This window comes from Rathayibacter sp. CAU 1779 (assembly GCF_054551755.1).
Window position 1 is genome coordinate 1617253 of the sequence record NZ_JBTOLK010000001.1, and the last position, 56816, is coordinate 1674068.

Genomic DNA, 56816 nt, shown 5'->3' on the forward strand with positions numbered 1-56816 from the left:
GTTTCGGCACTAGCGCCGGCATTGCTGGCGCAACTGCCGAAACCTGGCGCGGACACGCACGAACATGCGGCGCCACGAAGCGCGCGGGTCCCCAACGGGTGCGGGCATAGTCTGTCCCCGTGACGCAGGGCTTTCCGGCGCGGGCGCGCGCTGCAGTACGCACGTTGCCGCCCGGGTACTTCGCGCTGGTCATGGCGACGGGCATCCTCTCCGTGGGGTTGCACGCCGAGGGTTTCGACGTGGCGTCCGAGGTGCTCCTGGTCATCGCCGCCGTCGCGTATGTGCTGCTGGTCGTGCTGAACGTGTGGCGCGTCATCCGCTATCCCCGCGTGGTGGCGGATGACTTCCGGTCGCCGGAGGTGGCGTTCTTCTTCTACACGTTCGTCGCCGGCACCAATGTGCTGGGCACGCGCCTCGCCCTCGACGACGATCTGATCCTCTCGACGACGCTGCTCGCCCTGTCCTGCGTGGTCTGGCTCGTGCTGGGCTACGCGGTGCCGTGGGCGGTCATCCTGCAGAGGCGCGGAGCCGAGACGCTCAGCGGCATGAACGGCTCCTGGTTCGTCTGGGCCGTCGCCTGCCAGTCGGTCGCCGTGCTGTCCGCCACGCTCGAGCCGTCGCTGCCTCCTCTCCGCGCGTTCCTGTCGATCATCGCCTTCGCGTCGTGGAGTGTCGGTATCATCCTCTACGCGATCATCGGCATCGCCGTCGTCATCCGACTGCTCGTGCACGGCATCACCCCTGAGACGATGGGGCCGCCGTACTGGGTGGCGATGGGTGCGGCATCCATCACGGTGCTGGCGGGATCCCGGGTCGTCGAGATGAAGGCGACGCCCATGACCGCCGTCACGACGGGGCTCGCCGCCGGCGGATCCGTGGTGTTCTGGTCGTTCGCGACGTGGCTCATCCCGGTGCTGGTCGCCGTCGGCTGGTGGCGACACATCACGCACCGCGTTCCGCTTAGCTACGAGCCCGCGCTGTGGAGCATCGTGTTCCCGCTCGGCATGTATGCCGTCTGCGGCATCAACCTCGGCGAAGCGGATGCCCTGCCCGTCGTCGCCTGGACCGGTCGCCTCTTCCTGTGGCTGGCTCTCGCCGCGTGGCTCGTCGTCTTCGTGGCGACTGGCATCCACATCGCGCGCTGGCTCGGCGTTGAGCGGTCCGTCCAGCGGACGTGACAGCGCGTGGTGCAGACAGGGATCGTCCCAGTCCGCCGAGGCAGACGGGGACGATCCCTGTCTCCCGTGGTGTCATCCGATCAGTGGTGTCCGCCGTTCCGCGTCGGCACCAGCGAGACCGTCTGCTGCGAGACAAGTGGGGCGGTGTCGATCGCGTTGTGCGACGTGGCATCCCACGAGCGGCCGGGTGCGGTCTGTGCGCCGGAGCCCGTCAGCGCGAGCACGAGCCCGCTGTACCGGTTGACCAGTCGGAAGGTCCCGGTCGCCACTCCGGAACGTGACGACGTGTTCGGCACCACGAACCATTGCTGCCCGACGGTCGAGGTGGTGGCCGAGGTCACGGTCGGCGCCGTGCCCCAGGCGCGGTTGGTCACCGACGTCGAGTCGACACCTAGTAGCCGGCCGGTGGCCACGTTCCTGATCGTGTACGCGCCGTCACCGGTGGCCGTGAAGCGCCAGTCGCCGAGAGCGGAATGGCCAGGCTTGCTCGCCGTGGTCGATGAGCGTCCCGGGACCTGCGAGAGTTCCCGTCCGTTGCCGGTGGCGATGCGATAGGAGATAGACGTGTTCACCGCCGCCGCAGGAGCCGAGGAGTCTGCGGTCACGTTCGCATAGTCCCCGTCTGATCCGTCGGCGCACGCCCAGGCGCAGTAGGACCGAAACGTCTTGCCCACGATCGACGTGCTCGTCGCGTTCGCCGGGTCGATGAACCAGCGGTACCACGATGCGGTCTCGAAGGAACTGCCCGAGGTGCCGAGCAGGAACCACTTCTGCGTCGCGAGGCTCTTCGTGGCGTAGTACTCCTGCGGAGCGTTGCCGCTCTGGTCGGGGTTCTGCGGCTCGCCGATGTACAGCCCGAGGTACGCGTCGTAGGTGATGTCCATCACGAACAGCGGCGACGTGGCCGGCATCGTGCCTGCGGCGATCTGCTGCTGCGCCGTTCCCGGCGTCGCGGGGTTGTACTCCTTCGACGTTGGCGTGTAGCCCGTGGGGTCGGAGGCGGTCACCGGCACGAGATTGCTCTCCTTGCCTCCGACGCCCGGCTGCTTCCACGAGCCGTCGTAATACTTCTGCCAGGAACCGGTCGCCATCTTGCCGGCGATCGGCGCACGCGCGACATGCTCGTAGAACGCCACCCAGCCGCCGCCCTTGTTCACGACCCGCGAGCCGTAATAGACGTAGAAATATCCGGATGCCGTGTCGACGTAGAGCCGCGGGTCACCGTCGCCGTAGTAGTAGGTCTGCTGCGGGAAGGCCGCGGTGTCGCCGCGCGTCGTGCTGTACGGCGAGGTGATCGCGTGGCCTTCGATGGTCCACGTGTGCCCGTGGTCCTTCGACACGGCGAAGTCGATCGAGTCGTAGTGCAGTCCATCCGCGAACGGCTGCGGCGTGAACTCGTTGTGGACCAGCCCGTACCAGTCGCCCGTGTCCGGGTCGACCCACTGCTGGGTGAGGTCGCAGTAGTTGCGCTGCGAGTAGCCGGATCCCGCCGGAGCATATGTGGAGGTCAGTCCGGTCGGGCTGTTGTTGCAGCGCACGGTGGTGTCATCGTTCTTGTCGGTGGCATCGTTCGGATTCACGGCCGTGTTCAACGCGGTGTCCGGCTGAGCATCGTCCATCGTGGTGCCGGTGTAGAACGTCCACTCGCGCGGATCGGTCGCTCCGTAGAGCGAGTGGGACTCGCTGTAGTAGAACGTCCCGTCGGAGTCGATGAACGGACTGGCAGGGGTGTCGTCGGAGTTGCCGAACGTGCCGAGCGACCCGGTGCTCACGGAATACACGGGCGTGGCCGAGCCGCCGCCGTTCGTTGTGCCGGCGTACGCCGCCATGCCGCCGGTCAGGCACAGGCCCGTCGTGGCGAGAACGGCGACGCCAGCCGTGAGAACCGGACGGCGGAGGTGTTGCAGATGTCGAATGCGGAGTGTCATGGCTTCCTCACTTCTTCGTCGGAGCCGCTCGAGCGGCATGACGGGAGACACCGTACGCCGTATGGCATCGATAACACCAGAGCTGCAGCGCATTCGTCACGGAGATGAGCGAACGGACTCACACCCATCCAGTCGAGCGCCGGCCAGCGTCACTCGTGAACGCGGCCGACTGTGAACGCAGCCGACTGTGAACACAGCCACCCGTGAACACAGTCAGCCGTGAGGTCAACCGCGCGGCGGCGCCGTGCTCGCGCGCGTCACGAGCCTGGGCACGATCGCTTCCCCGTGCGCTGCGGCATCGGGGTCCGCGATCGCACGCAGCAGGTGCTCGACGGCGAGCCGACCGACGTCCCGGAACGGCTGTTCGATCGTCGTCAGGGGAGGGGTGCAGAACGCGGCGAGCGAGATGTCGTCGACACCGATCACCGACACGTCCTCCGGCACCCGTCTGCCCTGCTCGGCAAGCGCGCGGATGAGGCCGAACGCCATCTCGTCGCTGGACACGAAGACGGCCGTCGCGTCGGGGATCCTCGCGAGGATCAGACCGTTGCGGTATCCGGATTCTGGCGACCAGTCGCCGATGAGCTCGGGCGGCGACGTGATCCCGGCGTCGGTGAGCTCGGCCCGCCAGCCCTCAGCGCGCGCTGCGGCCTCCAGCCAGGCGGCAGGGCCGGCGACGTGCCACACGTTCTCGTGTCCTAGATCGAGCAGATGGCGGGTGGCGAGCCTGCCGACTGCGCGCTGGTCGATCGCGAGCACATCCGTCGAGGGTGTCCGCGATCCGTCGATCGCGACCGTAGGCAGGCTCTCCGTGAGTGCCTCGATGGCGCGGTTGGTGGAGATCAGCGGAACGGCGAGCACGATGCCTTCGACACCCTGGTCGGCGAGGCGGGAGAGCGCACCCTCGATCGCGGACGCCTCGAGCGACGCGGTCGTGGCGGTGGACACCGCATAGCCCGCTGCGGTGGCGGCGCTTTCGATCCCGACCGTGAGTGCCGTCCGCGATGCGAATTCGGTCTGCAGAGTGACAACGCCGAGCGTGCGGCTTCGGCCGGAAGACAGCGCCCTCGCGGCGCTGTTCATCCGATATCCCAGTTGCTCGACGGCGGCCATGACCTTGGCGCGGGTCTCGGCCTGCACATGGGGATATCCGTTCAGGGTGCGCGAGACCGTCTGGGCAGAGACCCCTGCCAGTCGGGCGACGTCGGTCATGCCCGGGGCGCGTGTCGCGTTCACGGCATCGATGCTACCGGGGGATGTTCGGCCTGGCATCGATAACATCCGATGCGATCACCGTGAGTCTTCGAGCCAGGGTCGCCACAGCGCGGTGTCCAGATCGACGCGCACTCGCGCGTGCGCTCCCGTGCGCAGCGCCTGCTCGGCCGTCATCCCGCGCAGCGGCGTCCCCTCGTCGACATAGTGCTCCAGCGCGCGTTCCTCGTGTCCTATCGGCGGCTGGCCGGACGCCCGGATCGCGCGCCACCATGGCACGTCGGATCCGTAGCGTGCCATCACCTGTCCGACGACGCGGGCACCGCGCGAGCCGAGCACCGCGGCGACGCCGCCGTACGTCATGACTCGGCCGGGCGGGATCTCGGCGACCACCTCGAGGACCGCTTCGACGAAGGATTCGGTGGGCTCGGGCATCCGATGTGCGGGGAAGGCGTTGTGGGTCGTGCTCAGCGGTGTCAGCTCTGCCCGATGCCTCTGAACGGCGGTGTCACAGGTCCATCGAGCCGATGGTCTCGCCGTACTGCGTCTCGCCGACGGGGCTGAAGCCGGTACGGATGAAGAATGCCTCTGGGCCGAGTTCGCCGGACTCCCAGATCACGAAGAGCTTGTCGTGACCGCGGCGGCGAGCCTCCTCCGCGAGCGCGTCGACGGCGAACGTTCCGACGCCGCGGCCCTGATCGCTCGCGTCCACATTGATGCGCCACAGGATCGAGCGGAACTCGTCGTCGGCATCCGGGTCGAAGCTGCCCATGATGAATCCGACGACCTCGTCGCCGTCGATGACGACCCGCTGCCACGTCATCGAGGGATCGTTGACGGCGGCCGCGGCCGAGTACGACACCGGCGTGATGAACTGTTCCTGGCCCGGCTTCAGTGTGAGCGCGTTCGCCGCGGAGATGTTCGACGCAGACAGTTCTTCGAGTCGCAGCTCAGCCATGTTTTCAACAGTATCCGGCGTGAGACGGGTGGTCCACCGCTCGGACTTGCCGTGAGAGATGCGTTCGCCCAGAGCGTCCTCTGCATCGTTGGAAACGTCGCGCACCCGCCGCGCCACGGCCGCCGAATGCCTGGCGCGTTGTGTCGCTTCCGCCTCACCCGCGACGAATTCCTGGCGCGTGGTGTCGCTTCCAACGCGCGAAGCGACAAGACGCGCCAGGAACTCTGCAGAATCGGCGCCGCCAGTGTCCCCAGCAGACGAGGGCGCGCTACAGCGCGGCGAGCGCCTCGTTGAACGTGGCGGACGGACGCATCACGGCGCTCGCCTTGTCCGGATCCGGCAGGTAGTAGCCACCGAGGTCCACCGGCTTGCCCTGCACGGCGATGAGCTCGTCGACGATGGTCTGCTCGTTCGACGTGAGCGCCTCCGCGAGGGGAGCGAACACGGCGGCGAGGGCGGCGTCATCCGTCTGCTTCGCGAGCTCCTGGGCCCAGTAGAGCGCCAGGTAGAAGTGCGAGCCGCGGTTGTCGAGCGTGCCGAGCTTGCGGCCCGGGCTGCGGTCCTCGTCGAGGAACGTCGCGGTGGCGCGGTCGAGCGTGTCGGCCAGCACCTGGGCGGCCGGCACGCCGGCGAACTCGGCGTACTTCTCGAACGACGGCACGAGAGCGAAGAACTCGCCGAGCGAGTCCCAGCGCAGGTAGTCCTCCTGCACGAGCTGTTGAACGTGCTTCGGAGCGGATCCGCCCGCACCGGTCTCGAAGAGGCCGCCGCCGGCGATCAGGGGCACGACCGAGAGCATCTTCGCGGAGGTGCCTAGCTCCAGGATCGGGAACAGGTCGGTGTTGTAGTCGCGCAGCACGTTGCCGGTCACCGAGATGGTGTCCTCGCCCCTGCGCATCCGCTCCACCGAGTACGCCGTGGCGAGCTCGGGTGCGAGCACGTCGATGGTGAGGTCGCTCACGTCGCCGACGAGATCGGCATCCGCCAGGTAGGTGCGCACCTTCTGGATGATCTGCGCGTCGTGAGCACGCGTCTCGTCGAGCCAGAAGATGGCGGGGGTGCCCGTGGCGCGCGCGCGGGAGACGGCCAGCTTCACCCAGTCGCGGATCGGGATGTCCTTGGTCTGGCAGGCACGCCAGATGTCGCCTGGCTCCACCTCGTGCTCGAGCAGCACGTCGCCCGCCCTGTTCAGCACCTTGACCGTTCCGGCGACGGGGATCTCGAATGTCTTGTTGTGCGAGCCGTACTCCTCGGCCGCCTGCGCCATGAGGCCGACGTTCGAGACGGATCCGATCGTCGCCGGGTCGAGCGGGCCGTTCTTCTTGACGTCCTCGATGACCGTGGCGTAGACGCCGGCGTAGGACGAGTCGGGGATGACGGCGAGCGTGTCCGCCTCGTCGCCCTCGCCGTCCCACAGCTTGCCGCCGTTGCGGATGAGGGCCGGCATCGAGGCGTCCACGATCACGTCGGACGGAACGTGCAGGTTGGTGATGCCCTTGTCCGAGTTGACATACGACAGGCGAGGGCCGGCGGCGAGAGCGGCGTCGAACGCCTCGCGGATCTCGGCACCGTTCGGCAGAGCATCCAGCCCGGCGAGGATGGCTCCGAGACCGTCGTTCGCGCTGAGGCCTGCAGCCTTGAGGTCGGCGCCGTACTTCGCGAACACGTCGACGAAGAAGGCGCGAACGACGTGACCGAAGATGATCGGGTCGGAGACCTTCATCATGGTGGCCTTGAGGTGCACGGAGAAGAGCACGTCCTCTGCCTTGGCCGTGGCGAGCGCGTTGGCCAGGAACGCGTCGAGGTACGCGGCGGACAGCACCGTCGCGTCGACGACCTCGCCGGCCAGCACGGGCAGCGCCTCGAGCAGCACGTTCTGCTCGCGGTCCGCGGTCTCCAGGACGATGGTGAGCGTGTCGTCGGCCGGAAGCGTGACCGACTTCTCGTTGCTCTTGAAGTCGTGCTCGCCCATGGTGGCGACGGTGGTCTTGGATCCCTCGCCGAACGGCTTGTTCACGTGCGGGTGCTTCTTCGCGTACGACTTCACCGAGAACGGGGCACGGCGGTCGGAGTTGCCCTGACGCAGCACCGGGTTCACGACGGATCCGATCACCTTGAAGTACTTGGCGCGGACCTCGGCCTCAGCGTCGTTCGACGGGGAGTCCGGATAGTCGGGGATGTCGTATCCCTTCTCCTGCAGCTCCTTGATCGCGGCCTTGAGCTGCGGGATGGAGGCGGAGATGTTCGGCAGCTTGACGATGTTGGCCGCAGGCGACCCGGTCAGCTCACCGAGCTCGCTCAGGGCGTCGTCCGCGAGGCCGAACTGGGCGAGGATGCGCCCGGCGACGGAGATGTCTCGGGTCTCGAACTCGATGCCGGCCTTCTCCGCGTAGGCGGAGACGATGGGAAGGAAGGAGTACGTCGCCAGAAGCGGCGCCTCGTCGGTGTGGGTGTAGATGATCTTTGCCATCGCGCTGGGCACGCTCCTATCGGCGGAAAATCGGCGGAATCAATCTTGACGTCAAGATAAATTGTGTCGCTTAGACGATACCCGACGCCCGGGACGGCGTCGAAACGAGCTGCGACCGGAACAGGCTCGTTGCAGCGTCATTCGCAGAGCGATTTGGCCTTGTCGGCGGCGTCGAGCAGTGCCGACTTGTCGGCACTCAGCTGTGCGGTGTCGGCCGACGCCGGATCGTCGGCGGCCTTCTGCAGATCGGTGGCGAGCGTGCGCAGGGCGGAGGTGATGGCATCCGACTTCGCCTTCACATCGGCGTCGCGCACGTCCTTCATCTTCGAGTCGAACTCGTCTGCGGCCTTCGAGGCGGTTGCCGCCGCTGCTGCAGGATCCGACTCGTCGGCCGAGAAGTCGGCTTCGGCATCCTTCAGCTGCGTGGCGGCGACCGCGAGGCGCGAGCACGCGGCGGTGCGGTTGAGTCCGCTCACGACGGAGCAGCCAGAGAGAGGGACGACGAGTGCCGCCGCGGCGAGCAGCCCGATGATGCGGTGTGCAGCCGTCACGCGATCCTCCTTGTGGTGTCCCGACCTGTGGTGCCCGACATCCTGCCGCCGCGACCCTGCAACGGTAGCGGGCAAGTGCTGCGAGACGACAGAGCTCGCAGGGAACGTGGATGGATGCGCCAGTCGGGGGCGCCGCTTCGCAGTCGGCGTGACCGGGGCGGACGGTAGTCTCGTGCACACCGAGGGAGCGGCGGTGTCGCCGAGTGAGGACGAGCACGATGCGGGCGGGCACGAATCTTCCCGCCGTCGGGGGCTACAACCAGGCGGTCATCCTGGATGCCGTGCGTCGTTCCGCCGACGGCGTGAGCCGCGTCGAAGTGGCGGTGAGCACCGGGCTGTCGGCCCAGACCGTGACGAACATCGTTCGTCGTCTGATCGACGACGGGCTCATCGTGGAGGACGGCACACGGGCGACGGGAGTCGGGAAGCCGCGAACGATCCTCCGGCTGCAGCCGCGCGGCAGGCTCGCTCTGGGCGTCCATCTCGATCCTTCGGTGATCACCGTTGTGCTGCTGGATCTGGCGGGATCGGTCGTCGCGCACCGCACGATTCCCACGCCCTTGTCCGCGACAGCGTCCAAGACGTTGCAGCGCATCGTACGGGCGGCATCCACCCTTCTCACGACAGCCGGCATCGAACCGTCCAGGATCATCGGCCTGGGAATCGCCGCGCCGGGCCCGGTCGACGTCGAGGCGGGAGTGGTGCTCGATCCGCCGCTGCTGCCCGGGTGGCGAAACGTGCCGGTGCGCGACGAGCTCGCCGAGCGCCTCGGCCTTCCCGTGCTGCTCGAGAAGGACGTGACGGCCGCCGCCGTCGCCGAGCTCTGGATGGACACCGATGGGCAGCGCAACGACATGCTGTTCTTCTACTACGGTACGGGCGTCGGTGCGGGGCTCGTGGTGCACGGCGAGGTCGTCCGCGGCTCGTCCAACAACGCCGGCGACATCGGCAACATGGTGGTCGGCGGTCAGCCCGGCGATCCAGCGCATCGCCGCTGGCGGCTCGGCGACGCTCTGCTTCCGCGCTTCCTGGTGACGGATGCCATCGAGCGCGGCATCCTCGACGGCGACGCCGGGTCGATGACGACGGCCGAGGTCCGAGCCGCCTTCACGCGACTGGCGGATGCCCGCACCGGCGATGAGCGCGCGGCATCCCTCCTGAAGGCGGTCGCTGAGGACACGGCCGTGTCACTCGTCACCCTGGTGAATGCACTCGACGTCGACCACGTCGTGTTCGGCGGTCCCTTCTTCGCTCCGTTGCGGGACTATCTGCTGGCGACCGTGCCGCCTTTGGTCAACGGATCTCCGATCATGGTGATGCCGCACGAGATCGCCTTCACGGAGTCAGCAATAGGGGAGGACGTCGCCGCGATCGGCGCCGCGTGCCTGGTGCTCGACCATGCGCTGACGCCCAAGCCCGCCGGTCTCCTGATCCGACGCTGAGGAATCCGGTGACGGCCCGCCCGGTGGCCGAAAATCTCCTTGACGCTAATAAATCCAAATGATTTAGTAAATCTGGTCCCGGGCGGGTGTGGCCGGGGCATCCATGCACCATGAGGCAAAGGAGCATCATGAAACGGATCCTCTCCGTGCTCGCCGTTGGCGTCGTCGCCGCGGCAGCACTGTCTGGCTGCTCGGCAAGCGGGGGCGGCAGCGACAAGGTGATCAAGGTCGCCTACCAGAAGTTCGGCAACTTCACCCAGATGGACACCCAGATGAAGGCGGTCGCCAAGCAGTTCGAGGCGGCGAACAAGGGCTACACGGTGAAGCTCATTCCCATCCAGGCGGCGGAGAACGACTACTACACCAAGCTGTCGCTGATGAACAAGTCGGCCGCCACGGCGCCCGACGTCTCGTACGAGGACACTTTCCTGATCAAGGCGGACGCCGCGGCCGGCTACCTCGCGCCCCTCGACGGATACGTGAAGTCGTGGAGCGACTGGTCGCAGTTCCCGGCCAACTCGAAGCAGGCCGGCCAGGGCGAAGACGGCAAGCTCTACGGCATCTCCATGGGCACCGACACCCGCGGGCTCTGGTACAACAAGGAGGTCCTGAAGAAGGCGGGCATCGACGTGCCATGGCAGCCCAAGACGTGGCAGGACGTGCTCGACGCCGCTAAGAAGATCAAGGCAGCTGAGCCGGACGTCACCCCGCTCAACGTCTATTCGGGCAAGGGTGCGGGCGAGGGCTCGACGATGCAGGGCTTCGAGATGCTCCTCTACGGCACGAAGGACACGCTCTACGACGCATCGAGCAAGAGGTGGATCTCGGGATCGAAGGGGTTCACCGACTCGCTCGACGTGATCAAGGAGGTGTACCAGGGCGGCCTCGGGCCGAGCGTGCAGAACGCGCTCGACCCCAACTTCGGCAACGAGGTTCCCCAGCTGCTGTCGCAGGGGAAGATGGGCATCGACCTCGACGGGTCGTGGCTCTCCAGCAACTGGATCAAGGGCGGCGCAGTGCCATGGTCGGACTGGGACTCGGTGATGGGCGAGACACCGATGCCGACGCAGGACGGCGCGTCGCCGGGGTCCACGAGCATGTCCGGCGGATGGACGCTGGCGCTCGGAGCCAAGTCCGCGAACAAGCAGGCGGCCTGGAACTTCATCAAGCTCGCACTGAACAAGGACAACTCGCTGGCCTACGACGTCGCGGCCACCCAGATCGCGGTGCGTTCGGATGTCGCGGCGGACTCGAAGTACGTGGATGCCAATCCCACGAACAAGTTCTTCTCGGGTCTGGTCAAGACGACGCATTTCCGTCCAGCGACGACGGTGTACCCGCAGGTGTCCAACAACATCCAGGTGGCGATGGAATCCGTCATGACCGGACAGCAGACACCCGAACAGGCCGCCAAAGTGTACGACCAGGCGTTGCCCGGGGTGGTCGGCGGCGCCAAGAACGTGACGACCAAGTAGGGGCCCGATGACGTCGCTCACGCATTCCGTGGCGACGGGAACTCCGCGGCGGGGAGGGGCATCCTCTCCCCGCCCGCGGCGTCTCGGTCGCTCTCTCGGACGGGCCGTTCCGCTCGTGCCCGCGCTCGTACTGGTCGCCCTGTTCCTCGCGGGGCCGGTGATCGAGGCATTCTACGGATCGTTCACCGACATGGCGCTCACGGGCGCGGCGGCGCAGAACACGACGTTCGTGGGGCTCGCCAACTACGCCCAGCTCGTGCAGGACCCGAACTTCTGGCAGTCGGTCGTGCTGACCATCGTGTTCGTCGTCGGCAGCGCGATCATCGGCCAGAACGTGCTCGGACTGGGCCTGGCGATGCTCATGCGCAACGGACAGCGGGTGGTGCGCGGAGTGGTGGGCACCCTCGTGATCACCGCGTGGATCCTGCCGGAGGTCGTCGCGGCGTTCGCCTCGTACGCGTTCTTCAACAGCACAGGAACGTTCAATGAGCTCCTCGGGCTCGTGGGCATCAAAGGCCCCGACTGGCTGTACTCGTTCCCGATGCTCGCAGTCATCCTCGCCAACGTCTGGCGAGGCACGGCGTTCTCGATGATGGTGTACTCCGCCGCCATCAGCGACGTACCGGAGGAAGTGACGGAGTCGGCGGAGATCGACGGCGCAGGCGGATTCAAGCGGCTCATCTACATCACGCTGCCGATGATCCGGCGGAGCATCTCGACCAATCTCATGCTGACCACGCTGCAGACCCTGAGCGTCTTCGGCCTCATCTACGTGATGACAGCGGGCGGTCCGGGAACCGCCAGCTCCACGCTGCCCGTGCTCGCATACCAAGAAGCGTTCAAGTTCTCGCAACTCGGACTCGGCACCGCCATCGCCGTGGTCATGCTCATCATCGGCGCGGTGTTCTCGATCATCTACATCCGTGCACTGAAGCCGGAGGTGGACTGACATGGCACGTATGGCGGTGGCTCTCACGTCGCCCTCCGGCCGTGCGCTACGTGGTGTGTCCAACAGTGTTCTTGTCGTGATCGGCATCTGCTTTGCGCTGCCGCTCGCATGGTTGCTCCTCGCCTCCTTCGATGGTTCCGCACTGCTGACCCTGAAGTGGCCGGCCCCCTTCACACTCGACAACTTCACCTCGGTGCTCACACCGGGGCTGGCGTTCGCGCCCCTGTGGAACAGCGCGTTGATCTCCCTCGGATGCGCCGTCATCACGGTGGTCGTCGCTGTTCTCGCCGCGTACCCGCTGTCGCGCTACCGGCTGAGGATCAACAAGCCGTTCATGTACGGGATCCTGTTCGGCACGTGTCTGCCGATCACCGCGATGATGGTGCCGGTCTACAACCTCTTCGTCTCCCTCAACCTGCTCGATTCCGTGTGGGGCACCATCCTCTTCATGTCGGCGACGAGCCTGCCGATGGCCATCTGGATGATGAAGAACTTCATGGATTCGGTGCCCGTCACGCTCGAAGAGGCGGCCTGGACCGACGGAGCGTCCATGATGTCGACGCTGACGAGGGTGGTCGTCCCGCTCATGCGGCCGGGGATCGCTGTGGTGTTCATCTTCGTGTTCGTGCAGGCATGGGGGAACTTCTTCATCCCCTTCGTGCTGCTGCTCAGCCCGGAGAAGCAGCCTGCCGCGGTCAGCATTTACGCCTTCTTCGGACAGTACGGCGCGGTGGCCTATGGCAAGCTCGCCGCCTTCTCGCTCGTCTACTCGGTTCCGGTGCTCGCGCTCTACGTCTTCACGTCGCGGGCACTCGGTGGAGGGTCGGCGCTGGCGGGCGCCGTGAAGGGATGAGAATGACTCACTGAATACGTCGACGCATCCGTTCTCGTTCCGACCACCCGACCGAATCGCACACACCACAACGCACCAAGGAGCACCACGTGCACGACGATTCGCGCCTCGTCCTCGAGCGCATCAACCGTTTCCTCGCCGAGCGCATCACGCCGGCCGTCTACCGCGAGCGTATCCCGCTCTCCGTCACGGCGTGGGAGGTGCCGGACGAGCCGATCCCGTTCGCGGATGCCGTGACGCATCCATTCGCGCCCGTCGCGCCCGGCACCCCGTGGGGGAGGGCGTGGGGCACGACGTGGTTCCGCGTGACCGGCACGGTTCCGGATGCCTGGCGTGCGGCATCCGCGGATCCGGAAGGTCGCGACCCAGAGGCCGCACTCGCGGTCGAGATGGTCGCGGACCTCGGATTCTCGAACGCCCAGCCCGGATTCCAGGCCGAAGGGCTGATCTACACACCGAACGGCGTGGTCGTGAAGGCTGTCGAGCCGTTCAACACGGCCGTCCCGTTGGACGCGTTCACGTCGGGATCGGGCGTGGACGTCTACCTCGAGGCCGCCTCGAACCCCGACGTCGGCTTCCCCTGGGACTGGCAGCCCACTCCGCTGGGCGACAAGGCGACGGCGGGATCCGCTCCTCTCTATGTGCTGCGTGCAATCGACCTCGCCCTGCGCGACGTCACCGTCTGGGAGCTGGAGCGCGACGTCGTCACGCTGCTCGGGCTGCACGCGCAGCTTCCTGCCGCATCGAACCGGGGCGCGCAGATCCTGCGCGCGCTGGAGCGGATGTGCGACGAGATGGATCCACACGACGTCGCAGGCACGGCCGGGATCGGACGCGAGGTGCTCGCGGGCGTGCTCGGTGTCGAGGCCGCAGCGAGTGCGCACCACATCACGGCGGTGGGGCACGCCCACATCGACTCGGCGTGGCTGTGGCCGACGCGGGAGACGATCCGCAAGTGCGCGCGCACGTTCTCGAACGTGCTGGCACTCATGGATCGGGATCCGGACTTCGTGTTCGCCTGCTCATCGGCACAGCAGTACGCGTGGGTGAAGGAGTTCTATCCGGAGCTGTTCGAGCGGATCCGCGAACGCGTCGCCGAGGGCCGCTTCGTGCCCGTCGGGGGCATGTGGGTGGAGTCGGACACGAACATGGTGGGCGGCGAGGCGATGGTGCGTCAGTTCCTCGCCGGCCAGGGATTCTTCCAGCGCGAGTTCGGCGTCCGCGCCAGCACCGGATGGCTGCCGGACTCCTTCGGATACACCGGAGCCCTGCCCCAGTTGCTGGCGGGCGCCGGGATCCAGCAGTTCCTCACCCAGAAGATCTCCTGGAACGACACGGACCGCTTCCCGCACCACACCTTCCTGTGGGAGGGCATCGACGGTACGCGCATGTTCACGCACTTTCCACCGATGGACACCTACAACTCGGACCTGTCGCAGCGCGAGCTCGCGCTGTCCGATCGGCAATACGCCGAGAAGGGCGCGGCGAACTCGTCGCTGGCGCTGTTCGGACACGGCGACGGCGGTGGCGGACCGACGCGCGAGATGATCGCGGCGGGACGCAGGGCTCGCTCGCTCGACGGGTCTCCGACCGTGGAACTCGGCACGCCGGAGTCGTTCTTCGCGCGGGCGAAGGCCGAGTACGAGCATCCGCCCGTCTGGTCGGGGGAGCTGTACCTCGAGCTGCACCGCGGCACCTACACGTCACAGGCGCGCACGAAGCAGGGCAACCGGCGCAGCGAGCACCTGCTGCGCGAGGCGGAACTGTGGGCGGCGACGGCGGCCGTTCGCACCGGTGCCGAGTATCCGTATGACGCGCTCGCCGGAGCGTGGCGCACGGTGCTGCTGCAGCAGTTCCACGACATCCTGCCCGGGTCATCGATCGCGTGGGTGCACCGCGAGGCGGAGCGCAACTATGCGGTGGTGGCCGAGAACGTGATGGCGTTGATCGACGGCGCCCTCGACGCGCTCGGCGGCGAGAGCCGTGACGCGGGTGTCCTCGTCAACGCCGCCCCCGTCGCGGTGCGCGGCGTGCCCGCCCTGGGAGCGGGGATCGCGGATGCCGCGCCACAGGCATCCGTTCGCCGCGACGGCGACACCGTGGTGCTGCAGAGCGCCCGCGCCCGGTTCGTGCTGGATGCCCGTGGTCGCGTCGTCTCGGCACTCGATCTGGCGAGCGGACGCGAGGCCATCGCGCCCGGTGAATCCGCAGGCCTGCAGCTCTTCCGCGACACCCCGACCAAGTGGGACGCCTGGGATGTCGACGAGTTCTACCGCCGCCACGAACAGGACCTCGACGGTGCGGTGACGCTCGACGTCGACGATGATCGCGGCTGTGTGCGCGTGAGCCGCAGCGTCGGCGATTCCACCATCGAGCAGGAGTTCACCCTCGCGGCGGACACACCGACTCTCGAGATCACGACGCGTGTGGACTGGCACGAGCGTCAGCGGATGCTCAAGCTCGCCTTCCCGCTCGATGTGCGCGCAGAGCGTGCCGCGAGCGAGGTGCAGTTCGGGCATGTGCACCGGGCCACGCACGAGAACACGTCGTGGGACGTCGCCCGCTTCGAGACCTCAGCGCACCGCTGGGTGCACGTCGGCGAGCCGGGCTTCGGTGTCGCCGTCGCCAACGACTCCACGTACGGTCACGACATCACGCGGCGGCAGCGTCGGGGCGGCGGCACCTCGACGCTCGTGCGCCAGTCGCTGCTGCGGGCGCCGCTGTTCCCCGACCCCGAGGCGGACCAGGGCGAGCACGTCGTGCGTTCATCCCTGACTGTGGGCGCCGAGATCGCGGATGCCATCGCCGCCGGTTACGCGCTCAACCTCCCGTTGCGCGTGGCCGCAGCTCCCATCGAACCGCTCGTCACCGTCGAAGGGGACGGCGTGCTCGTCGAGGCGGTCAAGCTCGCGGAGGACCGCTCAGGCGACGTGATCGTGCGGCTCTACGAGGCGCTCGGCAGGCGCACATCGGCGACGGTGCGCTTCGGATTCGACGTGGCATCGGTGGTGCAGACGGACCTGTTGGAGGACGAGCTCGCCGCGGTCGACGGGGTGGAAGGGTCGGATGCGGATGCGGATGCGGATGCGGATGCGGGCTCGGACGAGGCCGCGGTCTCGGGATCGGTGCGACTCAACGTGCGACCGTTCCAGGTGGTGACGTTGCGAGTGCGGAGGGGCTGATGTGGCTTCGGTCGAGATTGTTTGCATCTGCGGCTCCGTCCGCTTCGCGGAGGAGATGCGTGCAGCCAACCGAGAGCTGACACTCGGCGGCGTCATCGTCGTCGCTCCTGGCGAAGCAGGCGAATCGATCACCGACAAGCAGAAGACCATGCTCGACGCGCTCCATTTGCGCAAGATCGACCTGGCAGACCGGGTCCTCGTCGTCAATCCTGGCGAGTACATCGGGGAGTCAACGAGCAGGGAGATCGCGTACGCCCGGGCCGTCGGCAAGCCGGTTTCGTTCACGGATCCGGTCTGATCGGCGGTCAGGAGTTTCCCGACTCGGGTCAGTTCTGCGCAGCCATGTATTCGGCGATGTCGAAGGGCAGAAGCGGCGTATCGCCTGAACGATAGAGCGGGTGCCACGGGTTCCCCTTCTTCGTGAGCTCTCCGAGCGAGACCCACTGGCTCCCGGCGGCGGAGGTCACTCCGACGATGTCTCGTGGATCGCATAGAGTCCCGGCCGAGGGGAAACGTGGGGAGCGGCATCCATGATCCCCCAGCGCTCTCCGGTGAGAGCATCGATGGCGGCCGCGGTGAGCCTCTGCAGGGATGACGTGGTAGTCACGCTGGCGACTCTACTGATACGCGACGGCTTTCCTGCCACCGTGGGCTGGACTGGACACACCGCGGCTTCGGCAGGATCACCGGCCTCCGCGGGCGTGTCGGGATCGTTCCGTCTCTCCGTCCACAGGCGACCTCTTGTGCGACCTTTGCACAGGTTAAATCCCAGGTCAGATCGATAATCATAATGTCGGTGGCTACTGCTTCACTGATCTGTATGACCACCCCGATCGCCCCCGTTGCCGACCTCACGGTCGCGCATGCCGCGCGACTCGCGGAGAGCCTCGACGAGCTCGCGGCGGCGATCGACGAGGTGCTCGGCGCGGCCGAGATGCACGGCCTCGGTGATGAGGCACTGCTCGCAGCGACACGGGCCGTCGAGAGCCTCGGTCGCCGAGTGGATTCACTCCGCCTGCACTGCGCGGCGGAGATCACGGAGCGCTCTGCGAAGGGACTCGGATCCGAGCGGCTGTCGGCTCGCATGGGCTGCCGCACACCGGCGGAACTCATCGCCAGGGTCACGGGTGCGTCGGAGGCGACGGCATCACGACGCGCGAGCCTCGGAACGGCCATTGCTCCACGCGATTCGCTGACGGGCGGGGAGTTGCCGCCGCGCTTTCCGGCCGTGGCGTGGGCCGTGGCATCCGGCGAGCTCGGCGAGGACTCTGCGCGCGTGATCGTGTCGATGCTGGGTGCCGTCGAGCATCGCGCCGACCGGCAGGACTGGTCGGCTGCCGAGACCCAGCTGGTGGCGGATGCCGTGGCCGGCTTCACTGCCGACCAGACGAAGGTGCAGGCGACAGTGTGGCAGGCAGCACTCGACCCGGACGGTGTCGAGACCGACGCCGAGGATGCCATGCGTCGCCGTGGGCTGACACGGGTGGGCACACACGACGGTCTGGTGCGCTACCGAATGGACCTCGTGCCCGAGATCTCCGGCAAGCTCGAGCAGGCGATCGCCGCGATCGTGTCGCCGAAGTCGGCGTCGGTGTTCCTGGGTCCTGCCAGCGCTGGAGTATCCGGCGAGGGGGTCACCCTGCAGGACGTGTCTGCCCAGGGCATCTCAGTACAGCGCGCCTCGGTACAGCGCGCCTCACTGAACGGCGCCTGCGACGAGCGGACGTCCGCGCAGAAGCGACACGACGCTTTCGCCTCGCTGATTGACGCTGCCTCTCGCTCGACGGACGTCGCCTCGATGGGCGGAGCCGCGCCGACAGTGCTCGTCACGGTGAAACAGTCCGACCTGCTCGACGGCCGCGGTGCCGGCTGGATCGACGGGGTCGACGATCCCATCCCGATGGTGGCGGTCACGCAGTTCGCCTGCACGGGCGGCATCCAGAAGATGGTGCTGAACGCCGACGGAGCGATCCTCTCGCTGTGGTCGCCCGAACGATGCTTCACACCGCAGCAGCGCAGGGCGATCGCCGTGCGCGACGGAGGATGCGTCATCCCCGGATGCCGCGTCCCTGCGTCGTGGTGCGAGGTGCACCACGTGCGCGAGCACTCACGCGGTGGCCCGACCCACACGAGCAACGGGGTCACGCTCTGCTGGTTCCATCACCGCTCGATCGACACAGGCGGCTGGTCGGTACGGATGCGCGGCGGCGTGCCGCAGGTGCGTGCGCCGGGGTGGGTGGATCCGGGCGGGGAGTGGCGTGCAGTGGGTCAAGCCGGGGCGGGGAGCGGCGTGCGGTGGGCGCGGCGAGCATCCGATCGTGAGAGACAGTCTGGGGCGGCGGCAGTGAGAAGCTCCGAAGTGCCCGAAGATCGACCGATCAGCCAGCGGCCGTGAACCGCTGCTCGACGTGCCCGTCCGCATGTCGTCGCTCCTCGAACGGCACCGGGATCGCGCGCCGCCAGAACGACATCGACGCCTCGTTGCCGGGGACCTGGGTGATGATCCACGGCCCGGGATGCCGAGCGATGACGTCACGCGCGGCAGCCGTACCAATGCCACTGCGCCGGTACTTGCGGAGCATGAAGAACTCGGCCATCTCCAACGGGTCGATCAGCCTGACGAGCGCGAACCCGGCTGGGTGCTCATCGACATCGAAGAGATAGGCCTTCCGGTCGGCGTCTGTCCAGTAGGCGTCGAGCCATTCGTAGTGATACGAGCCGTCCGCCTGCACGTCACGGCCGTCGAACTCCGAGAAATCATGCAAGTAGAAGTCGACCAGCCGGCCCAAGAGCTCCCGGCCGTCGGTCGATGCTTCACGTACATTCGGGGTCATCGGCCCAGCATTCCACGCGCGAGGTCCCGATGACGCCCCGGCTCACGGTACCGAGGCGCTCACGGCACCACGCCATTTCGTCGAGAGCGTCGGATCACTTCGACGCCTGGACATCACGCTCGTAGATCCCGCACCGCAGACTCCAGCATCGCCAGACGTTGACTCGGGCTGCCGACGATCTCGACGACTCTCGGCCGGGCACCGACAAGATCGGGGTCGTCGATTAGCTCGAGCAGCCTGTCGTTCATGGCATCCCGCAGCTCGAGACCCTCGTCTGCACTGACTTCGATCGGATCGCCTGCTGTGAGTGGCAGCGCCACGAGCAGGTCCACCCGGCTGAGAGCCTCGCCCGTGATCGACGTCCAACGCTCGAGCTGTTCGGGCGAGCCGGACGATCCCGTCCCCAGCTCGTCGAGTGCCAAGAGGTAGGCGAGGAAGTCGAGCGGGCCGCGCTCGGCAATGAGGTTCCCCGTGAACTCGTCGGGCCGGAGCCGATCCGCCGCCACACGAAGCTGCGCCGCGAACATCGCCGCACCGGGACTGTCCCAGCTCTCGTCGAGGAGGTCGAACGGATCGGGCAGCACCGTGAACTCGGGATGGCGGATCGCGAAATCGGAGATCAGGGTGCTCTTCCCGCTCGCATGAGTTCCGGAGACGACGATCCGCATGGTGTGAGAGTAGTGGGGTGTCGCCATGGGCCAGGCAGTGCGGACGACTTGTGGGATCGTCGGGGATGAAAGACATGGACGACTGCGTGTTCTGCCGCATCATCGCCGAGCAGTCACCCGCGATCTGGGTCGCGCGCGAAGAACAGGTCGTCGCGTTCGCGCCGCTGCCGGATTCGGAACTCGCTCCCGGTCACACCCTCGTCGTTCCTGTTCAGCATGCGATCGACCTGCTGGCCGCCGATCCGTGCGCGCTCTCTTCGGCCATGGCCCTTGTGCAGCGTGTCGGCCGCGCGATGCGCGGAGCACTCGGCGCCACGGGGGTTGTCGTTCTGCAGGCTTCAGGTTCCGACGCCGGCCAAAGCGTGCCGCACCTGCACTTCCACGTCGTCCCATGCTGGCCCGACGACCAGACCACCCACTGGCCGCAGCCGCCATCCGCTCACAATTTCAGCGGCGATCCGCACGCGGCGCTGGCACAGATGTTGGAGTAGCTCCAGAAGCTCGAGCCGCACCCCCCAACACCTCGATGCGATACTGACTCCCATGCGTCGGGTGGGGACGTTCATGCGCAGGTATCCGATCGTCGCGATCGCGGTGGCCGTCGGTATCGTGGCGGGCATCGTGCAGTTGGCCGGATGGCCTGTGGGTGCCCAGTGGCTGGTCAGCGCGTTCGGCCTCGTCATCGCGGGAATCCAGTTCTGGGGGATGATCCGCGAGCTGCGGTCCGGCCATGTCGGCATCGACGTGCTCGCGATCGTCGCCATCGTCAGCACGATTTTCGTCGGCGAGTACTGGGCGACGCTCGTCATCGTGCTCATGCTCTCCGGCGGCGAGGCGCTCGAGGACTACGCCGGTCGCCGCGCACGCAGCGCCGTGCGCTCGCTGCTGGCGCAGAGCCCTGTCGAGGCGCACCGGGTCGACGAGAACGGCGGCATCACCGACATCCCCGTCGCGGATGCCGCGATCGGCGACACGCTCCTCGTGCGGCCGAGCGAGGTGGTCCCGGTCGACGGCACGCTGGTCAGCGACCACGCGACGATGGACGAGTCCTCGCTCACCGGAGAGAGCCTCCCGGTCGGCATCGTGGCGGGCGGCCGCGTGCTGTCCGGCTCGGTGAACGGCCCGACGGCCGTGACCATCAGGGCGGATGCCGTCGCCGCCGACAGCCAGTACCAGCAGGTCGTGCGGCTGGTCACCGAGGCGAGCGAGTCCAGGGCTCCGATCGTGCGCCTCGCGGATCGGTACGCCGTGCCGTTCACCGTGCTCGCACTCGTGATCGCGGCGATCGGGTGGTGGGTGAGCGGGGATCCGGTGCGTTTCGCCGAGGTGATGGTCGTCGCGACACCGTGTCCGCTGCTCATTGCCGCACCCGTCGCTTTCATCTCCGGCATGAGCCGCGGGGCGCGCGACGGGGTGATCGTGAAGTCGGGCGGCACGCTCGAGCAGCTCGCGCGCATCCGCACGGTCGCGTTCGACAAGACAGGGACGCTGACGCGCGGTACGCCTCAGGTGGTGGCGGTGCGGCCCGCGGAGGGGATGTCGGAGGCGCGATTGCTGGCATCCGTCGCCAGCGCCGAACAGTACTCGTCGCACGTGCTGGCCCAATCTGTCCTCGAAGAGGCCGTGTCCCGCGGCATCGAACTGGTGCCGGCCGCCGACGCCAGGGAGGTGGCGACGAACGGCGTGGAGGCGACGATCGGGGGAGCACGCGTCGCGGTCGGCAAGCGGTCGTTCGTCGCCGAGCAGGGAGCGGACGTCACCGACGCGCCCCCGGCGGGCGGCCAGAGTTCCGTCTACGCCGCCATCGACGGACGCTATGCCGGCGAGGTCGTGATGGCGGACCGTGTGCGGGAGAACGCCAGAGCCACCGTGGAGCGGATGCGCCGCCTCGGCGTGCGCGCGTTCGTCATGATCACCGGCGACCAGCTGGCGACGGCCGAGCACATCGCGAGCGAGCTCGGCATCGACGACGTGCATGCGGACTGCTTGCCGGCGGACAAGGTGAAGCTCGTCCGCGACCTCGCCGGACGGCCGGTGATGATGGTGGGCGATGGCGTGAACGATGCGCCGGTGCTGGCATCCGCCGATGTGGGCGTGGCGATGGGCGCGCGCGGCTCGACGGCGGCGAGCGAGTCCGCCGATGTCGTCGTCATGGTCGACGACATCGGCAAGACCGCCAGGGCGCTCGAGATCGGGCGCCGCACCACGAATGTCGCGCTGCAGTGCATCTGGCTGGGGATGGCACTCAGTGTCGTGCTCATGGTGATCGCGGTGTTCGGCGTGATCCCGGCGATCGTCGGCGCGTTGCTGCAGGAGGGCGTCGACCTCGCCACGATCCTCTGGGCCCTGCGCGCGCTCACCCGCTGACCTGGATGCCGCGGCTCGCTCTGGAAAGTCGTGCCCGGTTGCCGTGCCGGGTGCGCGGTACCGTGTGATCCATGTCGACACCTCCGGGAGCGCCCTCCAGCTCCTGGGTCCGTGAGCTCGTCAGGGCGCGAAGGGCGGCCGTCCCGTGGGATCTCGCCATCATCACGGCCGTCGCCGTGTCCGTTCCGGTCGGGGTATCACTGGCGGTCATGGGGAACGATCCCGCGATCCTCGGACTCGGGGTGCTGACGTCCATCGGTGCGCTCGTCGCGTCGGTGTCGGATCGAGGCGGTCCCACGGTGGAACGGGTGCGTCGCATCGGGACCACGACGGTGTTCGCGGTTGTGGGCCTCACGGTCGGATCTCTCGCGCTGGGCAACGACGCGGCGACGGTGATCGTGGTGGTCACCGCTGCGCTGATCTCGGGGATCGCAGGCGTGATCAGCGCCAACGCGTCGCAGGCGGCGTTGCAGTTCCTCGTCTACTCCGTGGTCGGCAGCGGGATCGACTTCGGTCTTCGGCCGTTGTGGCTGGCGCCACTGGTGTTCCTGGTCGGGGCGGCGTGGCGGCTCGCGCTGACGGGCATCGCGATCCTCGTGGATCGGCGACCACGGGTTCCGGAACGCGCGGCAGTGGCATCCGTCTACTCGGCGGTGGCCGCGCAGCTCGACGCGGCCGGCACCGCCGAGGTCGACGCCGCGCGCCGGGATGTGACGACGGCGCTCAATCAGGCGTACGACCTCATGGTGTCGGCCCGCACGTCGCTGGCCGGTCGCGATCCGCGCTGGCGCACGCTCGTCACCCTCCTGAACGCCGCCACGCCGGTCGTGGAGGCAGTGACCGCGGTCGTCGCGGAAGGCGAGCAGGTGCCGGCTGCGGTGCCGAACGCGCTGCGTGCCGTCGCGCGTTCGATCGAGGATCCCTCGGCACCGCCGCCCGTCCTCCAGCCTCCGGACCGCACCACTCCCGGCAGGGCGGCGCTCGCGTCGTCGCTCCGACTCGTCGGCTCGCTGCTCTCCGGCGACGATCCGGTCACCATGACCGTGCCCATCCAGCGACCGGATGCCATCGGCCTGCCGCGCGTGACCCCTCGCGAGCGCCTTCGCACGGCTCTCGACCACCTGACGAGCGGTGGCGAGACGTGGTTCGCGGTGCTGCGTCTTGTGGTGTGCGTCGCCGTCGCCGAGGCGATCAGTGTTCTGTTGCCGCTCGAGCGCCCGTACTGGATCACGCTCACCGTCGCCGTCGTCATGAAGCCGGACTTCGGATCCGTGTTCGCGCGCGCCGTTCAGCGCGGCCTCGGCACGGTCGTCGGGGTGCTGGTCGGCGCGGCCGTCGTGGTCGTCCTGCCGTCCGGATGGCCGCAGGTGCTGGCGCTCGCCGTGCTCGCCGGCGGGATGCCGGTAGCCATCCGCCGCAACTACGGCCTGTTCTCCATCTTCATCACGCCGGTGATCGTCATTTTGCTGGAGCTCGCGCACGGCGGAGACACCGGACTCATCGTGAGCCGGGTCACCGACACGCTCATCGGCAGCGCGATCGTCATTCTGGTCGGCTACCTGCCGTGGCCGTCGACCTGGCGGTCGGCACGGCACCTCGGCGGACGGGTCGCGGATGTCGCATCCGACGTCGGCTCGTACCTGGGCGTGGCTCTCGCGCCCGGTGGCGGCGACGGGGCCGCCAGAAGAGCGGATGCGCGCGACCGCTCGGCCGCCCGCCGCGCCACGTACCGTCGCCTGTCCGACCTCCGCACGCTCGTGCAGCAGACACTCGCCGAACCACCCCCGATCAGCACGGCCGCCGCAACGTGGTGGCCGGAGATCGTCGCTCTGGAGCGCGTGACGGATGCCATCACCTCGACGGCCATCCGCGCCGCCCAGACCCGCACCGCCGCGGATCCGGATGCCGTCGCCGGGCTGGGCGCGGCACTCACCGACCTGTCGACGGCGATCCGCGAGGGCAGACCACCCGGCACGCTCCCGCTGTCGGAGGATCCGCTGCTCGGTCCGGTGAGTGACGAGATCGGTGCAGCCAGAGCTGTGCTGGCATCCTGAACGGCGAGGCTCGGCAGCGGAGTCCCAGCACCATTCCAACAAGGAGGCGACATGCCGGAGATCGACATCATCGGCGACGATCGGGCGATGGCGCTCATCCGCGCCAGCGTGATCCCGGATGCGGCGGCGCTCGCCGACACGCTCGTCGCCGGCGGCATCCACGCCATCGAGTTCACGTTCACCACGCCCGACGTCGAGACTCACATCGCCCGCGCGACCGCGCGCGAGACGGGTGCGCTGATCGGAGCGGGAAGCGTGCTCACGCCGGCGCAGGCGCGCAGCGCCCTGGATGCCGGCGCTCACTTCATCGCCACACCGGGACTCAGCCCCCAGATCGCGGAGATTGCGGCGGAGGCATCGGTACCGCTCATGATGGGCGCATTCACCCCGAGCGAGATCATGCAGGCACTGGCGCTGGGGGTGTGGGCGGTGAAGGTGTTCCCGGCGCAGACGGCCGGACCCGACCACTTCAGCCACCTGCTCGGGCCGATGCCGATGGCGCGCCTCATCGCCTCCGGCGGCATCGTGGCCGACAACGCGCGCTCGTTCCTCGACGCGGGCTCCTACGCCGTCACCGCGGGGTCCTCCGTGGTGCCGGCCGAGGCTCTTGCGGCGTCGGACTGGGACGACATCCGTCGCAGGGCGCGCGAGTTCACCGCGGCGCTCTGACCGACTCGGGCTTCCGGGGTTCGATCCTGGCGACGGTCGATACCGTGCACTGAGGATCGCCACAGGCGCCATCGAAACCTGGAAAGCTAGTGGTCATGCTGCTTCCGCGCCCGAGCGCCCTCGCCGTCGGCGAAGGCGTCTTCGAACTCTCCCGTATCACTCGCATCACGGCGCCCGCGGAACTGGCGGGTGCGGCATCCTGGCTGCAGAACGCGCTGCGTCCGGCCACCGGATTCCCGCTCGAGACGGGACCGAACGGCGCGATCGTGCTGGAGTGGAACCCGGAGCTGGCACCTGAGGGCTACACGCTGGAGGTGACGCCGGTCGACATCCGCATCTCTGGTGGCGGACCCGCCGGCGTGTTCTACGGATGCCAGTCCCTGGTGCAACTGCTCCCCCCGCAGATCTATCGCAGGGGCCGCGTGCTGGGCGTGCCGTGGACGGTGCCGGTGGTGAGCATCCAGGATGCGCCGCGGTTCCGCTGGCGGGGCGCCATGCTCGACGTCGCACGGCACTTCATGCCCAAGCACGACGTGCTGCGGTTCATCGACCTGATGGCGATGCACCGGCTGAACACGCTGCACCTGCATCTCACCGACGACCAGGGCTGGCGCGTCGAGATCAAGAAATACCCGAAGCTCACGGAGATCGGATCCTGGCGACGGGAGAGCCAGCTCGGCGCTGCGTCGTACTCGCGAGGCGACTCCCGTCCGCACGGCGGCTTCTACACGCAGGACGACCTCCGTGAGATCGTCGGCTACGCCACGGATCGTGCCATCAACGTGGTGCCGGAGATCGACTCTCCCGGGCACACGCAGGCCGCCATCGCCGCCTACCCGGAGCTGGGCCTCGCGCGCGAGGAGAGCGAATCGCTCGGGGTCTGGACCCGATGGGGCATCGACGACAACGTCATCAACCTCGAGGAGTCCACCGTCGACTTCTTCACCGACGTCCTCGACGAGGTGATGGAGATCTTCCCGTCGCCGTTCATCGGCGTGGGCGGCGACGAATGCCCGAAGAACGGATGGCGGCTCGACGAGCGCACGCAGCAGCGCAAGCAGGAGCTCGGTCTGGCGAACGAAGACGAGCTTCAGGCCTGGTTCATCGGCCGTCTCGACGACCATCTCTCTCGGCGCGGACGTCGTCTGTTCGGCTGGGACGAGATCCTCGAGGGTGGCACGACGAAGCTCGGCAAGGGCGCGACGGTGGCGTCGTGGCGCGGCATGACCGGAGCGGTCGCCGCTGCCAAGGCCGGACACGACGTCGTCTCCTGCCCTGACGACCAGGTGTACCTGGACTACCGGCAGTCGGACCGCACGGAGGAGCCGATCCCGGTCGGCACCGTGCTCACCATCTCCGACGTCTACCGCTTCGAGCCCGTTCCCGAGCAGCTCACGCCAGAAGAAGCGGCGCACGTGCTCGGCGGCCAGGGCAACATCTGGACCGAGCACATGGATTCGCCGCGCACCGTCGACTACTTCGCGTTCCCGAGGCTGTGCGCTCTCGCCGAGGCGCTGTGGTTCGACGGCGAGCGCGACTACGACGACTTCCTGTTCCGTCTCGACCAGCACCTGCTGCGGCTGGACGCGATCGGCGTCGAATACCGGCACTCCACCGGCCCGCTTCCCTGGCAGCAGCGCCCGGGAGTCACGGGCAGGGCGCAGACGCCGCAGCAGCGCGCGTCGTACTTCAACCCCCTGACTGCGAAGATCGGCGGGGAGGTCGGCACCGGCTCGGTCGGCGGATCCGGCAGCCTGCTCGGCGACTTCGGCTCGAGCTGGCTCGGCTCGGCGTCGACTCCGGGGCTGGGGTCGACATCGACCGCGGGGCTCCGCTCGTTGGACTCGACGGAGGCCCCCGACGCCGACGAGGCGTCGGATTCCCCTGAATCGACGGATTCCGACGACTCGACCCCATCGTCCCGACCTGCGCGCCCGTCGCGCTGGGGAAGGTCGTCCGGTTCCTCAGGCCTGCTGGGCTCGCTGGGCTTCTCGCGGTCCTCGAAGACGGACGACGATGACGATGAGGGCGAACCATCGGATCGCTGACCCGAGTCGTCGAGCGACGCGAAACGGATGCCCTGCTCCCGGAGGAGGAAGGCATCCGTCGTCGCTGGTCGCGGTTCTGCCCAGAGGAAGCGGTGTCGACTAGAGGAAGACGTCGGGGAAGAGGTCGCTCTCCGGCACCCCGGGGGAGTACTGCGCGAGGTCGGTGACACCGGCATCCGCGAGCACGTCCTCGACGACGAGCGAGCGGCCGGTGTACTCACGTGATGGCTTGATGAGCACCTCGTACGCGGCATCCGCGTAGATCTCCGGGGTGCGGCTCCTGGCCAGCAGCTGCTCGCCGCCCAGGATGTTGCCCACCGCCGCCGTCTTGATCGTGGTGCGCGGCCACAGCGTGTTGGCGGCGATGCCGTCGCGTGCGAACTCGGCGGCGAGGCCGAGCGTGACCATGCTCATGCCGTATTTGGCGAGCGTGTACCCGGTGTGGGCTCCGAGCCACTTCGGATCGAGGTTGATCGGCGGGCTGAGCGAGAGGATGTGCGGGTTGAACCCGTTCTTCAGGTGTGGGATCGCGGCACGCGACAGCATGAACGTTCCGCGCACGTTGACGTCCTGCATGAGGTCGTATCGTTTCGGATCGAGGTCGAGCGTGCGCGAGAGGTTGATGACGCTCGCGTTGTTCACGACGATTTCGAGACGTCCGAACTCGGCGACCGTCGCCTCGACGGCGCGCGCGATGTCGTCGTCGTTGCGCACGTCGCCGACGATCGGGAGTGCCCGACCGCCTGCGGCGCGGATCTCCTCCGCCGCGGTGTGGATGGTGCCGGGAAGCCGGGGATCCGGTGTGTCGGTCTTCGCGAGCAGCGCCACGTTGGCGCCGTCGCGCGCGGCACGCACCGCGATGGCCAGGCCGATGCCGCGACTGCCGCCTGACATCAGGATCGTGCGACCCTCGAGCGTGTTCGTCATGTGTCTGATCTCCTCGGATCGTCTCAGGGGTAGTGGCGTGCGGGCGTCTCAGCGGGACGACCGCGCGGCGAACGCGGCGATGCGGGCACGGGCATCCGGAGTCTCGAAGGCGGCGCCGATGCTTCGGGCCTCGTCGTCCAAAGACGCCGTGTAGTCGCGATGGAGACCGCTGCGTACGAGGCGCTTGGCCTGGCCGTACGCTCCCGACGCGCCGGCGAGCCAGCGCTCGGCGACGGCGTGGGCGCGCGCCGAGAGGTCGTCGGTGGGCACCACCTCGGCGACCAGCCCCCAGTCCAGCGCCTCAGCCGCGGTCAGGGAGCGATCGCTGAGCAGCAGCTGCAGGGCGCGCCGTGGACCCACGGCCTGCGGCAGGAGCGTGCTGACCCCGCAGTCCGGGGTGAGCCCGATGTCGGCGTACTTCGAGACGAACATGGCCGCGTCGCTCGCCACGATGTAGTCCGCGGTCAGCATGAAGCCGAGGCCTCCGCCGGCGACCACGCCCTGCACCGCGGCGACGATCGGCTTCGGCGTCTCGGCGAAGACGCGATGTCCCTCGTGGATGACGTCGGCATGCCCGGCGACCGCCTGGCCGTCGCCGCCCATGGATCCCATCGCCATCACGTCGCCACCCGCGCAGAATGCCGGACCCGCTGCGTCGAACAGCACGGCGCGGATGTCGTCGCGATCCGCCACCTCATGCGCCAGCTCGCGCCAACGGTGTGCCGCAACGTCGTCGATGGCGTTCAGCCGATCCGGCCGGTTCAGCGTGAGATGGGCCAGACCGTCGGAGACCTCGAACAGGATGCTGTCGCTCATGGGCTCGCCTTTCGTGCTCGGGCACCGCGTGGGCGCCGATTGTCCGCGTCGCGGTGTCCGAGCGCGGCTCTGCGCGAAGCGAGTGAGGTGGTGCAGCCATCACCGTGGCACGCACCGCAGCAACCTACTCCGACCGATGCCGAACCTCAGTGCCGATGCACGGTGCGTACAGGAGGGCGGGCGTGTCGTCGCCGCGCGTTGTAGGCATCCGCACGACCGGGTCAGGCACGTTGACCGTCGCCTCCATGGCAGACAAATCACCCGGATCAGCCGATGGATCCTCGGATGCAGCAGGGCAGTCTGACAAAGCGGATGCGTGTTGGCGCACGGAGGGGACTGTGATGAGCGGAACGTCGGATGCCGCGCCGGGGTCGGATCCACGGGTGGGCGGGACCGCAACGGGAGCCGGAACACGCGCGGCGAAGCCGAAGCGACACGGCTGGTGGTGGAAGACGCTTCTCGGCGGAATCGTGCTGTGGATCATCACGGCTGCCGTCACGTTCGGCACCCAGAACACGAACCTCGTGCCGACGGTGATCTTGCTGGGCAGTTTCCTCGTGCCCTTCACCGTCGTGATGTACGCCTCGGAGCGCACCGAGGGCAACCTGGATATGACCAGGCTCATCCTCGCGTTCTTCATCGGCGGCATCTTCGGTGTGCTGGGTGCGTCGATCCTCGAGGTGAACCTGCAGCCGTCCTGGTACATCTACCTCGGGGTCGGTGCCATCGAGGAGTTCTGCAAGGGCGCGGTCTTCGTGGTGATCGGACTGGCAGTGCGTCCGAAGAACGGACACCAGGGCGCGCTCCTCGGTGCCGTCGTCGGCGCCGGATTCGCCGCGTTCGAATCGGCGGGCTACGCGTTCAACGCCGGCCTCACCCGGCGAGGGATCGACCTGCTCTCGATCCTGCAGACCGAGGCATTGCGCGGGATCCTCACGCCGGTGGGGCACGTGCTCTGGACGGCGATCCTCGGCGCGGCGATCTTCGCGGCGATCGGCAAGACCGCGAAGTGGTGGGCGGTGGTGATCGCCTTCGTGGCCGTCGTCATCCTGCACGGGTTGTGGGACTCGATGAGCTTCATCTCGACCTGGCTGGCAGTGAAATTCACGGGAAGCGCACTGACCCAGCTGACCTATGGCTTCCTTCTGCCGTCGACGGCCCAGGAGATATCGAGCCTCACGCAGACCTTCTATTTCATCGGCCTCATCGTGATCTCGGTGCTCGGCGTTCTCGTGCTGTCGATCTGGGGACGCCGCCCGAAGCATCCGAAACCGGCAGTGCCTGCCGCACCCGCTGCGGCCTGATCGCCGTCGCTCCGCGTTCAGCCCAGGCACGCTGTATCCCCCGCCTGAACTGCGCGGAGGCACGGAAACCGCCGTGCGGAGGATCGGCGCGACACGCCGGCCAGCCGCCTGAGTGGGCGACGTGTCGCGTCGAGTCCCCGCACGGCGGCGCAGGAGCCCGGCATCGGAGGGCTCGGTTCAGATCAGCCCTTCACCGCCCCGGCCGACATGCCGGAGACGAGGTTGCGCTGAATGATCAGGAAGAACACGACCACAGGCAGCGAGAACAGCACGGATGCCGCCATCTGGCCCCCGAAGTCCGTTCCGGTCGTCGGCGTGGTGAACGACACGAGCCACACCGGCAGCGTGTACATCGACTGGTCGCTCATGAACGTGTACGCGACCAGGTAGTCGTTCCATGCGGCGATGAACGCGAAGATGCTGGTCGCGATGATGCCGGGTGTGACGAGCGGGAACAGCACGCTCCACAGGATGCGGAACTCGCTCGCCCCGTCGATGCGTGCCGCCTCTTCCACCTCGACAGGGATGGCGACGAAGAAGCCGCGCATGACCCAGATGGAGAACGGAAGCGTCGCCGCCACATACGCGAGGATCAGCCCGAAGTAGTTGTTCGTCAGCCCCAGGTTGTTGAACACGAGGAACTGCGGGATGAGCAGGGCGGTCCCCGGCAGCATCTGCACGGCGAGGATGACGACGAGGATCGTCCTCCTGCCGCGGAATCGGAACCGGGACAGCGCCGCCGAGGCCAGCGCGCCGATCGCGATGGCCACGATCAGGGTGCCGAGGACGACGATCACGCTGTTGCGGAGGTTGAGGAGGAAGTTGCTCTCGGTGAATGCCGCGATGAAGTTCGACAGCGTCGGGGAGTGCGGGAAGAAGATCGGGGTGGACGACATCACCTCGCCGCGCGGCTTGAACGCCGTGTTGACCATCCAGTAGACGGGGAAGATCCACATCACGCTGAAGACCACGGCGATGACGTTGGAGAAGACGCGCGGACGCTTGCCGCGCTTCGCCTTCGTCTTCGCGGCAACGGCATCCGCGGTCCCCTCGATCGCGGGGGCGGTCGTCGCAGCGGGTTCGACGATGGTGCTCATAGGTCCTCTCCCGATCGGAGCAGGTTGCGGATGTAGAACGCCGTCACGATCAGCAGCATGATCGTCGTGACGACGGTGATGGCGGATCCGGTGCCGACCTGGGTGCCGACGAACGCGGTCTTGTACGCGAAGATGCCGAGGGTCGCCGTCGCGTCGTTGGGTCCGCCCTGCGACACGAGCCAGATCTGGTTGAACACGTTGAAGTCCCAGATCACCGACAGGATCGTCATGAGCAGCAGCGTCGGCCTCAGAAACGTGAGCACGATCGAGAAGTAGATCCGTGCCTCGCCTGCGCCGTCGAGGCGTGCGGCCTCCAGGTACGCGGGGTCCACCTGGGTCTGCGCGGCGTAGAGCGTGAGCGCTATCAGGGGAACGCCGCCCCACACGATGAGCAGCCAGATGCACACGTATGCGAGGAACGGATTGTTCGCCCATGCGACGTTGGTCATGTCGCCGAACAGGTGGGTCTGGGTGAGCAGCCAGTTGACGACTCCGTAGCCGGGCTGGAACAGCCAGTTCCAGACCTGGCTGGATGCGACGGTCGGCATGGCCCACGCGAAGATCATCACGACGGTGACGACGTAACGCATCACCGTGCCGAGCCGCGTGAGCAGCTGAGCCATCCCCATGCCGATCACGATCGTTCCCACCACCATGGCGGTCGTGAAGAGCAGCGTGCGCACGACCGACCACCAGAAGTCGGGGTCGGCGAAGATCTTGGTGTACTGGTCGAAGCCGACGAAATCGAACGCGCCGGTGAACAGGGAGCGCTGGTTGTAGTCGGTGAACGAGGTGAAGACCAGGAACGCGATCGGCGCGAGCACGAGGGCGATCATCACGAGTCCGGCCGGCGTCAGCAGCCAGAGCGGGAACAGTCGGGAACCGTTGCGGCGGGGCGGACGCGGCTGCCGCGGGGAGACCGCGGCAGCCGTGCCCTCGCCTGCAACGAGGGTTGCAGAGGGAGAACTCATCGTTTGTCCGTTGAGGTGATTACTGGTCGTTCAGAGTCTTCTCGAGGGTCGCGTCGAAGGACTTCGCGGCGTCTGCCGGCGTCGCGGTGCCCGAGGCGATCGAGGCGAAGAACTGGTTGATCGACTTGTTGCCCTCGATGGTGGACCAGCTCGCTGCCGACGGAGTCGACTTCGAGTTCTGTGCCGCCGTGAAGAAGCCCTTCTGGATCTCCGGAAGGCTGGAGTCGCCGGTCGCGGCCTTGGCGCCCTCGACGCTGTTCGGGATCCACTTCTGCACGCCGTACACGTACTTGTCCTGGATCTTCGGGCTGGCGGCGATCTTCGTCCAGACCAGTGCGAGCTGCTGGTTCTTGCTCTTCACCGGAACGGACCACACGGAGCCGCCGAGCATGACGGGCTGGTTCTTGCCGGAGACACCCGGGAAGGGGAACGAGCCAAGGTCGTCGGTGGTCAGGTTCTTGTTGTCCGTGGTGATCGAGCCGATCTCCCAGCCGTTGCCGAGGATGGTCGCGGCCTTGCCGTCGGCGAACACCTGGTCCTGGTCCGGCTTGTCGGTGTCCAGGGTGCGGGCCGACTCGACCGAGTATGCGTTCTCGAACTTCTTCCAGGCCGTCAGGCCCTTCTGCGCCGAGGCCGACTCGAAGCCGCCCTTCCAGGTCTTGCCGCTCTGCGTCGCGATGTCTCCACCGGCGTCCCACACGAACTGCAGGCCCGAGTACCAGAACTGGCCGGGCATGTAGAAGGCGGAGAAGTCAGGGGTGCCGGCGTTCGCCGCCTTGATCTTGTCGAGGTCGGCGGTGAACTCGTCGTACGTCGTCGGCGCCTCGGTGACGCCCGCTGCCGCCCAGATCTTCTTGTTGTAGATCACGGCGCGGGTGCCGGCGAAGGACGGAACGCCGTACAGCTTGCCGTCGACAGTCGCCGGGTCCTCGAGACCGCCGAGCCACGTGCGGCCCTGCTGGAGCTCGCTCTTGTACTTGGTGATGTCGAGCAGACCGCCGTTGGCGGCGTAACCGGCCACCTGCGTGTTTCCGACGTCGATGACGTCCGGCGGGGTGGTCGTCGAGAGGGCGGTGGTGACCTTGGGGCCGATGCCGTTCCACTCCTGGAGCTGCACCTTGACCTTGGCGCCGGTCTCCTTGGTGAACTCGTCGTTGATGACCTTCAGCGTGTCGTTCGTGAGGTCGCCGTTCATGGCCCAGACCGTGATGGTCTTGCCCTTGCCGTTGACCGACGAGAGGCTGCTGCCGTTCGCGTCGGAACTGCCGGCTCCGCTGCCCGAACAGGCACTCAGCGCCAGCGCCGCAGCGATGCCGATGGCACCGGCCGCGAGAATGCGTGACTTGCGCAATGTTTCTCCTAGTGTTGATGAGCGCGGGCGTTCCGCGTCCTTGTGAGGGATGTGCGTCCGTGTTGTCAGCACGGACATGGTGCGAGCGTCGACCTCAGGTCGCGATCGCCGACTGGGATGTGAGCCCAGAAGTCTGTGTGGGGCGGGGCTGGGGGCGCCTCGCGAGAGTGCCCCCGGCTCCGTTCTCGTTGTGCTCCATCCGCATCCCTGCGGTGGAGCGGATGTCGGTCCGGAGCGCCAGCATCACGACACCCCCAGCTCTGCGGCGAGCACGAACACCGCAGTGCCGAGCAGCACGAGGTCATGGCTGTCGTCGGCGATCGTCATCCGGGCTCCGTCGCCCACCGCAGACAGTGTCCGGGAACGGACGGTGTCCAGTGCGGCGTCGAGGAACGTTCCCTCGACGAGATCCCTGGGGCCGGCGAGCACGATGTCGTCGAGTCCCAGCGCGGCGATGACGGGGGAGAGGGCGAGACCGAGGGAGTGGCCGGCATCCGTCAGCACCCTCTCGCGCTGGGCGTCACCGGCCGCGCGCAACCGCGCACGGAGGTGAGGGACGGCGATGGCCTGCTCGAGGCATCCGTTCCGTCCGCACACGCAGCGCTCGCCGTTCTCGTCGACGACGAGGTGGCCGATCTCGCCCGCCGTCGAATGCTCGCCCTCGACGAGCACGCCGCCGATGATGAGGCCGGCCCCGACGCCGTGCTCGATGGCGACGAGCATGAAGCTCTGGCCGGGGTCGTGGAAGGTGTGGATGGCGAGCGCAGCCGCGTTCGCGTCGTTGCCGACGTGCACCGGCACGCCGAACTCGGTGCGGAAGACGTCGGCGAGGTCGAGTCCCGTCCAATCGAGGTTGGGCGCGGAGATCACGACCCCGTCCTGATCGACGATCCCAGGCGTGCCGACGCCGATGCCCAGCAACCGCACGGTGGACCGCTTCACCAGGTCGCGCGCCAGGCCGACGGCCTTGGCCACCGCGTCGTCGCCCTTGGCGTTGTCCAGCGGCACCTCTGCACGGTGCACGATCTCGCCGCCGAGGCCGATGATGGCGCCGACGAACCGATCGTCGGCCGACAGGTCGAGGCTCACGACGTGGTAGGCGTTCTCGTTGAGCCCGATGAGCTGGGCCGGCTTGCCGACGTGGGCGCCTGTGCGCGTTCCCAGTTCGCTGATGAGGCCCTCGGACGCCAACTCGTTGACGAGGTCGGAGACGCTGACCCGGGTGAGGCCGGACTCGCGGGCGAGGTCCGCGCGGCTCATCGGTCCGTCGTGGAAGAGCGTCTGCAGCAACAGGGATCGGTTGTGCTGCCGGTTGTGCTCCGGCAACGCCTTCGACGTCACGCGCAACTGCGCCATGCTCACCTCGATCCGTGCGTCCTTGCGACAACAGGCATCTGCCCGATGGTTTGTTAGTGAAGCTGCCTTACAAACCACTTGTCAAGTTGAGCCTCATAAAGAATTGATAACACGCGGTAACTCCCGTGTTGCGAGCGTGTCACATCTTCTCGGCTTGCAGCGATGGATGTTCGTAAGCTTTACTAACAAACATGTCTGAGCCAGAGGCGCCTCGCCGCGCCCATCGCACCGCAGTGCCTGAGCAGCCGATCGACATGGGCGATCCGTTGCAGCGGGCGCGCGCCATCGCGACGACGCTGCTGCCCGGATTCGTCGGCACCGAGCTGCCGGAGGCGCTGCGTGCACGCCTCGAGTCCGGACTCGGCGGGGTGTGCGTGTTCGGCCCGAACATCGAGTCACCCGCACAGCTGAACGCGCTGAACGAGGCGATCCTCACGGCGAATCCGCTGGCCGTGATCGCCATCGACGAGGAAAGCGGCGACGTCACGCGGCTGAACTACGCGGACGGATCCCCGTATCCGGGAGCCGCCGTGCTCGGCAGACTCGACGAGACGGAGCTCACGCGTCGCGTGGGTCGTAGCGTCGCATCCGCTCTGCGCGCCACCTCCTGCACGCTCGACTTCGCGCCGGACGTCGATGTGAACTCCAATCCGGACAACCCCGTCATCGGAGTGCGCAGTTTCGGATCGGATGCCGCACTCGTCGCCCGACACGGCGCCGCGTTCGTCGACGGACTCCAGTCGACGGGCGTCGCGGCATGCGCCAAGCACTTCCCTGGGCACGGCGACACGGCGATGGACTCGCACCTGGCGCTGCCGGTGATCGACCGTTCGCTGGACGAGCTGCGCGAGCGCGAGCTCGTGCCGTTCCGTGCCGCGATCCAGGCCGGCGTTCGCACGGTCATGACCTCGCACATCATGCTTCCGCAGGTGGACGCCGAGCGTCCAGCCACCTTCTCGCCGCGCATCCTGCAGGGCCTGCTGCGCGACGAACTCGGCTTCGGCGGCGTCATCGTCACCGACGCGCTCGACATGAAGGGAGCGAGCGCGGAGACGGGCATCCCTGAGGCCGCGGTGCGTGCGCTTGCCGCCGGATGCGACCTGCTGTGCATCGGGACGGAGACGACGGACGAGCTGATCGGCGAGATCGTGAGCGCCGTGGAGGAAGCCATCGCGTCCGGCCGGCTGAGCGCGGATCGCGTCGCGGAGGCCGCCGGTCGGGTCCGTGCCCTGGCGGAGCCGCTCGTTGAGCCCGTCGAAACCGGCTCCACCCTCGCACCGCGGGAGAGCGAGACCACGTCACCGGAAGGGCTGGTTTCGACGAGCTCAACCAGCGATGGTGACGCTGCCGCGGGATCCTTCGTCGGTACCGAGCTCGCGCAGCAGGCCTTCGACGTGCGCGAGCCTGCGCTCGCCGCACTGCGTGCGACGGAGGCGGCCGGACCCTTCACCGTCGTCCGACTCGAGACGGAGGCGAACATCGCCGTCGGCGTCGCACCGTGGGGGCCGTTCGCCCAGGTGGGGGCGGCGCCCGACGCGACGGACTCGCGGGCGTGGAGTGAGCATCCGGAGTTCATCGTCAGCGAGACGGATGCCGCACACGGCGCTCTCGACGCCCGGATCGGCGACATCCTGGGCGCGGTGCCGGAGAATCGAGGTGTGGTCGTGATCGGCAAGGCCGTGCACCGCTACGACTTCGCTCGGGCGGCGGTCGACGCACTGCGCGCGAAGCGGACCACTCTCGTGGTCGACATGGGATGGCCCGCCGATGACCGCGCCTACGCCGACCTCGCGACCTTCGGGGCGTCGCGTCTGATGGGACGCGCCCTGATGGCGTTCCTCGACGGCGCGGACCGTGCCCGGCAGGGCTCCGCCTCCGACGCGGATCCGCAGGGGGAGCGGCGGTGAGGCTCGGCCTCGACATCGGCGGGACGAAGACCGACGCCGTCGTCCTCGATGGTCGGGGCGGAGTGCGAGCCAGCGTGCGGGTTCCGACGGGCATCGGACCGGCAGCGGTGCTCGACTCCGCCGAGCGATCCGTTCGCGCGGTGATCGAACAGGCCGGGACCGGCCTTGCGGCGGCGGAGACGATCGGCGTCGGGATTCCCGGCATGGTCGACCCGGAATCGGGACGTGTGCGCCACGCCGTGAACCTCGCCGTCGAGGAGCTCGCGCTCGGCGACGAGCTGAGTCTCCGGGTCGGCGTTCCGGTGCGTGTCGAGAACGACGTGAAGGCCGCGTCGCTCGGCGCCTACCACCTGCTCAGGCTGTCCGGCTCCGCAGCGCTCCTGAACCTCGGCACCGGCATGGCGGCCGGGATCGTGATCGACGGCGAACTGCAGCGGGGATCCGGCGGCGGCGCTGGCGAGATCGGGCACATCCCGGTCGACCCGAACGGCGCAGTGTGCAGCTGCGGGCAGCGCGGATGCCTCGAGACGCTGGCATCCGGATCCGGCATCGCCCGCATGTGGCCGTCGACGGCGGCGCTGCCTGCGGTCGAACTCTTCGATGCCGCGGATGCCGGAGACGAGCGGGCGCGGAACGTGCGCGAGACGCTCGCCGCGGGTGTGGCATCCGCTGTGCGCGTTCTGGTGCTGACCGTCGACGTGCAGACCGTCGTGATCGGCGGCGGCGTGAGCAACATCGGCGGGCGGCTCCTTGCCCCCGTGCTCGAGGTGCTGCGCGAGTGGGAGCGCGACTCGGCGTTCTTGCGATCCCTCGACCTCGCCGACCGCGTGCGGATGCTCCCTGCCGGTCTTCCCGCCGCAGCCGTCGGCGCGGCGCTGATCGGCACAGCGCTGATCGGCACGTCACTGATCGGAACCACCGGCGTGCTGGAGCGCGGTGGAGTCGGCCTCCCTGTTCCGCAAGACTGAACGACGACGATCTAACCCGAGGAGGGGCATCCGTGGAAGTCGTGATCAAGCAGACCGCCGATGAGGTGGGCACGCTGGCCGCCGACCTGATCGAGCGTGTGGTGGAGTCGAAGCCGCGCGCGGTGATCGGCCTGGCGACGGGATCGTCGCCCCTGGCCATCTACGCCAGCCTCGCTGGGCGCGTGGCAGCGGGCACGCTCGACTTCACCGGAGTGCGCGGCTTCGCGCTCGACGAGTACGTGGGGATCGCGGAGGAGCATCCGCAGAGCTATGCGTCGGTGATCCGCACCGAGGTGGTCGAGCCGCTGCGCATGGATCCGACGCTCGTTCAGGTGCCGGACGGCCGCGCCGTCGACATCGAGGTCGCATGTCGCGACTACGAGCAGGCGATCGCGGATGCCGGTGGCATCGACATCCAGATCCTCGGAATCGGCGCCAACGGACACATCGGCTTCAACGAGCCGACGTCGTCGTTCGCCTCGCGCACACGCATCAAGACGCTCGCACCGAAGACCCGCCTCGACAATGCGCGGTTCTTCGACTCGCTCGACGAGGTGCCGACGCACTGTGTGACGCAGGGGCTCGGCACGATCATGAACGCCCGCCGGCTCGTGCTCGTGGCGCAGGGAGCGGGTAAAGCGGATGCGGTGGCTGCGGCCGTCGAAGGCCCGGTGTCCAGCATGTGTCCGGCCTCGATCCTGCAGTTCCACGAGCACGCGACGGTCATCATCGACGAAGCTGCGGCGAGCAAGCTGACGCTGTCCGAGTACTACACGTACACGTACGACAACAAGCCGTCTTGGCAGTTGTGAGTGAGCCTGCGGCTCCCACAACCGCCAAGACGGCTTCCAGCCTGTGCTCGTTGGCACGCCGCTGACCGCGGCGTGCGTTTGGCAGTTGTGAGTGAGCCTGCGGCTCCCACAACCGCCAAGACGGCTTCCAGCCTGTGCTTGTCGGCACGCCGCTGACCGCGGCGTGCGTTTGGCAGTTGTGAGTGAGCCTGCGGCTCCCACAACCCCCAAGACGGCATGCATCCGGAGTTCCTGACGCGTTTTGTCGCTTCGATCGGGCGAAGCGACAAAACGCGCCAGTAGCTTGAGGATGTCCGGCCGCGCCATTCCTGCACGTGCCAAGGCGTCCGCGGGGTCACGGCGTCCATCCTGCTCACAGAAGTGCCGCGCGGATACGGGCAACAGCCGTAGCAGTCGACGGATACACATTGGCGGAGGTCAGTCGCACCACCGCGTAACCCGCGTCGGCGCAGGCAGCATGCTTGTCGACATCACGCTGCCATTGCCTGGCATCGGTTCGATGGTGGTCTCCTTCGTACTCGACAAGTACCCGGTAGTCCGGGTAGGCGATCTCGGTGTAGCCGATCGCGACCCCGTTTGGTGCGTAGACGTCGTAGTCGAGCACCGGGTCTGGGAGGCCGCCGAGCGCACAGGCACGTCGAACATCGGTTTCGCCGGGCGATGAGCTTCCGACGCGAACCTGGCTGAGCGCGTGCAGGAGCTTCGCGGCATGACGTCGGTATGGCGAGTTGGCGACAGCATCGAGTTGGGCGAGCGTGTCGAGTGCATCGGCATCCGTACCCCGGATCATTCCGCGTCGCCGGGGGATGTTCACGATGGCATCGCCCACGACGATCAGTTCGTGCACCGAGAGGATGCCGGCGAGCAGCGCCCAGGTGCTCGCCGGACTCGAGACGCGAAGCCCGTCGACGCTTCGCACCTCCACCATGGAGGGAAGCAGCTGATGTCCGCTCGTCCCTGCAGCACGCGTCGCACGGAGTGGCGCCATGACTCGGACATCGAGCCCGCGTGCCGACACTGCCTCATCACCGCGCTGCGTCTCGTGCAGGACTGTGCGAAGGAGCCGGAGCGGCAAGGGCAAGTCCCAGAGAACAGCCGCGGCAACATGCGTGATGAACCAGTCCTGATGCATCGTGGTCGCGAACGCGCGCGCGTGCCGTCGTATCTCAACGGCAAGGCGGCCGGCCTCGACGGCGCGCGGATTCTTGTGGAGCGTCACTGCGCTGTCATCATGTTCGGCGTCCCGGAGTCGCACGCCGCGAAAGGGCGATGTGATGCCGGTGCCGCGCAAGCGGCGCACCGAGACTCCCGCGCCGCGGGCGGCACGCACACTGAAGCTCTCGCCGAGGTGCTCGGGCAGCGAAGAGAGGGGAAACGGCATCCCGTCATGCTGGCCGCCGTGGTGTCACGACGTGGCGCACGATTGCGAACTGTGGACAGACGCTCGGGATGTGGTTCGGTGGCGGGAGAGTCGGCCCTGTGCGTGTCCGCCCCGGTGATCCTGCCGCCGTGGCTCAGTCGAACGCCCCCTCACGCGAGGTGTCCGAGTACCTGGCGCGAGGTGTCCGAGTACCTGGCGCGAGATGTCGCTTGACTGCGGCGAAGGGACACCAAGGGTCAGGAACTCGCGAGAGGGCGGGAGCTCGCGCTCCCGAACGCCGCGCGTGTCAGCACGTTGCGGACGCGTGATGCCGCTTCAGGGTGCTGAAGCGACGACACGCGTCAGGCATTGTGCCTGGTTCGGAGCCCGTCGACCAGCACCTTCGCGTACGCCTCGTAGACCTTCGGGTCCGTCGCGGCGCTGCGCGCGAGCGCGTGCGTGGTGTCCGCGACGAGCGTCGCGATGACGGCGGAGTCGATGTCGGTGCGGATGCGTCCAGACGTCCGCCCGTCCTCCACCATCGCGTGCACCGCTGCGACGAGCCCGGACTCCTGCTCGTTCGTCGCCGGAAGGCGAAGGCCGGTGAGTCGTTCGTCGATCGCGCTGTACTCGGTGTGGAACGCCATCAGCTCCGGCAGGAACGTCACGAGCGCCTGATCCCCTGATGCGGTCGCCCGCAGCTCGCGGGCTCGCTCCACGAGCGGGGCGAGGAGCCCAGCAACGGCGGTGTCGACGAGCGCATCCTTGCTGCCGAATGCGCGCACCACCGTCGCGGGTCCGAGTCCGGCACGTCGCGCTATGACCTCGACGGTGAGCGTCGAGCTCGGTTCGGTGAGCAGGGCGACCGTGGCGTTGAGCGCTGCCTCACGGTTGCGCACGGCGTCGGCGCGGCGTGGCTGCGTCGCGGTCGTCGACGAGGAAGTGTGCCTGGAGCTTGACAAATGGAATGGCCGTTTCAGATCATGTAGGTGGAACGAACGTTTCACTTACTGTACTCGTTCGGCCGTCACCTGAGGAGGAGCCATGCCCGAGAGAATCCTGATCGTCGGGGCGAGCATCGCCGGACTGACCACCGCCTCTTGGTTGGCCAGGCACGGATTCGAGCCCGTCGTCGTGGAGAGGGCCGCTGAGCCGCGGCGCGGTGGCAACGGCGTGGATCTGCGGGGCGAAGCCGTCGCGATCGTCGAAGCCATGGGCATCCTTCCCGAGGTCCGGCGCTCGGCCGCCGACGTGCTCGGCATGAAGTTCGTCGACGGGGACGACCGCACGATCGCCCGGGTGCACACCGGCGAGCCGGGAGCGTTCGAGGTGATGCGTGGTGACCTGGTGGGGATGCTGAGGGCGCTCGTCGCCGACATCCGGTTCGGGGATTCGCCCACGCGAATCGAACAGGACGAGAGCGGCGTCGCGGTGAGCTTCACGAGCGGAACGGTGGAACGATTCGCGCTGGTGATCGGCGCCGACGGTCTCCACTCGACCGTGCGACGCCTGGTGTTCGGACCCGAGGAGGACTTCCTCCGCTTCAGGGATCACTACTTCGCGTTCGGCGACGCTGATGCATCCCTCGGCGAGGATCGTTGGGTCACCATGCACAACGTGCCGGGCAAGATGGCGGGCATCTACCGCTCCGGAAACCACGCTCAGGCGAAGGCGTACCTCACCTTCCGGGCGCCGAGGAACCTCGGTCGTCTCACCGCGTCCGACGAACGACGGATGCTCACCGAAGCCTTCGCCGACGTCGCGTCGTGGCACACACAGGAGATCCTGGCCTCCGTGCTGTCGGACGACGGCCGCTACGTCGACGCCCTCGCCCAGGTGCGCATGGCGTCGTGGATCCGTGGACGCGTCACTCTCGTCGGAGACGCCGCCTGGTGCGCCTCCCCGGTGGCCGGTGCCGGCGCCGAGCTCGCGATCGTCGGCGCGTACCGGCTTGCGAACGCCCTTGCCGTTGTCGATAGCGACCGGAGGGGTTTCGCCGCGGGCCTTGCCCGATACGAGTCGCGAATGCGCGCCATGGTCGTGCAGAAACAGAGGATCGGCACCAACGTGCGGCTCATGGTCCCTGCCACGCGCTTCGGGATCGCTGCACGGAACGTTGTCGCACGCTCGGGACTGCCCGCGCTGCTGTCCAGGTTCCAGACGGATCCGACGAATCCGGGTACGTCGCCCGCTCCCGAGCGCTGAAGGCGGGCGGTCTCACGTGGCTCAATGCCTCGCGTGGCTCGCTGGCGAGCGCCGCCGATCGTAGCCGTGCGTTCCTCCGCCGGTGGCGGAACGCGGGATGTCGAGGTCGGGGCGGCGCGCAGACAGATAGTCGAGCAGCTGCGAGTAGCCGAGCATCCGGTGGTCGGCGGCGAACAGCCGTTCCGTGGCGGAGCGCACGACGATCCCCCGGCGGAACGCCGACGGCGCCAGTTCGGTCATCTCGTCGAGAGGCACTCGGCGCGGCCGTCGAAGGGAACGGAACACCCGGATCTCGTCGGGTGCTGCCTCGAGACGCCACCGTGAGATGGCGTGCGCACGCCAGGTGAGCAGGAGCCCGAGCCCGAGCACGATCACCGTCGCGATGGCGGAACCCGGTTCGGTGCTGCCGTCCGCGTCGGTGATAACCACCAGAAGCGGAAAACATCCGAGGACGATCAACGGGATGCCGAAGCAGCGCAGGACGACGCGACGCCACCGGCGCCGACGCACGATGCACAACACGCGGCCGTCCGCCGCGGAGACGGCTGCAGTCGTTCCGGCCGTCACAGCAGCGCCGCTTCCAGCCCGTTGCCGACCAGTGTGCCGATCCAGAGAAGCACGCTGAACACGGCGATGCAGCCGACGACCCACAACACTCCGATGAACACCGCGTAGGCCACAGCCGGTCCGGGACGCGGACTGCGGGATGGCCGTTGTGCGGCGGTCGTCCGCGGTCGCGCGCGGAACAGGCGCTCCAGGTGGAATCGGCGTTGCAGGCGGACTGCGAGCAGGACGATCGCGGCGGCGGTCGTCCAGACGATGAGAAGACGCGTGGTCGAATCGAACGACGTGAGCTCGGACGCCGGCCGGTTGCGGGACGGGTCGGCCGGGTCGTACATCACCGGAAGCGTCTCACCAACGTGCAGAGCGTCGAAGGTCGCCCTGCTGATATCCGCCTGGACGGCTGTCACCTTGGCGCCCGCCGTCGTCGTGAAGCTGTAGTTGATCGTGGGAGGAATGCATCCGCCGCGACCGCCGCAGATGCCGGGATTCGTGGCAGTGACGGTCGCCGCCACGCTCACTCCGTGCTCCTGCAGCGCCCGTTTCGTCGTCACATCCGCGACGCACGACACGATCGTCCAGACGAGCGACACGGCGATGAGAACGGCGAAAGCCCAAAGGAAGACCAGTGCCGCTCGTTTCCCGCGCCGGGCCCTGGCAGGATCGTCGACACGTGCTGGCCGATGAACGCCGTCCGTCCCGAGCGCTTTCGGCTCCGAGTCACGTGGTGGCGAGTCGGCATCCGGATGCCGTGCGATCACGAGGCCGCGCACCTCGCCCGGTGGGAGCGCGAGGACCCTGCCGACCCGGGCCGATGCCTCGTCGAGCGAAAGCCACGGCGCGCGCTCCCTGGCTTCGATGACCATGCGGACCGCCAGCTCCGGCAACTCCTCCAGCTTCTGGTCCATCGATGCGCGTCGGTCGTCAGGCCAGCGTCGCGCCGGCCGCCCACACGGATCGCACGGTCCACTCGTGGTCGAGGAGCACGGCATCCGCGAGGTATCCGGGGGCGAGGCGTCCGAGCTCGTGGTCCCGGCCGAGCACGCGCGCGGGCGTGAGCGTGAGCGCCTCAACGGCGGCGGCTGGCTCGATGCGCGTGCGCTCGACGGCGACCTTGAGTGCGACATCCTGCGTGAGCGTCGATCCGGCGATGCTGTTCGTGCCGGAGAGCAGCGCCTTGCCGTCCGTGACCGTCACGTTGAGCGAGCCGAGGCGGTAGTCGCCGTCGGCGGCGCCGGCAGCGGCCATGGAGTCGGTGATGAGGGCGATGCGGCCGGGAGCCTGGACGAACGCGAGGTGGGCGACATCCGGATGCACGTGGAAGCCGTCGAGGATGAGCTCCAGCGTCACACGGTCGTCGTCGAACGCCGCGACGATCGGGCCAGGTGCGCGGTGCTGGATGCTCGGCATCGCGTTGAACGCGTGCGTCAGCAGTCGTGCGCCGCGGTCGAACGCGGCCTTCGCCTGGTCTTCGGTCGCCTCGGTGTGGCCGACGGCCACGACCACGCCGGCCTCGACGAGAACATCGATGGCCTCCATGGCACCCGGCAGTTCGGGGGCGATGGTGATCTGGCGCAGTGTGCCGCGAGCCGCGGCGATGAGCTGCTCGACGAGCTCCGGATCGTCGGGCGTGCGCAGGAAGTCCGCGTTGTGGGCGCCGCGGCGGTCGGGGTTGAGGAACGGACCTTCCAGGTGCGAGCCGAGCACCAGCTGGTCGGTCTCTGCGAGGTCGGCGATGTCCTCAAGGCTCTCGCGCAACTCGGCCAGCGGATTCGCGACGAGGCTCAGCACGGAGCGGGTCGTTCCGTGACGACGGTGCGTCTCCAATGCGACGGTCATGTCGTCGGGATCGCCCTCGTAGGCTGCGCCCCCGGCACCGTGCGAGTGCAGGTCGATGAAGCCGGGGGTCAGCCAGTGTCCGCCGGCATCCGTGGCCTCCGCGCCGTCTGCGTAGGCGCGCCATCCGGATCCGCTGCCCGTCGCGACGATGCGCTCGCCCTCTGTGGCGAGCCAGAAGTCGTCGACCTGGCCGCCGGCATCCAGCTTGCGGGCGCCGTGGATGATCCGCGCGGGGCTCATGCCAGTTCCTTGCGGCCCGAGATGATGCCGCTGACGAGCGCGACCACCGCGAACACGACGGCGACGATCGGCTGGCCGAGATCCCACCACGCGAATGCGGCGGCGGTCATGACGATGATCTCGACGATCGCCTTGCCGAACGTGTCGATGCGGATCACGGCTTTCGGCGAGCGGAACAGTGCCCAGAGCACGACCGCCAGCGCGGGGGCGAGGATGCCGATCACGATGTTCCACGGGAACGGCCAGGCGATGAAACCCCACACGCAGAGGCTGACGAACGCGAACAGCTCGATGACGAACCGCAGCACGTCCCAGAAATCGATCTGGACGCGCGGGTGCTCGGAATTCTGGGCAGACATCACCTTCATGATATCGGCGACTGAGGGGAGAGCCGTTGGAGCTCGCTCGCACGGCCGACCCGATCAGCGGAAGATGATCGTGCGCGCGCCGTCGAGCAGGATCCGACTCTCGGCGAACCACTTCACCGCCTGCCGCAGCGTGCGACTCTCCTCGTCCTGACCGGTCGCGACGAGCTGCGCCGGCGACTGGGAGTGGTCGACGCGCACCACATTCTGTTCGATGATCGGACCCTCGTCGAGATCGCTCGTGACGAAGTGCGCCGTCGCGCCGATGAGCTTCACGCCGCGCGCGTGCGCCTGCTTGTAGGGATTCGCGCCCTTGAACCCGGGCAGGAAGGAGTGGTGGATGTTGATGCATCGTCCGGCGAGCGCCGCGCAGAGCTCCGGGGAGAGGATCTGCATGTACCTGGCGAGCACGACGAGCTCGATGTCGTGCTCGGCGACCGCCTCGAGAACGCGCGCCTCGAAGGCGGCCTTGCTCGCGGCATCCTTCACGGTCAGCGATTCGAAGGGCACGCCGTAGAAGCCGGCGAGGTCGCGCAGCGCGTCGTGGTTCGAGAGCACGAGCGGGATGTCGACGGCCAGCTGGCCGGCGCGCTGCCGGAACAGCAGGTCGTTGACGCAGTGCGCTGCCGTGGATGCCAGCACCAGGGTGCGCAGCGGGCGGCCGACGACGTCGAGCGTCGACGTCATCTCGTACCGATCGATGACGGGGCTCAGTGCCGCCTCGAACTCGGAGCCGTCGGCGGCCGACTCGATCTGCAGGCGCATGAAGAAGCGCCCGGTGTCGGAGCTCGAGAACTGCTGGCTCTCGGTGATGTTGCCGCGGGCCTCGACGACGGCGCCGCTGACGGCGTGCACGATGCCGGGGCGGTCGGCACAGATCAGCGTGAGCACCCAGTGCTGCAGAGCAGGTGGCTGCGCGGCCGTTTCGGGCGTGTCGGGCTGCATTCCACCAGGGTAGGGCACGGTGCGAAGAGCCCCGTCACGTCGGTGGTCGAATCGATTAGAGTGAGTCGTTCCGCGTGAAGCGCAACCCGTGAGATGTGCGGTTCAGAACGCGAGCGATCCACCGTCGAGACCACCGATGAAGGAGGGGCACCGATGTCGTCGTCCGACCCGGATGTGCGCAGCGAGACAGGCCGGTCCGCATCGTCGACGAGCGGCCCCGTCGAGCGCTTCCCGTGGGTGGGGATGCTCGCGCTCGCCGCAGCAGCCTTCCTCGCTGTGACCAGCGAGACGCTGCCGACGGGCCTCCTGCCCGAGGTCGCGTCCGGACTGAGTGTGTCCACACCGGAGGCCGGCCTGCTCGTGTCGGTCTACGCGTTCACCGTGGTGATCGCGACGACGCCGCTGACGGCGCTCACCCAGCGCATCCCACGGCGGCCGCTCGTGGTGGTCGTCATCGTGGTGATCGGGCTCAGCTCGCTGCTGCTGGCGGTGTCCCCGAACTATGGCGTCGCGGTCGTGGCCCGCATCACGGGCGGCATGGCGCACGGCGTCTTCTGGGCGGTCACCGGAGCCTACGCGGGACACATCGTTCCGCCGCACCAGCTGGCGCGTGCGGTGGCCATCACCTCCGGCGGCGTCTCGCTGGCGCTGATCCTCGGCTCGCCGCTGGCGACGATCCTCGGCCACGCGTTCGGCTGGCGCACGGCATTCGCCGTCGTCGGATGCCTCCTCGTCGTCGGAGCCGCCGTGGTCGGCACGATGCTGCCCAAGGTGACGCGGGCCGGGGCGCACCCCGACACGATGACGGGCGGCGTCGCATCCATCACCGGTGGCGTGCCGACCATCACGGCGGGCGGGACGGCGGTGCCTGCGCGCCGCAAGGGGACTCGCAGGCGGGACGTGAGCATCCGACCCGTGCTGATGATCTGCGCGCTCACCATGCTCATCACGCTGGGCAGCTTCACGTTGAACGCCTATGTCGCGCCGTTCGTCTCCGACGCCATGGGGCTCGGCACGGATGCCGTCGGCCCGATGCTCTTCGTCGGCGGGCTGATGGGGGCGATCGCCGTGGCGCTTGTCGGGACCGTGCTCGGTCGCATCCCTCGTGCCGCCGCCGCGGCGGGCCTGCTGCTCACCACGCTCGGGATCGCGCTCCTCGGTGCCTTCGCGGGGGTTCCGCCCGTGGCGATCGGCGCTTTCGCGCTGTGGGCGCTCGCGTTCGGATGCCTTCCCCCGTTGCTGCAGACGGAGTTGCTGCACGCGGCGTCCGCGCGGTTCCGCGACACCGCGAGCGCGCTCTACACGACGGCGTTCAACGTGGGGATCGGAGGCGGCGCCGTCGTCGGCGGGGCGATCTACGCCGTGTGGGGCATCGACGCGGTGCCGTGGGCGGCGCTGGCCATCCTGGTGGTCGCGATCGTGCTGTTCCCGTTCTCGATCCGCAGGCGTGTCATCCCGCGGGCGTGAGTGAGGCGTGGGTGCTGGGTCCGACGCGGCCGGCGGCATCCGAATAGCGCACCGCGATGTCGTGTCCGCGCGAGCCGCCCAGTACGGTGTCGTGACGCTGGCCGTTGCCGTTGATGCGTCTGGTGCCCTGCGAGACGTCGTCGGCGAGCAGCTCGACCGTTGCGTCGGGAGTCCCGACGATGGTGAGGAACGCGATCGGCGCATTGCCGACCTGCCAGATGCTCGCCTGTGGCGCGGTCAGCGTGAACGAGGCGGATGCCGGTGCCGACGCGATCCCGTCGCCGCTCGTCTGCGTCGCGGTGACGGTGCCGGTTCCCGTGCCGTATCCGGTGAACGCCGTGCTCACCCGCCACGCACCGCTCGCGTCGGCGTGCACCGTGACCGTCGTGCCGCCGCCGGACACGGTCACCTGCGCTCCCGGATCCGCCGTGCCGGACACGATCGGGTAGTAGCGACCGTCGGCGGTGTCGACGGTGATCGCCGGAGCTGCGGGTGGCGTCACGGTGACCGGCGGGGGATCCGTCGTGGCCGGTGGGTCCGATGCGACCGGCGGTTCGCCAGGGGCAGCGGGTTGGGCGGGAACGTTCACCGGCGAGGCGGGATCCGACGCGGACGGCGTCGGCGTGCCGGATGGCGTGCCGGTCGGCGCGGGGGATGAGGCGGCCGGACTCGCGGCATCCGCGCCGGTCGGATCCGGAGTCGGCGCCGCGTTCCGCTCGGCGTTCGCGGCGACCTTGGCTGCCCCGCGCGAGGGATGGCCGTCCGCCGTCGCGACGAGCACGCCGGCGATCGCGCCTCCGACCACGATGAGGGATGCCGCAACGCCGACGACCACACCCGTCGCGCCGCTGAACAGACCGGACGAGCCGGCTGCGCCCGTTGCTGCGTGTGCACCTCCTGCCGCGCCGGCGGCGGGAGCGCTGCCGGCCGCACCGGTTGTCCCGGAAGCACCGGCGGACACGCCGCCTGCAACTCCCGCGCCCGCCGCAGCGATGCCCACCGCGGCACCGGACTTCAGCGTCGCGGCGTACGCGGTCGCCGCCGACGCCCCGATCGCGAGCGGCAGCAGCACGAACACCAGCCGGCGCCCGGCCTCACGGGCCTCGGCCGCGGCGAGGGAGCACTTCGCGCAGGTCTCCAGGTGCGCGTCCACGCGGGTGCGCTCGCGCTTGCCGAGACGGCCCCGAGCGTGCGCCGCGAGCCGCTCGACGGTCCAAGCGCACTCCGGCTCGAGGTTCGCCGACGTGAGGTGCGCGCGGATCCACGCCTGACGCAGACCCTCGCGGGCACGATAGCTGAGAGCAGCGGCGGCCTGCGCGCCGACGCCGATGAGCGGTGCCACCTCGGCGGGACGCATCCCCTCCACCTCGGTGTACCAGAGCACCTCCTGCCAGCGCGGCGGGAGGGTGCGGAAAGCCTGTGCCGTCAGCGAGCGGTCCAGGACGATGAGTGCGTCATCCTCGGCGACGGCGAGCGTGTCCAGCTCCTCAGGGGCGAGCGCGACGGCATCCTTGCCCGCGCGACCCCAGGTCGCGGCGATGTTGCGCACGGTCGTGAAGAGATAGGGACGGAACGCGCCCGTCGGACCGTTGCCCGACTTCAGCGCGTGCAGGATCCGCGTGTACGCCTCGGAGACGAGATCGTCCGGCTCGAACGTGCGCGTCACCGAGCGGGCGACCGACGCGGCGGCCGTGGCATGCCTGCTGAACAGCGCTGCATAGGCATCCGTGTCGCCCTTGCGCGTGAGCTGCACCAGCTCCGCGTCGCCGGCGCGCTCGATCCTGCGCGGCGAGTGGTGCGCTGCCATTCGGGTTGCCTTCCGCCTCCACGCAGGGCGTGGAGAGTGTGGTGCTGGCCGGTGGGGGACCGGCAGTCGGGGGTGAAATCGATTGTGCGTTGGTGGGACGCGATCCGCAATTCGAGAAATCTGTGCGAACTCGCGTCATGATCCGGCCGGCGGTGCGTCTTCTTCAAGTGAAACGGACCATCGTCGCGTCACATTCGGCTTCGACGCGACGATCCCTGACGGAATCCGAACCGATCAGGAAGCCGTGGTGCGGCGGGGGCTGCGCATCCGCGGTGAGGCTGAGGTGGTGTCGTCGTGAGCATCCCGACGGCACCGCCTCACTCCTCGGCGCCTCGGTAGGGCGAGCTGTCGGCCGCTGGAGCCGGGGCGAGCGGATGCTCACGCCACGATGACGCGCACGCCCGCGTCCTCGAACGCCTTGCGCTGGCCCGTCGTGATCCCGTCGTCCGTGATGATCGTGTCGAACGCGCCAGGATCCCCGACGGTCGCGAACGCGCGTCGCCCGATCTTGCTGGAGTCCGCCACCAGCACGGCGTGATCCGCCCGCCGTGCCATCAGCGCGTTCACCGCGGCCTCGTGCTCGTCGTGCACCGTCGGGCCCAGCCTGGGATCGACGCCGTTCACGCCGATGAACGCATAGTCGAGCGAGATCTGGCCCAGCACGGAGTCGGTGTAGGGGCCGACGAGCTCGTACGAACGCGCCTGCACGACGCCTCCCGTCATCACCACCTTGATCTGCGGGCGCATCAGGAGCTGCGCGGCGATGTTGATGGCATTCGTCACCACGGTGAGCGTCGGTCGAGAGGACGGCTCGGCCACATCGGGCCTCGCACCGAGGGCGGTCGCCACGGCGGTGCTCGTCGTTCCGCCGCACAGACCGACGACGGCGCCGCGAGGAACGAGGGCACTCGCTGCCTGGGCGATCGCCTGCTTCTCGCTCGCGTGCTGCTCCCGCTTGAAGCGCAGCGGCAGATCGTAGGCGACCGACTGGCCCGTCGCGCCGCCTCTGGTGCGGCTGAGGAGCTGTTGAGAGGCCAGCGCGTCGAGGTCGCGGCGGGCGGTCGCCTGCGAGACACCGAGGCGCTCAACGATGTCGTCCACCTCGATCTGGCCCGTCTCGGCGAGCAGGTCGAGCACAGCACGGAGCCGCTCCGTGCGGTTCATCGTGCTGCCTCCCCTGACCAAGGGATGTCGGTCCCGTCGGTTCCCGCCCCGTTGAAGACCCGCAGCAGGCGCTCCGCCTCGAGGCTGAGCGCCTCACGCCCTGCGGCGACGTACTTCCGCGAGTCGACCACAGCGGGATTCGCCTCCAGGTACTCGCGGACGGCGCGCGTGAAGAATCCGTTCAGGTGCGTCGACACGTTGATCTTCGTCATCCCTGCACGGATCGCCGCCACGATCGTCTCGTCCGGCACACCGGAGGATCCGTGCAGCACGAGAGGGACGTCGAGCCTGCCGTGCAGCCGGGCGATGAGGTCGAGGTCGAGGGACGCTCGACGCTCGGTCATCGCGTGGGACGATCCGACGGCGACCGCCAGCGCATCCACGCCGGTGTCCGCCACGAAGCGCGAGGCCTCGTCCGGATCCGTGCGCACACCCGGCGCGTGCGCTCCGTCCTTGCCGCCGATCTCGCCGAGCTCCGCCTCCACGAAGACGTGGTTCGCGTGGGCGTACTCCACGATCCCGCGGGTGGTCAGCACGTTGTCGTCGTAGTCGAGCCGTGCCGCGTCGAACATGACCGAGCCGAAGCCGAGGTCGACCGCACGGCGGGCCAGCTGTTCGTCTTCGGCGTGGTCCAGGTGCACCGCGACAGGGGAGGTGGCGGCATCCGCAAGAGCAAGGCAGGCCTTCGCGATCGGCTCGAGGGCTCCGTGGTAGGCAACGCAGTTCTGCGAGATCTGCAGGATCACCGGCAGCCGAGCCCGCTCGGCGGCAGCGACGATGGCCTCGGCGGTCTCCAGGTGGATCACGTTGAATGCGCCGATCCCGGATCCGGCCCGCGCGGCATCCGTCACGAGGACTCGCGTGGCGGCCGTGGTCATGCGTGCCCTCCAGCCGTGAGTGTCTGTTCCGCCTGCTCGCCGGCTGCGAGGTCGCGCGCGGCGAGTGCGGAGCCGTAGAGTCCGGCATCCGCTCCGATGCTCGCCTTGATGAGCTGCGGCCTGCGATGGAACGTGAGGATGCCGTCCAGCCGGTCGCGCAGCGGCTGCAGCAGTTCCTCGCCCGCCTCCGACAGCCCACCGCCGACCACGATCGCCTGCGGTGCGAGCAGCGCGACGGCGTGCGAGAACCCCAGCGCGAGCGCGTCGAGAGCGGATTCCCAAGCCGCAGCGGCGTTGGCGTCACCGCGGTGCTTGCGGTCGAGCACGTCGCGCGCGCCGGAGACGGCGCGGCCGGTGCGCGCGGTGTATCGGCGGGCGATGGCCGCAGCGGATGCGACGGCCTCGAGGCATCCGCGACCGCCGCACGCGCAGACGGGTCCCTCTGCGACACGATCGTGGCCGATCTCGCCCGCCAGGCCGCCTCCGGTGTGCAGCCGGCCGCCGACGTAGACCGCTGCCGCGATCCCCGTGCCGATGGTCACGACGAGCACGTCGTCGAAGCCGCGGGCCGCGCCGAGCCGGTGCTCGGCCTCTCCGGCACCGCGCACATCGTGACCGAACGCGACCGGGAGCCCGAGCGCCGCCGAGGCCTCGTCGCGGAACGGAAACTCCACCCACCCGAGGTTCTCCGCGAACACACCGATGCCGCGCACGTCGTCCACGTTGCCAGGGACCAGAAGCCCTGCGGCCGTCGGGCGAACATCGGCATGCCGCGCCGTCAGCTCGTCCGCGAGTCGCGCCGCCGCTGCCACGACGGCGCGTCCGGTGCTCTCGCCCTCCAGCGGCGTCGGCGCTCGCAAGGTCTCGCGCAGGCGTCCGTCGGAGTCGACAAGCGTCGCCTTCATGTCCGTGCCGCCGACGTCGAAGGCGAGCACCGCGGCGCCCGGTCCGAGGAGCGTGACCCCGCCCTCGGTCGCCGAGTCCGGACCGCTGTCCCGAGTCGCCGCCGACGTCTCCGTTGACGCGGCGCGGCTCATGGCCGTTCCAGGATGACCGAGCGCGTCAGGTTGCGCGGCTGATCGGGGTCGAGTCCCTTGCGGCGTGCACGCTCGAGAGCGACGCGGTGCAGGCGGACGAGATCCGCCATGGCGTCGATCGGAGCGTGCTCGAAGCGCGCCCCCGTCGCAGCGGTGTCCTCGGCGATGCCGACGGGCGGCTCGCCGAACGCCCACGTCACGCGACCGGGCGCGGCGATCGCGATCGGCCCGTGCCGGTACTCCTTCGCCGGATAGGACTCCGTCCACGACTGCGACGACTCGCGCATCTTCAGCGCGGCCTCGTGAGCGATGCCGACGGTCCATCCGGTCCCGAGGAACGTGTACTGCTCGGCGTCGATCAGCTCGTCGTCCAGGTCGACGGTGAGCACGTCGCGCGCCTGCGCGATGGCCTGCGTCAGATCCTGACCGACGGATGCGCGCAGCAGGGCGAGCGCGCTCGTCGCGAACCGCGTCTGCACCACCGAGTGCTCGTCCGCGAAAGGCAGCGCGATGACATCGTCCACGAGGTCGACGAGCGGCGTGTTCGGATCTCCGATCACGCCGATCGTGCGCGCCCTGTCGCTGTGTGCGCGACCGCGCACGTCGTCCAGCAGCTCGAGCACCTCCGTCGTCGTGCCGGAACGCGTGATGGCCACGATCGCGTCGTAGTCGCGATCCACGAACGCCTCGGATGCCGCGAACGCGTCGGTCTCGCCGTGTCCGTTCCGTTCGCGCAGGCCCGCGTACGCCTGGGCCATGAACCACGACGTGCCGCAGCCGATCACGGCGATGCGCTGGCCGTCAGGCGGGAGCAGATCACGGTCCGTCAGTGCTGCCGCGCGCTCCCAGACATCCGGCTGCGAGGTGAGTTCCGCTTCGAGGTCGGCGCCCGGGCGGCGAGTGTTGTCATCCGTCATGCCTCAATGATCGAACATGAGCGGAACAAGTGTCAAAAGTGCATCTTCGAGCGTTGTCCGCTCACCCCAGTTCGCGGGGGAGACGGTCGCCGTACCGGCAGGAACCGAGCGGCCGGGCGGGCAGGCGTCGGATGCCGGAGCAGTCGAACCGCGCTGATAGGATCGTGGCGTCGCAACTGGCGTATCGGCGGTGTCCGGACATCCGGAATCCGTCGCGGATGGTTCACCATCGGGGAGCGACCGGGGTGTGTCAGACACCCGAAGCTCTGAGATCGAGGGCGGATTCGGCCGCGCGCCTGGGCCGACGCGAACAACGTGCGTGCACACGTCCGCCCTGCACGATTCATGAGGAGCCAGGCATGACAGTTTCGCCCACCTTCAACGCGCCGCTCGCTGAGGTCGACCCCGAGATCGCCGAGGTGCTGAACCTCGAGCTGAATCGCCAGCGCGACTACCTCGAGATGATCGCGAGCGAGAACTTCGTTCCGCGCGCCGTTCTCGAGTCGCAAGGCTCGGTGCTCACCAACAAGTACGCGGAGGGCTACCCCGGCCGGCGCTACTACGGCGGATGCGAGTTCGTCGACATCGCAGAGAACCTCGCCATCGAGCGCGCCAAGTCGCTGTTCGGCGCGCAGTTCGCGAACGTGCAGCCGCACTCCGGGGCATCCGCCAATGCGGCCGTGCTGAGCGCCATCGCGCAGCCAGGAGACACCATCCTGGGCCTGGAGCTGGCGCACGGCGGACACCTCACGCACGGCATGAAGCTCAACTTCTCGGGCAAGCTCTACAACGTCGTCTCCTACGGCCTCGACCCGGAGACGTTCCGCGTCGACATGGACGTGGTGCGCCAGAAGGCCATCGAGCACCAGCCCAAGGTGATCATCGCCGGCTGGTCCGCCTACCCGCGTCACCTCGACTTCGCGGCCTTCCGCGCCATCGCCGACGAGGTCGGCGCCACGCTCTGGGTCGACATGGCGCACTTCGCCGGTCTCGTCGCCGCCGGCCTGCACCCGTCGCCTGTTCCCTACGCGCACGTCACGAGCTCGACAGTGCACAAGACGATCGGCGGTCCGCGCTCGGGCTTCATCCTGACGAACGAGGCCGACATCGCGAAGAAGATCAACTCGAACGTCTTCCCCGGCCAGCAGGGCGGCCCCCTGATGCACGTCATCGCCGCCAAGGCGACGGCGTTCAAGCTGGCGGGAACCGATGAGTTCCGCGACCGCCAGGAGCGCACCATCCGCGGTGCCCAGATCCTCGCCGAGCGCCTCACGGCCGACGACGCCAAGGAGGTCGGCGTCGACGTGCTCACCGGCGGCACCGACGTGCACCTCGTGCTCGTCGACCTGCGCACCTCGGAGTTCACCGGCAAGGAGGCGGAGGACCGCCTGCACGAGGTCGGCATCACGGTGAACAAGAACGCGGTGCCGTTCGACCCGCGCCCGCCGATGGTCACCTCCGGCCTGCGCATCGGCACGCCGGCGCTCGCCACCCGCGGCTTCGGCGACGCCGAGTTCACCGAGGTGGCCGACGTGATCGCGCTCGCGCTGCGTCCCGACGCCGACATCCCTGCGCTGCGCGCCCGCGTGAAGAAGCTGACGGATGCCTTCCCGCTCTACCCGGGACTCGGTGCGTCGGGCCAGCCGGCCGAGAACGTCGAGCTCGCTTCGAGCGTTCAGAACTGAGGGTGCGCTGGAGCTGAAACCGAAGGCGCGGTGCGCCTTCGCCGCGACGCCGGCGTCGAGCGAGCCGTGCTCGCTCGGTTGAGAGGAGACACATGACGGCCACTCGTCTGGATGGCAAGGCCACGGCAGCCGCGATCAAAAGCGAGCTCACCGAGCGCGTCGCCGCGCTGAAGGAACGGGGCATCGTCCCCGGTATCGCGACGGTGCTCGTCGGCGCGGATCCGGCGTCCCAGTTGTATGTGGGGATGAAGCACCGCCAGTCCGAGGCCATCGGCATGAACTCGATCCAGGTCGAACTGCCGGCGGATGCCACGCAGCAGGACGTCGAGGCCGCGGTCGAACGCCTCAACGCGGATCCCGCCTGCCACGGCTACATCGTGCAGCTCCCGCTGCCGAAGCACCTCGACACCGACGCCATCCTGGAGCGCATCGATCCGGCGAAGGATGCCGACGGCCTGCACCCGACGAACCTCGGACGCCTCGTGCTCAACGTGAACGGACCGATCACGACCCCGCTGCCGTGCACGCCGCGTGCCGTGATCGAGCTCCTCACCCGCAACGACTACGACCTGAAGGGCAAGCACGTCGTCGTCGTCGGACGTGGCGTCACGATCGGCCGCTCCATCGGCCTGCTGCTGACGCGGCGCGCCATCAACGCGACGGTCACGCTCACGCACACCGGAACCGTCGATCTGCCGTCGTACCTGCGTCAGGCGGACGTCATCGTGGCGGCCGCGGGCGTCAAGCACCTGGTGCGCGCCGAGGACGTCAAGCCCGGCGCCGCGGTGCTCGATGTGGGGGTGACGCGGGAGGACGACCGCGACAGCGGCAAGTCCAAGGTGTACGGCGACGTGGAACCGGGCGTCGAGGACGTCGCGGGCTGGCTGTCGCCCAATCCGGGCGGCGTCGGACCGATGACCGTCGCGCTGCTCATGACGAACGTGGTGGAGGCAGCAGAGCGCCTCTAGCGCGTTGCTCCGGCAGCTCGATCGGGTGCTACCGAGCTGCCGGAGCCTGCGCTACATTCCAGGAATCCTCTGCATTCCCGTCCGACCCCCGCAGGTCACGCATCCTGGAGTGTTTCCATGACCACCGTCGACGACCGCACCGAGGCGCCGCGTCCCAACGCCATGACCATCGAGCTCAACGCGCTCAACTCCATCGACGAGTCCGAACGCCGCGGAAAGCCGCGCAGCCTGTTCTGGCCGTGGTTCGCGGCGAACGTCTCGGTGCTCGGCGTCAGCTACGGATCGTTCCTGCTCGGCTTCGGCATCTCGTTCTGGCAGGCGACGATCGTCGGCGTGCTCGGCATCGTCGTGTCGTTCCTGTTCTGCGGATTCATCTCGCTCGCCGGAAAGCGGGGATCCGCTCCGACCTTGACGTTGAGCCGCGCCGCGTTCGGCGTGCACGGCAACACCGTTCCGTCGATCATCTCCTGGCTGCTCACCGTCGGCTGGGAGACCGTGCTCGTCGCACTCGCCGTGCTGGCGACCACGACGGTGTTCAAGGAGCTCGGCGGCGGTGGCGGAACGGTCACGCAGGTGATCACGCTGATCGTCGTCGTCGCGCTCGTGATCGGCGGCGGCGTGTTCGGCTTCCACGTCATCATGCGACTGCAGGTGATCATCACCATCGCGACCGCCGTGCTCACCGTCGTCTACATCGTCCTGGTCTGGGGTCACATCGACTTCGCGAAGATCGCGGCCATCCCGAACGGCGACCTGCCACAGCTCATCGGCGGATTCGTGTTCATGATGACCGGATTCGGACTCGGCTGGGTGCAGGCGGCCGCCGACTACTCGCGCTACCTGCCTCGGCAGTCATCGAGCGGCGGCGTCGTCGGCTGGACGACGTTCGGCGCGTCCCTGGCACCCGTCATCCTCGTCGTCTTCGGTCTCATGCTCGCCGGATCCTCAAAGGGACTGTCGGACGCGATAGGCAACGATCCGATCGGCGCGCTCACGACCATCCTTCCGGTCTGGTTCCTGGTGCCGTTCTT

The 56816-nt window shown here is 68.4% G+C and carries 50 protein-coding genes (1 of these 50 running past the window's edge); 22 read left to right on the forward strand and 28 right to left on the reverse strand.

Features of this window, described 5'->3' with window-relative positions:
• Positions 1-119 precede the first annotated feature (119 nt).
• On the forward strand, positions 120-1178 hold the full coding sequence (locus ACX9R5_RS07380) for a tellurite resistance/C4-dicarboxylate transporter family protein (RefSeq protein ID WP_459408337.1): 1059 nt from the start codon (positions 120-122) through the stop codon (positions 1176-1178).
• A gap of 80 nt (positions 1179-1258) precedes the next feature.
• Here the strand turns inward: ACX9R5_RS07380 and ACX9R5_RS07385 are convergent, their stop codons facing one another.
• The 6 genes from ACX9R5_RS07385 to ACX9R5_RS07410 form a co-directional block, all read right to left on the reverse strand.
• The gene (locus ACX9R5_RS07385) at positions 1259-3106 is read right to left on the reverse strand and encodes an RICIN domain-containing protein (protein WP_459408338.1); all 1848 of its coding nucleotides are present in this window, start codon (positions 3104-3106) and stop codon (positions 1259-1261) included.
• Between the two features lie 225 nt (positions 3107-3331).
• Entirely contained in the window at positions 3332-4342 is a 1011-nt protein-coding gene (locus ACX9R5_RS07390; RefSeq protein WP_459408339.1) for a LacI family DNA-binding transcriptional regulator, read from the reverse strand.
• Positions 4343-4396: 54 nt separating this feature from the next.
• On the reverse strand, positions 4397-4753 hold the full coding sequence (locus tag ACX9R5_RS07395; RefSeq protein WP_459408340.1) for an MGMT family protein: 357 nt from the start codon (positions 4751-4753) through the stop codon (positions 4397-4399).
• Between the two features lie 73 nt (positions 4754-4826).
• Positions 4827-5276 carry a GNAT family N-acetyltransferase gene (locus ACX9R5_RS07400; protein ID WP_459408341.1) on the reverse strand — a complete coding sequence of 150 codons (450 nt, stop codon included), beginning with the start codon at positions 5274-5276 and terminating at the stop codon, positions 4827-4829.
• A gap of 268 nt (positions 5277-5544) precedes the next feature.
• Positions 5545-7746, reverse strand: coding sequence for an NADP-dependent isocitrate dehydrogenase (locus ACX9R5_RS07405; RefSeq protein ID WP_459408342.1), 2202 nt, complete (start codon positions 7744-7746; stop codon positions 5545-5547).
• Between the two features lie 137 nt (positions 7747-7883).
• A complete protein-coding gene (locus ACX9R5_RS07410) occupies positions 7884-8297 on the reverse strand; it encodes a hypothetical protein (protein WP_459408343.1) in 414 nt (137 codons plus the stop codon).
• A 218-nt stretch (positions 8298-8515) separates the two neighbouring features.
• Between ACX9R5_RS07410 and ACX9R5_RS07415 the strand changes: the two genes are divergently transcribed.
• The 6 genes from ACX9R5_RS07415 to ACX9R5_RS07440 all read left to right on the forward strand — a co-directional run bounded on the left by ACX9R5_RS07415 (position 8516) and on the right by ACX9R5_RS07440 (position 16496).
• Complete coding sequence (locus ACX9R5_RS07415; RefSeq protein ID WP_459408344.1) at positions 8516-9739, forward strand: ROK family transcriptional regulator; 1224 nt, start codon at positions 8516-8518, stop codon at positions 9737-9739.
• A gap of 128 nt (positions 9740-9867) precedes the next feature.
• Positions 9868-11214: an extracellular solute-binding protein gene (locus ACX9R5_RS07420; RefSeq protein WP_459408345.1), complete on the forward strand. Its 1347-nt coding sequence runs from the start codon at positions 9868-9870 to the stop codon at positions 11212-11214.
• Positions 11215-11221: 7 nt separating this feature from the next.
• On the forward strand, positions 11222-12163 hold the full coding sequence (locus ACX9R5_RS07425) for a carbohydrate ABC transporter permease (protein ID WP_459408346.1): 942 nt from the start codon (positions 11222-11224) through the stop codon (positions 12161-12163).
• Position 12164: 1 nt separating this feature from the next.
• Entirely contained in the window at positions 12165-13016 is an 852-nt protein-coding gene (locus ACX9R5_RS07430) for a carbohydrate ABC transporter permease (protein ID WP_459408347.1), read from the forward strand.
• A gap of 89 nt (positions 13017-13105) precedes the next feature.
• Entirely contained in the window at positions 13106-16198 is a 3093-nt protein-coding gene (locus ACX9R5_RS07435; RefSeq protein ID WP_459408348.1) for an alpha-mannosidase, read from the forward strand.
• 55 nt (positions 16199-16253) lie between these two features.
• On the forward strand, positions 16254-16496 hold the full coding sequence (locus ACX9R5_RS07440; RefSeq protein WP_459408349.1) for a hypothetical protein: 243 nt from the start codon (positions 16254-16256) through the stop codon (positions 16494-16496).
• 28 nt (positions 16497-16524) lie between these two features.
• Here the strand turns inward: ACX9R5_RS07440 and ACX9R5_RS07445 are convergent, their stop codons facing one another.
• Entirely contained in the window at positions 16525-16665 is a 141-nt protein-coding gene (locus tag ACX9R5_RS07445; RefSeq protein WP_459408350.1) for a hypothetical protein, read from the reverse strand.
• A complete protein-coding gene (locus tag ACX9R5_RS07450) occupies positions 16662-16805 on the reverse strand; it encodes a hypothetical protein (RefSeq protein ID WP_459408351.1) in 144 nt (47 codons plus the stop codon). Before ACX9R5_RS07450 ends, ACX9R5_RS07445 begins: the two co-directional genes overlap by 4 nt.
• A 213-nt stretch (positions 16806-17018) precedes the next feature.
• On the opposite strand from ACX9R5_RS07450, the gene ACX9R5_RS07455 reads away from it, so the two are divergent.
• Positions 17019-18593: an HNH endonuclease signature motif containing protein gene (locus tag ACX9R5_RS07455; RefSeq protein ID WP_459408352.1), complete on the forward strand. Its 1575-nt coding sequence runs from the start codon at positions 17019-17021 to the stop codon at positions 18591-18593.
• Here ACX9R5_RS07455 and ACX9R5_RS07460 read toward each other — a convergent pair.
• Positions 18577-18987, reverse strand: coding sequence for a GNAT family N-acetyltransferase (locus ACX9R5_RS07460; protein ID WP_459408353.1), 411 nt, complete (start codon positions 18985-18987; stop codon positions 18577-18579). The two genes, ACX9R5_RS07455 and ACX9R5_RS07460, sit on opposite strands and share 17 nt — an antisense overlap.
• A 158-nt stretch (positions 18988-19145) precedes the next feature.
• Positions 19146-19700, reverse strand: a complete 555-nt coding sequence (locus ACX9R5_RS07465; RefSeq protein ID WP_459408354.1) for a DEAD/DEAH box helicase family protein — start codon at positions 19698-19700, stop codon at positions 19146-19148.
• 65 nt (positions 19701-19765) lie between these two features.
• On the opposite strand from ACX9R5_RS07465, the gene ACX9R5_RS07470 reads away from it, so the two are divergent.
• From ACX9R5_RS07470 to ACX9R5_RS07490, 5 genes are all read left to right on the forward strand, one after another.
• Positions 19766-20191, forward strand: a complete 426-nt coding sequence (locus ACX9R5_RS07470) for an HIT family protein (RefSeq protein ID WP_459408355.1) — start codon at positions 19766-19768, stop codon at positions 20189-20191.
• A gap of 52 nt (positions 20192-20243) precedes the next feature.
• The gene (locus ACX9R5_RS07475; RefSeq protein WP_459408356.1) at positions 20244-22067 is read left to right on the forward strand and encodes a heavy metal translocating P-type ATPase; all 1824 of its coding nucleotides are present in this window, start codon (positions 20244-20246) and stop codon (positions 22065-22067) included.
• A gap of 71 nt (positions 22068-22138) precedes the next feature.
• Positions 22139-24121 carry an FUSC family protein gene (locus tag ACX9R5_RS07480; protein WP_459408357.1) on the forward strand — a complete coding sequence of 661 codons (1983 nt, stop codon included), beginning with the start codon at positions 22139-22141 and terminating at the stop codon, positions 24119-24121.
• A gap of 51 nt (positions 24122-24172) precedes the next feature.
• Positions 24173-24790 (forward strand): bifunctional 4-hydroxy-2-oxoglutarate aldolase/2-dehydro-3-deoxy-phosphogluconate aldolase, encoded by a 618-nt coding sequence (locus ACX9R5_RS07485; protein ID WP_459408358.1) that lies wholly within the window; start codon positions 24173-24175, stop codon positions 24788-24790.
• Positions 24791-24885: 95 nt separating this feature from the next.
• The gene (locus tag ACX9R5_RS07490; RefSeq protein ID WP_459408359.1) at positions 24886-26838 is read left to right on the forward strand and encodes a beta-N-acetylhexosaminidase; all 1953 of its coding nucleotides are present in this window, start codon (positions 24886-24888) and stop codon (positions 26836-26838) included.
• 99 nt (positions 26839-26937) lie between these two features.
• Here the strand turns inward: ACX9R5_RS07490 and ACX9R5_RS07495 are convergent, their stop codons facing one another.
• Positions 26938-27765: an SDR family oxidoreductase gene (locus tag ACX9R5_RS07495; RefSeq protein ID WP_459408360.1), complete on the reverse strand. Its 828-nt coding sequence runs from the start codon at positions 27763-27765 to the stop codon at positions 26938-26940.
• Positions 27766-27813: 48 nt separating this feature from the next.
• Positions 27814-28581: an enoyl-CoA hydratase/isomerase family protein gene (locus tag ACX9R5_RS07500; RefSeq protein ID WP_459408361.1), complete on the reverse strand. Its 768-nt coding sequence runs from the start codon at positions 28579-28581 to the stop codon at positions 27814-27816.
• 341 nt (positions 28582-28922) lie between these two features.
• Between ACX9R5_RS07500 and ACX9R5_RS07505 the strand changes: the two genes are divergently transcribed.
• A complete protein-coding gene (locus tag ACX9R5_RS07505) occupies positions 28923-29885 on the forward strand; it encodes a PrsW family intramembrane metalloprotease (RefSeq protein WP_459408362.1) in 963 nt (320 codons plus the stop codon).
• A 182-nt stretch (positions 29886-30067) separates the two neighbouring features.
• Here ACX9R5_RS07505 and ACX9R5_RS07510 read toward each other — a convergent pair whose 3' ends face one another.
• The 4 genes from ACX9R5_RS07510 to ACX9R5_RS07525 form a co-directional block, all read right to left on the reverse strand.
• A complete protein-coding gene (locus tag ACX9R5_RS07510; protein ID WP_459408363.1) occupies positions 30068-30982 on the reverse strand; it encodes a carbohydrate ABC transporter permease in 915 nt (304 codons plus the stop codon).
• Positions 30979-31953 carry a carbohydrate ABC transporter permease gene (locus ACX9R5_RS07515; RefSeq protein ID WP_459408364.1) on the reverse strand — a complete coding sequence of 325 codons (975 nt, stop codon included), beginning with the start codon at positions 31951-31953 and terminating at the stop codon, positions 30979-30981. Before ACX9R5_RS07515 ends, ACX9R5_RS07510 begins: the two co-directional genes overlap by 4 nt.
• 19 nt (positions 31954-31972) lie before the next feature.
• Positions 31973-33304 carry an extracellular solute-binding protein gene (locus tag ACX9R5_RS07520; protein ID WP_459408365.1) on the reverse strand — a complete coding sequence of 444 codons (1332 nt, stop codon included), beginning with the start codon at positions 33302-33304 and terminating at the stop codon, positions 31973-31975.
• Between the two features lie 243 nt (positions 33305-33547).
• The gene (locus ACX9R5_RS07525) at positions 33548-34660 is read right to left on the reverse strand and encodes an ROK family transcriptional regulator (protein ID WP_459408366.1); all 1113 of its coding nucleotides are present in this window, start codon (positions 34658-34660) and stop codon (positions 33548-33550) included.
• A 191-nt stretch (positions 34661-34851) separates the two neighbouring features.
• Here ACX9R5_RS07525 and nagZ point away from each other — a divergent pair, with 191 nt between their 5' ends.
• From nagZ to nagB, 3 genes are read left to right on the forward strand one after another with little or no spacing between them, the layout of a single operon-like run.
• Complete coding sequence (gene nagZ / locus ACX9R5_RS07530; protein WP_459408367.1) at positions 34852-36567, forward strand: beta-N-acetylhexosaminidase; 1716 nt, start codon at positions 34852-34854, stop codon at positions 36565-36567.
• Positions 36564-37535, forward strand: coding sequence for an ROK family protein (locus ACX9R5_RS07535; RefSeq protein ID WP_459408368.1), 972 nt, complete (start codon positions 36564-36566; stop codon positions 37533-37535). Before nagZ ends, ACX9R5_RS07535 begins: the two co-directional genes overlap by 4 nt.
• A gap of 32 nt (positions 37536-37567) precedes the next feature.
• Entirely contained in the window at positions 37568-38347 is a 780-nt protein-coding gene (gene nagB, locus ACX9R5_RS07540; RefSeq protein ID WP_459408369.1) for a glucosamine-6-phosphate deaminase, read from the forward strand.
• A 352-nt stretch (positions 38348-38699) separates the two neighbouring features.
• On the opposite strand, the gene ACX9R5_RS07545 is transcribed toward nagB, so the two are convergent.
• Both ACX9R5_RS07545 and ACX9R5_RS07550 read right to left on the reverse strand, forming a co-directional pair.
• The gene (locus tag ACX9R5_RS07545; protein ID WP_459408370.1) at positions 38700-39728 is read right to left on the reverse strand and encodes a hypothetical protein; all 1029 of its coding nucleotides are present in this window, start codon (positions 39726-39728) and stop codon (positions 38700-38702) included.
• Between the two features lie 341 nt (positions 39729-40069).
• Positions 40070-40606, reverse strand: a complete 537-nt coding sequence (locus ACX9R5_RS07550; RefSeq protein WP_459408371.1) for a TetR/AcrR family transcriptional regulator — start codon at positions 40604-40606, stop codon at positions 40070-40072.
• Between the two features lie 145 nt (positions 40607-40751).
• Here ACX9R5_RS07550 and ACX9R5_RS07555 point away from each other — a divergent pair, with 145 nt between their 5' ends.
• Positions 40752-41912, forward strand: a complete 1161-nt coding sequence (locus ACX9R5_RS07555) for an FAD-dependent monooxygenase (protein ID WP_459408372.1) — start codon at positions 40752-40754, stop codon at positions 41910-41912.
• 21 nt (positions 41913-41933) lie between these two features.
• Here the strand turns inward: ACX9R5_RS07555 and ACX9R5_RS07560 are convergent, their stop codons facing one another.
• From ACX9R5_RS07560 to purU, 5 genes are all read right to left on the reverse strand, one after another.
• Positions 41934-42479 carry a hypothetical protein gene (locus ACX9R5_RS07560; RefSeq protein WP_459408373.1) on the reverse strand — a complete coding sequence of 182 codons (546 nt, stop codon included), beginning with the start codon at positions 42477-42479 and terminating at the stop codon, positions 41934-41936.
• Complete coding sequence (locus ACX9R5_RS07565; protein ID WP_459408374.1) at positions 42476-43381, reverse strand: DUF3592 domain-containing protein; 906 nt, start codon at positions 43379-43381, stop codon at positions 42476-42478. The genes ACX9R5_RS07560 and ACX9R5_RS07565 overlap by 4 nt, the downstream gene beginning before the upstream one ends.
• A gap of 16 nt (positions 43382-43397) precedes the next feature.
• Complete coding sequence (gene nagA, locus ACX9R5_RS07570) at positions 43398-44552, reverse strand: N-acetylglucosamine-6-phosphate deacetylase (protein ID WP_459408375.1); 1155 nt, start codon at positions 44550-44552, stop codon at positions 43398-43400.
• Positions 44549-44911 carry a YrdB family protein gene (locus ACX9R5_RS07575; protein WP_459408376.1) on the reverse strand — a complete coding sequence of 121 codons (363 nt, stop codon included), beginning with the start codon at positions 44909-44911 and terminating at the stop codon, positions 44549-44551. The genes nagA and ACX9R5_RS07575 overlap by 4 nt, the downstream gene beginning before the upstream one ends.
• A gap of 63 nt (positions 44912-44974) precedes the next feature.
• Positions 44975-45862 (reverse strand): formyltetrahydrofolate deformylase, encoded by an 888-nt coding sequence (purU, locus tag ACX9R5_RS07580; protein WP_459408377.1) that lies wholly within the window; start codon positions 45860-45862, stop codon positions 44975-44977.
• 153 nt (positions 45863-46015) lie between these two features.
• Here purU and ACX9R5_RS07585 point away from each other — a divergent pair, with 153 nt between their 5' ends.
• Entirely contained in the window at positions 46016-47329 is a 1314-nt protein-coding gene (locus tag ACX9R5_RS07585; RefSeq protein WP_459408378.1) for an MFS transporter, read from the forward strand.
• Here the strand turns inward: ACX9R5_RS07585 and ACX9R5_RS07590 are convergent.
• The 5 genes from ACX9R5_RS07590 to ACX9R5_RS07610 form a co-directional block, all read right to left on the reverse strand.
• A complete protein-coding gene (locus ACX9R5_RS07590; RefSeq protein ID WP_459408379.1) occupies positions 47313-49136 on the reverse strand; it encodes a sigma-70 family RNA polymerase sigma factor in 1824 nt (607 codons plus the stop codon). The genes ACX9R5_RS07585 and ACX9R5_RS07590 overlap by 17 nt on opposite strands.
• Before the next feature lie 378 nt (positions 49137-49514).
• Positions 49515-50300 (reverse strand): DeoR/GlpR family DNA-binding transcription regulator, encoded by a 786-nt coding sequence (locus tag ACX9R5_RS07595; RefSeq protein ID WP_459408380.1) that lies wholly within the window; start codon positions 50298-50300, stop codon positions 49515-49517.
• Entirely contained in the window at positions 50297-51178 is an 882-nt protein-coding gene (locus ACX9R5_RS07600) for a class II fructose-bisphosphate aldolase (RefSeq protein WP_459408381.1), read from the reverse strand. Before ACX9R5_RS07600 ends, ACX9R5_RS07595 begins: the two co-directional genes overlap by 4 nt.
• Positions 51175-52215 (reverse strand): ROK family protein, encoded by a 1041-nt coding sequence (locus tag ACX9R5_RS07605; protein WP_459408382.1) that lies wholly within the window; start codon positions 52213-52215, stop codon positions 51175-51177. Before ACX9R5_RS07605 ends, ACX9R5_RS07600 begins: the two co-directional genes overlap by 4 nt.
• A complete protein-coding gene (locus ACX9R5_RS07610) occupies positions 52212-53132 on the reverse strand; it encodes an SIS domain-containing protein (protein WP_459408383.1) in 921 nt (306 codons plus the stop codon). The genes ACX9R5_RS07605 and ACX9R5_RS07610 overlap by 4 nt, the downstream gene beginning before the upstream one ends.
• 359 nt (positions 53133-53491) lie before the next feature.
• Here ACX9R5_RS07610 and glyA point away from each other — a divergent pair, with 359 nt between their 5' ends.
• The 3 genes from glyA to ACX9R5_RS07625 all read left to right on the forward strand — a co-directional run.
• A complete protein-coding gene (glyA, locus tag ACX9R5_RS07615; protein WP_459408384.1) occupies positions 53492-54817 on the forward strand; it encodes a serine hydroxymethyltransferase in 1326 nt (441 codons plus the stop codon).
• A 92-nt stretch (positions 54818-54909) separates the two neighbouring features.
• Positions 54910-55785, forward strand: coding sequence for a bifunctional methylenetetrahydrofolate dehydrogenase/methenyltetrahydrofolate cyclohydrolase (locus tag ACX9R5_RS07620; protein ID WP_459408385.1), 876 nt, complete (start codon positions 54910-54912; stop codon positions 55783-55785).
• Between the two features lie 117 nt (positions 55786-55902).
• A protein-coding gene (locus ACX9R5_RS07625) for a purine-cytosine permease family protein (protein WP_459408386.1) crosses the window boundary here: on the forward strand, positions 55903-56816 show its 5' portion. The gene runs 634 nt beyond the window's last position; 914 of the gene's 1548 nt are visible here — the first part of the coding sequence; it begins with the start codon at positions 55903-55905; its stop codon lies beyond the right edge, outside the window.

Excerpts from the sequence above, each read along its gene's own strand:
- ACX9R5_RS07430 (WP_459408347.1), top strand. The coding sequence starts at position 12,165 with ATGGCACGTATGGCGGTGGCTCTCACGTCGCCCTCCGGCCGTGCGCTA.
- ACX9R5_RS07620 (WP_459408385.1), top strand. The coding sequence starts at position 54,910 with ATGACGGCCACTCGTCTGGATGGCAAGGCCACGGCAGCCGCGATCAAA.
- ACX9R5_RS07405 (WP_459408342.1), bottom strand. The coding sequence starts at position 7,746 with ATGGCAAAGATCATCTACACCCACACCGACGAGGCGCCGCTTCTGGCG.
- ACX9R5_RS07385 (WP_459408338.1), bottom strand. The coding sequence starts at position 3,106 with ATGACACTCCGCATTCGACATCTGCAACACCTCCGCCGTCCGGTTCTC.
- ACX9R5_RS07425 (WP_459408346.1), top strand. The coding sequence starts at position 11,222 with ATGACGTCGCTCACGCATTCCGTGGCGACGGGAACTCCGCGGCGGGGA.
- ACX9R5_RS07490 (WP_459408359.1), top strand. The coding sequence starts at position 24,886 with ATGCTGCTTCCGCGCCCGAGCGCCCTCGCCGTCGGCGAAGGCGTCTTC.
- ACX9R5_RS07400 (WP_459408341.1), bottom strand. The coding sequence starts at position 5,276 with ATGGCTGAGCTGCGACTCGAAGAACTGTCTGCGTCGAACATCTCCGCG.
- ACX9R5_RS07475 (WP_459408356.1), top strand. The coding sequence starts at position 20,244 with ATGCGTCGGGTGGGGACGTTCATGCGCAGGTATCCGATCGTCGCGATC.
- nagZ (WP_459408367.1), top strand. The coding sequence starts at position 34,852 with ATGTCTGAGCCAGAGGCGCCTCGCCGCGCCCATCGCACCGCAGTGCCT.
- nagA (WP_459408375.1), bottom strand. The coding sequence starts at position 44,552 with ATGAGCCCCGCGCGGATCATCCACGGCGCCCGCAAGCTGGATGCCGGC.
- glyA (WP_459408384.1), top strand. The coding sequence starts at position 53,492 with ATGACAGTTTCGCCCACCTTCAACGCGCCGCTCGCTGAGGTCGACCCC.
- ACX9R5_RS07585 (WP_459408378.1), top strand. The coding sequence starts at position 46,016 with ATGTCGTCGTCCGACCCGGATGTGCGCAGCGAGACAGGCCGGTCCGCA.
- ACX9R5_RS07515 (WP_459408364.1), bottom strand. The coding sequence starts at position 31,953 with ATGAGTTCTCCCTCTGCAACCCTCGTTGCAGGCGAGGGCACGGCTGCC.
- ACX9R5_RS07605 (WP_459408382.1), bottom strand. The coding sequence starts at position 52,215 with ATGAGCCGCGCCGCGTCAACGGAGACGTCGGCGGCGACTCGGGACAGC.
- ACX9R5_RS07480 (WP_459408357.1), top strand. The coding sequence starts at position 22,139 with ATGTCGACACCTCCGGGAGCGCCCTCCAGCTCCTGGGTCCGTGAGCTC.
- ACX9R5_RS07465 (WP_459408354.1), bottom strand. The coding sequence starts at position 19,700 with ATGCGGATCGTCGTCTCCGGAACTCATGCGAGCGGGAAGAGCACCCTG.
- ACX9R5_RS07395 (WP_459408340.1), bottom strand. The coding sequence starts at position 4,753 with ATGCCCGAGCCCACCGAATCCTTCGTCGAAGCGGTCCTCGAGGTGGTC.
- ACX9R5_RS07610 (WP_459408383.1), bottom strand. The coding sequence starts at position 53,132 with ATGACGGATGACAACACTCGCCGCCCGGGCGCCGACCTCGAAGCGGAA.
- ACX9R5_RS07505 (WP_459408362.1), top strand. The coding sequence starts at position 28,923 with ATGAGCGGAACGTCGGATGCCGCGCCGGGGTCGGATCCACGGGTGGGC.
- purU (WP_459408377.1), bottom strand. The coding sequence starts at position 45,862 with ATGCAGCCCGACACGCCCGAAACGGCCGCGCAGCCACCTGCTCTGCAG.
- ACX9R5_RS07600 (WP_459408381.1), bottom strand. The coding sequence starts at position 51,178 with ATGACCACGGCCGCCACGCGAGTCCTCGTGACGGATGCCGCGCGGGCC.
- ACX9R5_RS07590 (WP_459408379.1), bottom strand. The coding sequence starts at position 49,136 with ATGGCAGCGCACCACTCGCCGCGCAGGATCGAGCGCGCCGGCGACGCG.
- ACX9R5_RS07510 (WP_459408363.1), bottom strand. The coding sequence starts at position 30,982 with ATGAGCACCATCGTCGAACCCGCTGCGACGACCGCCCCCGCGATCGAG.
- ACX9R5_RS07545 (WP_459408370.1), bottom strand. The coding sequence starts at position 39,728 with ATGCCGTTTCCCCTCTCTTCGCTGCCCGAGCACCTCGGCGAGAGCTTC.
- ACX9R5_RS07565 (WP_459408374.1), bottom strand. The coding sequence starts at position 43,381 with ATGGACCAGAAGCTGGAGGAGTTGCCGGAGCTGGCGGTCCGCATGGTC.
- ACX9R5_RS07415 (WP_459408344.1), top strand. The coding sequence starts at position 8,516 with ATGCGGGCGGGCACGAATCTTCCCGCCGTCGGGGGCTACAACCAGGCG.
- ACX9R5_RS07495 (WP_459408360.1), bottom strand. The coding sequence starts at position 27,765 with ATGACGAACACGCTCGAGGGTCGCACGATCCTGATGTCAGGCGGCAGT.
- ACX9R5_RS07575 (WP_459408376.1), bottom strand. The coding sequence starts at position 44,911 with ATGTCTGCCCAGAATTCCGAGCACCCGCGCGTCCAGATCGATTTCTGG.
- ACX9R5_RS07555 (WP_459408372.1), top strand. The coding sequence starts at position 40,752 with ATGCCCGAGAGAATCCTGATCGTCGGGGCGAGCATCGCCGGACTGACC.
- ACX9R5_RS07420 (WP_459408345.1), top strand. The coding sequence starts at position 9,868 with ATGAAACGGATCCTCTCCGTGCTCGCCGTTGGCGTCGTCGCCGCGGCA.
- ACX9R5_RS07440 (WP_459408349.1), top strand. The coding sequence starts at position 16,254 with ATGCGTGCAGCCAACCGAGAGCTGACACTCGGCGGCGTCATCGTCGTC.
- ACX9R5_RS07595 (WP_459408380.1), bottom strand. The coding sequence starts at position 50,300 with ATGAACCGCACGGAGCGGCTCCGTGCTGTGCTCGACCTGCTCGCCGAG.
- ACX9R5_RS07500 (WP_459408361.1), bottom strand. The coding sequence starts at position 28,581 with ATGAGCGACAGCATCCTGTTCGAGGTCTCCGACGGTCTGGCCCATCTC.
- ACX9R5_RS07525 (WP_459408366.1), bottom strand. The coding sequence starts at position 34,660 with ATGGCGCAGTTGCGCGTGACGTCGAAGGCGTTGCCGGAGCACAACCGG.
- ACX9R5_RS07485 (WP_459408358.1), top strand. The coding sequence starts at position 24,173 with ATGCCGGAGATCGACATCATCGGCGACGATCGGGCGATGGCGCTCATC.
- ACX9R5_RS07470 (WP_459408355.1), top strand. The coding sequence starts at position 19,766 with ATGAAAGACATGGACGACTGCGTGTTCTGCCGCATCATCGCCGAGCAG.
- ACX9R5_RS07455 (WP_459408352.1), top strand. The coding sequence starts at position 17,019 with ATGACCACCCCGATCGCCCCCGTTGCCGACCTCACGGTCGCGCATGCC.